The 56,639-nt window shown below is 41.5% G+C and carries 60 protein-coding genes and 1 pseudogene (1 of these 61 only partly in view); 27 read left to right on the top strand and 34 right to left on the bottom strand.

Annotation, left to right across the window (positions count from 1 at the left end; genetic code table 11):
• The first annotated feature begins 28 nt into the window (after window positions 1–28).
• On the top strand, window positions 29–676 hold the full coding sequence (locus V7K56_RS32880; protein ID WP_334917674.1) for an LON peptidase substrate-binding domain-containing protein: 648 nt from the start codon (window positions 29–31) through the stop codon (window positions 674–676).
• A gap of 78 nt (window positions 677–754) precedes the next feature.
• Here the strand turns inward: V7K56_RS32880 and pheA are convergent, their stop codons facing one another.
• Entirely contained in the window at window positions 755–1,630 is an 876-nt protein-coding gene (gene pheA, locus V7K56_RS32875) for a prephenate dehydratase (RefSeq protein ID WP_334917672.1), read from the bottom strand.
• A 461-nt stretch (window positions 1,631–2,091) separates the two neighbouring features.
• On the opposite strand from pheA, the gene V7K56_RS32870 reads away from it, so the two are divergent.
• Window positions 2,092–2,679 carry a DUF1997 domain-containing protein gene (locus V7K56_RS32870; protein WP_334917670.1) on the top strand — a complete coding sequence of 196 codons (588 nt, stop codon included), beginning with the start codon at window positions 2,092–2,094 and terminating at the stop codon, window positions 2,677–2,679.
• 133 nt (window positions 2,680–2,812) lie between these two features.
• Here the strand turns inward: V7K56_RS32870 and V7K56_RS32865 are convergent, their stop codons facing one another.
• The 4 genes from V7K56_RS32865 to V7K56_RS32850 all read right to left on the bottom strand — a co-directional run bounded on the left by V7K56_RS32865 (window position 2,813) and on the right by V7K56_RS32850 (window position 9,687).
• Window positions 2,813–3,472 carry a ribonuclease HII gene (locus V7K56_RS32865; RefSeq protein WP_334917668.1) on the bottom strand — a complete coding sequence of 220 codons (660 nt, stop codon included), beginning with the start codon at window positions 3,470–3,472 and terminating at the stop codon, window positions 2,813–2,815.
• Window positions 3,473–3,480: 8 nt separating this feature from the next.
• Window positions 3,481–5,619: an Rne/Rng family ribonuclease gene (locus V7K56_RS32860; protein ID WP_334917666.1), complete on the bottom strand. Its 2,139-nt coding sequence runs from the start codon at window positions 5,617–5,619 to the stop codon at window positions 3,481–3,483.
• Window positions 5,620–6,554: 935 nt separating this feature from the next.
• Window positions 6,555–9,209 (bottom strand): TIGR03960 family B12-binding radical SAM protein, encoded by a 2,655-nt coding sequence (locus V7K56_RS32855; RefSeq protein WP_334917664.1) that lies wholly within the window; start codon window positions 9,207–9,209, stop codon window positions 6,555–6,557.
• A gap of 148 nt (window positions 9,210–9,357) precedes the next feature.
• Window positions 9,358–9,687: an STAS domain-containing protein gene (locus tag V7K56_RS32850; RefSeq protein WP_334917662.1), complete on the bottom strand. Its 330-nt coding sequence runs from the start codon at window positions 9,685–9,687 to the stop codon at window positions 9,358–9,360.
• A gap of 470 nt (window positions 9,688–10,157) precedes the next feature.
• Here V7K56_RS32850 and V7K56_RS32845 point away from each other — a divergent pair, with 470 nt between their 5' ends.
• Window positions 10,158–10,358, top strand: coding sequence for a hypothetical protein (locus tag V7K56_RS32845; protein WP_094349495.1), 201 nt, complete (start codon window positions 10,158–10,160; stop codon window positions 10,356–10,358).
• 217 nt (window positions 10,359–10,575) lie between these two features.
• On the opposite strand, the gene V7K56_RS32840 is transcribed toward V7K56_RS32845, so the two are convergent.
• Window positions 10,576–10,941 (bottom strand): hypothetical protein, encoded by a 366-nt coding sequence (locus V7K56_RS32840; RefSeq protein WP_334917743.1) that lies wholly within the window; start codon window positions 10,939–10,941, stop codon window positions 10,576–10,578.
• Between the two features lie 295 nt (window positions 10,942–11,236).
• On the opposite strand from V7K56_RS32840, the gene clpS reads away from it, so the two are divergent.
• From clpS to V7K56_RS32825, 3 genes are all read left to right on the top strand, one after another.
• Entirely contained in the window at window positions 11,237–11,518 is a 282-nt protein-coding gene (gene clpS, locus V7K56_RS32835) for an ATP-dependent Clp protease adapter ClpS (RefSeq protein ID WP_334917660.1), read from the top strand.
• A 64-nt stretch (window positions 11,519–11,582) separates the two neighbouring features.
• Entirely contained in the window at window positions 11,583–12,413 is an 831-nt protein-coding gene (locus V7K56_RS32830) for a CPBP family intramembrane glutamic endopeptidase (protein WP_334917658.1), read from the top strand.
• 220 nt (window positions 12,414–12,633) lie between these two features.
• Entirely contained in the window at window positions 12,634–12,879 is a 246-nt protein-coding gene (locus V7K56_RS32825) for a hypothetical protein (protein ID WP_334917656.1), read from the top strand.
• A 212-nt stretch (window positions 12,880–13,091) separates the two neighbouring features.
• Here V7K56_RS32825 and V7K56_RS32820 read toward each other — a convergent pair whose 3' ends face one another.
• The 3 genes from V7K56_RS32820 to V7K56_RS32810 form a co-directional block, all read right to left on the bottom strand.
• On the bottom strand, window positions 13,092–13,730 hold the full coding sequence (locus V7K56_RS32820) for a pentapeptide repeat-containing protein (RefSeq protein WP_334917654.1): 639 nt from the start codon (window positions 13,728–13,730) through the stop codon (window positions 13,092–13,094).
• Window positions 13,727–15,115, bottom strand: a complete 1,389-nt coding sequence (locus tag V7K56_RS32815) for a DICT sensory domain-containing protein (RefSeq protein ID WP_334917741.1) — start codon at window positions 15,113–15,115, stop codon at window positions 13,727–13,729. The genes V7K56_RS32820 and V7K56_RS32815 overlap by 4 nt, the downstream gene beginning before the upstream one ends.
• Window positions 15,116–15,272: 157 nt before the next feature.
• Window positions 15,273–16,865, bottom strand: coding sequence for a photosystem II high light acclimation radical SAM protein (locus tag V7K56_RS32810; protein ID WP_334917652.1), 1,593 nt, complete (start codon window positions 16,863–16,865; stop codon window positions 15,273–15,275).
• A gap of 588 nt (window positions 16,866–17,453) precedes the next feature.
• Here V7K56_RS32810 and V7K56_RS32805 point away from each other — a divergent pair.
• From V7K56_RS32805 to V7K56_RS32790, 4 genes are all read left to right on the top strand, one after another.
• Window positions 17,454–17,849, top strand: coding sequence for a DUF1830 domain-containing protein (locus tag V7K56_RS32805; protein WP_334917650.1), 396 nt, complete (start codon window positions 17,454–17,456; stop codon window positions 17,847–17,849).
• Window positions 17,850–18,083: 234 nt separating this feature from the next.
• The gene (locus V7K56_RS32800; protein ID WP_334917648.1) at window positions 18,084–18,545 is read left to right on the top strand and encodes a DUF4079 domain-containing protein; all 462 of its coding nucleotides are present in this window, start codon (window positions 18,084–18,086) and stop codon (window positions 18,543–18,545) included.
• A gap of 68 nt (window positions 18,546–18,613) precedes the next feature.
• Entirely contained in the window at window positions 18,614–19,180 is a 567-nt protein-coding gene (locus V7K56_RS32795) for a hypothetical protein (protein WP_334917646.1), read from the top strand.
• Window positions 19,181–19,189: 9 nt separating this feature from the next.
• Complete coding sequence (locus V7K56_RS32790; RefSeq protein ID WP_334917644.1) at window positions 19,190–20,062, top strand: ABC transporter ATP-binding protein; 873 nt, start codon at window positions 19,190–19,192, stop codon at window positions 20,060–20,062.
• A 79-nt stretch (window positions 20,063–20,141) separates the two neighbouring features.
• Here the strand turns inward: V7K56_RS32790 and V7K56_RS32785 are convergent, their stop codons facing one another.
• Entirely contained in the window at window positions 20,142–20,915 is a 774-nt protein-coding gene (locus tag V7K56_RS32785) for a response regulator transcription factor (protein ID WP_334917642.1), read from the bottom strand.
• Between the two features lie 565 nt (window positions 20,916–21,480).
• Between V7K56_RS32785 and V7K56_RS32780 the strand changes: the two genes are divergently transcribed.
• A complete protein-coding gene (locus tag V7K56_RS32780; protein ID WP_334917640.1) occupies window positions 21,481–21,729 on the top strand; it encodes a DUF6761 family protein in 249 nt (82 codons plus the stop codon).
• A 350-nt stretch (window positions 21,730–22,079) separates the two neighbouring features.
• Here V7K56_RS32780 and grxD read toward each other — a convergent pair whose 3' ends face one another.
• The 7 genes from grxD to V7K56_RS32745 form a co-directional block, all read right to left on the bottom strand.
• A complete protein-coding gene (gene grxD / locus V7K56_RS32775) occupies window positions 22,080–22,403 on the bottom strand; it encodes a Grx4 family monothiol glutaredoxin (RefSeq protein ID WP_292859475.1) in 324 nt (107 codons plus the stop codon).
• 86 nt (window positions 22,404–22,489) lie between these two features.
• Complete coding sequence (locus V7K56_RS32770; RefSeq protein WP_292859473.1) at window positions 22,490–22,747, bottom strand: BolA family protein; 258 nt, start codon at window positions 22,745–22,747, stop codon at window positions 22,490–22,492.
• A 222-nt stretch (window positions 22,748–22,969) separates the two neighbouring features.
• Window positions 22,970–23,575: a hypothetical protein gene (locus V7K56_RS32765; protein WP_334917637.1), complete on the bottom strand. Its 606-nt coding sequence runs from the start codon at window positions 23,573–23,575 to the stop codon at window positions 22,970–22,972.
• A 655-nt stretch (window positions 23,576–24,230) separates the two neighbouring features.
• Window positions 24,231–24,989, bottom strand: a complete 759-nt coding sequence (locus V7K56_RS32760) for a lysophospholipid acyltransferase family protein (RefSeq protein ID WP_334917635.1) — start codon at window positions 24,987–24,989, stop codon at window positions 24,231–24,233.
• Window positions 24,990–25,101: 112 nt separating this feature from the next.
• Window positions 25,102–25,587: a tRNA adenosine(34) deaminase TadA gene (tadA, locus tag V7K56_RS32755; protein WP_334917633.1), complete on the bottom strand. Its 486-nt coding sequence runs from the start codon at window positions 25,585–25,587 to the stop codon at window positions 25,102–25,104.
• A 205-nt stretch (window positions 25,588–25,792) separates the two neighbouring features.
• Window positions 25,793–26,107: a glutaredoxin 3 gene (gene grxC, locus V7K56_RS32750; RefSeq protein WP_334917631.1), complete on the bottom strand. Its 315-nt coding sequence runs from the start codon at window positions 26,105–26,107 to the stop codon at window positions 25,793–25,795.
• A 48-nt stretch (window positions 26,108–26,155) separates the two neighbouring features.
• Window positions 26,156–26,728, bottom strand: coding sequence for a DUF981 family protein (locus tag V7K56_RS32745; RefSeq protein WP_334917629.1), 573 nt, complete (start codon window positions 26,726–26,728; stop codon window positions 26,156–26,158).
• 355 nt (window positions 26,729–27,083) lie between these two features.
• Here V7K56_RS32745 and glpX point away from each other — a divergent pair, with 355 nt between their 5' ends.
• The 5 genes from glpX (at window position 27,084) to V7K56_RS32720 (ending at window position 31,474) form a co-directional block, all read left to right on the top strand.
• Entirely contained in the window at window positions 27,084–28,121 is a 1,038-nt protein-coding gene (gene glpX, locus V7K56_RS32740; RefSeq protein WP_334917627.1) for a class II fructose-bisphosphatase, read from the top strand.
• Between the two features lie 241 nt (window positions 28,122–28,362).
• Window positions 28,363–29,649 carry a glutamyl-tRNA reductase gene (locus V7K56_RS32735; RefSeq protein WP_334917625.1) on the top strand — a complete coding sequence of 429 codons (1,287 nt, stop codon included), beginning with the start codon at window positions 28,363–28,365 and terminating at the stop codon, window positions 29,647–29,649.
• Window positions 29,650–29,757: 108 nt separating this feature from the next.
• On the top strand, window positions 29,758–30,324 hold the full coding sequence (locus V7K56_RS32730; RefSeq protein WP_334917623.1) for a DUF2087 domain-containing protein: 567 nt from the start codon (window positions 29,758–29,760) through the stop codon (window positions 30,322–30,324).
• Between the two features lie 44 nt (window positions 30,325–30,368).
• Complete coding sequence (locus V7K56_RS32725) at window positions 30,369–30,836, top strand: HIT family protein (protein ID WP_334917621.1); 468 nt, start codon at window positions 30,369–30,371, stop codon at window positions 30,834–30,836.
• 47 nt (window positions 30,837–30,883) lie between these two features.
• Window positions 30,884–31,474 (top strand): Uma2 family endonuclease, encoded by a 591-nt coding sequence (locus tag V7K56_RS32720; protein ID WP_334917619.1) that lies wholly within the window; start codon window positions 30,884–30,886, stop codon window positions 31,472–31,474.
• Window positions 31,475–31,629: 155 nt separating this feature from the next.
• Here V7K56_RS32720 and V7K56_RS32715 read toward each other — a convergent pair whose 3' ends face one another.
• The 3 genes from V7K56_RS32715 to V7K56_RS32705 all read right to left on the bottom strand — a co-directional run bounded on the left by V7K56_RS32715 (window position 31,630) and on the right by V7K56_RS32705 (window position 34,296).
• Complete coding sequence (locus V7K56_RS32715) at window positions 31,630–32,205, bottom strand: Uma2 family endonuclease (protein ID WP_334917617.1); 576 nt, start codon at window positions 32,203–32,205, stop codon at window positions 31,630–31,632.
• A 185-nt stretch (window positions 32,206–32,390) separates the two neighbouring features.
• Complete coding sequence (locus V7K56_RS32710; protein ID WP_334917615.1) at window positions 32,391–33,173, bottom strand: ABC transporter ATP-binding protein; 783 nt, start codon at window positions 33,171–33,173, stop codon at window positions 32,391–32,393.
• Entirely contained in the window at window positions 33,163–34,296 is a 1,134-nt protein-coding gene (locus tag V7K56_RS32705; RefSeq protein WP_334917613.1) for a branched-chain amino acid ABC transporter permease, read from the bottom strand. Before V7K56_RS32705 ends, V7K56_RS32710 begins: the two co-directional genes overlap by 11 nt.
• Window positions 34,297–34,492: 196 nt before the next feature.
• Between V7K56_RS32705 and V7K56_RS32700 the strand changes: the two genes are divergently transcribed.
• The 3 genes from V7K56_RS32700 (at window position 34,493) to V7K56_RS32690 (ending at window position 36,862) form a co-directional block, all read left to right on the top strand.
• Window positions 34,493–34,690, top strand: a complete 198-nt coding sequence (locus tag V7K56_RS32700) for a hypothetical protein (protein ID WP_334917611.1) — start codon at window positions 34,493–34,495, stop codon at window positions 34,688–34,690.
• A gap of 215 nt (window positions 34,691–34,905) precedes the next feature.
• Window positions 34,906–35,163 carry a cytotoxic translational repressor of toxin-antitoxin stability system gene (locus V7K56_RS32695; protein ID WP_334917609.1) on the top strand — a complete coding sequence of 86 codons (258 nt, stop codon included), beginning with the start codon at window positions 34,906–34,908 and terminating at the stop codon, window positions 35,161–35,163.
• Between the two features lie 112 nt (window positions 35,164–35,275).
• Window positions 35,276–36,862 carry a glucose-6-phosphate isomerase gene (locus V7K56_RS32690; RefSeq protein WP_334917607.1) on the top strand — a complete coding sequence of 529 codons (1,587 nt, stop codon included), beginning with the start codon at window positions 35,276–35,278 and terminating at the stop codon, window positions 36,860–36,862.
• A 196-nt stretch (window positions 36,863–37,058) separates the two neighbouring features.
• Here the strand turns inward: V7K56_RS32690 and V7K56_RS32685 are convergent, their stop codons facing one another.
• Window positions 37,059–37,718 carry a Nif11-like leader peptide family natural product precursor gene (locus V7K56_RS32685; RefSeq protein ID WP_334917605.1) on the bottom strand — a complete coding sequence of 220 codons (660 nt, stop codon included), beginning with the start codon at window positions 37,716–37,718 and terminating at the stop codon, window positions 37,059–37,061.
• Window positions 37,719–38,475: 757 nt separating this feature from the next.
• Between V7K56_RS32685 and V7K56_RS32680 the strand changes: the two genes are divergently transcribed.
• Window positions 38,476–38,742, top strand: a complete 267-nt coding sequence (locus V7K56_RS32680) for a ribbon-helix-helix domain-containing protein (RefSeq protein ID WP_334917603.1) — start codon at window positions 38,476–38,478, stop codon at window positions 38,740–38,742.
• Between the two features lie 148 nt (window positions 38,743–38,890).
• Entirely contained in the window at window positions 38,891–39,049 is a 159-nt protein-coding gene (locus V7K56_RS32675; protein WP_334917601.1) for a type II toxin-antitoxin system RelE/ParE family toxin, read from the top strand.
• A 168-nt stretch (window positions 39,050–39,217) separates the two neighbouring features.
• On the opposite strand, the gene V7K56_RS32670 is transcribed toward V7K56_RS32675, so the two are convergent.
• From V7K56_RS32670 to V7K56_RS32660, 3 genes are read right to left on the bottom strand one after another with little or no spacing between them, the layout of a single operon-like run.
• Window positions 39,218–40,612 (bottom strand): DUF1802 family protein, encoded by a 1,395-nt coding sequence (locus V7K56_RS32670; protein ID WP_334917599.1) that lies wholly within the window; start codon window positions 40,610–40,612, stop codon window positions 39,218–39,220.
• A gap of 10 nt (window positions 40,613–40,622) precedes the next feature.
• Window positions 40,623–42,494, bottom strand: coding sequence for a hypothetical protein (locus tag V7K56_RS32665; protein WP_334917597.1), 1,872 nt, complete (start codon window positions 42,492–42,494; stop codon window positions 40,623–40,625).
• Window positions 42,495–42,532: 38 nt separating this feature from the next.
• Window positions 42,533–43,189, bottom strand: a complete 657-nt coding sequence (locus V7K56_RS32660; protein ID WP_334917595.1) for a hypothetical protein — start codon at window positions 43,187–43,189, stop codon at window positions 42,533–42,535.
• A 338-nt stretch (window positions 43,190–43,527) separates the two neighbouring features.
• On the opposite strand from V7K56_RS32660, the gene V7K56_RS32655 reads away from it, so the two are divergent.
• Both V7K56_RS32655 and V7K56_RS32650 read left to right on the top strand, forming a co-directional pair.
• The gene (locus tag V7K56_RS32655; protein WP_334917593.1) at window positions 43,528–44,016 is read left to right on the top strand and encodes a hypothetical protein; all 489 of its coding nucleotides are present in this window, start codon (window positions 43,528–43,530) and stop codon (window positions 44,014–44,016) included.
• Between the two features lie 95 nt (window positions 44,017–44,111).
• The gene (locus V7K56_RS32650; protein WP_334917591.1) at window positions 44,112–44,504 is read left to right on the top strand and encodes a translation initiation factor; all 393 of its coding nucleotides are present in this window, start codon (window positions 44,112–44,114) and stop codon (window positions 44,502–44,504) included.
• 244 nt (window positions 44,505–44,748) lie between these two features.
• Here V7K56_RS32650 and V7K56_RS37340 read toward each other — a convergent pair.
• From V7K56_RS37340 to V7K56_RS32625, 5 genes and pseudogenes are all read right to left on the bottom strand, one after another.
• Window positions 44,749–44,915 (bottom strand): annotated as a pseudogene (locus V7K56_RS37340) (lactate/malate family dehydrogenase); the annotation flags it as partial.
• A 56-nt stretch (window positions 44,916–44,971) separates the two neighbouring features.
• Window positions 44,972–45,187 (bottom strand): NAD(P)H-quinone oxidoreductase subunit O, encoded by a 216-nt coding sequence (locus tag V7K56_RS32640; RefSeq protein WP_322663474.1) that lies wholly within the window; start codon window positions 45,185–45,187, stop codon window positions 44,972–44,974.
• An 86-nt stretch (window positions 45,188–45,273) separates the two neighbouring features.
• Window positions 45,274–46,146, bottom strand: coding sequence for a DNA-formamidopyrimidine glycosylase (locus V7K56_RS32635; RefSeq protein WP_334917588.1), 873 nt, complete (start codon window positions 46,144–46,146; stop codon window positions 45,274–45,276).
• Window positions 46,147–46,397: 251 nt separating this feature from the next.
• On the bottom strand, window positions 46,398–46,613 hold the full coding sequence (locus V7K56_RS32630) for a photosystem I reaction center subunit IV (protein WP_322730086.1): 216 nt from the start codon (window positions 46,611–46,613) through the stop codon (window positions 46,398–46,400).
• Window positions 46,614–46,919: 306 nt separating this feature from the next.
• Window positions 46,920–47,504: a PAP/fibrillin family protein gene (locus V7K56_RS32625; protein WP_334917586.1), complete on the bottom strand. Its 585-nt coding sequence runs from the start codon at window positions 47,502–47,504 to the stop codon at window positions 46,920–46,922.
• 244 nt (window positions 47,505–47,748) lie between these two features.
• Between V7K56_RS32625 and V7K56_RS32620 the strand changes: the two genes are divergently transcribed.
• On the top strand, window positions 47,749–47,991 hold the full coding sequence (locus V7K56_RS32620; protein WP_334917738.1) for a DUF3134 domain-containing protein: 243 nt from the start codon (window positions 47,749–47,751) through the stop codon (window positions 47,989–47,991).
• Window positions 47,992–48,070: 79 nt separating this feature from the next.
• The gene (mraY, locus tag V7K56_RS32615; protein WP_334917584.1) at window positions 48,071–49,174 is read left to right on the top strand and encodes a phospho-N-acetylmuramoyl-pentapeptide-transferase; all 1,104 of its coding nucleotides are present in this window, start codon (window positions 48,071–48,073) and stop codon (window positions 49,172–49,174) included.
• Between the two features lie 174 nt (window positions 49,175–49,348).
• Here the strand turns inward: mraY and V7K56_RS32610 are convergent, their stop codons facing one another.
• The 4 genes from V7K56_RS32610 to dtd form a co-directional block, all read right to left on the bottom strand.
• Complete coding sequence (locus tag V7K56_RS32610) at window positions 49,349–51,103, bottom strand: diguanylate cyclase domain-containing protein (RefSeq protein ID WP_334917582.1); 1,755 nt, start codon at window positions 51,101–51,103, stop codon at window positions 49,349–49,351.
• Between the two features lie 108 nt (window positions 51,104–51,211).
• A complete protein-coding gene (locus V7K56_RS32605; protein ID WP_442940356.1) occupies window positions 51,212–51,721 on the bottom strand; it encodes a MogA/MoaB family molybdenum cofactor biosynthesis protein in 510 nt (169 codons plus the stop codon).
• Window positions 51,722–51,825: 104 nt separating this feature from the next.
• Entirely contained in the window at window positions 51,826–52,167 is a 342-nt protein-coding gene (psb28, locus tag V7K56_RS32600) for a photosystem II reaction center protein Psb28 (protein WP_334917580.1), read from the bottom strand.
• A 104-nt stretch (window positions 52,168–52,271) separates the two neighbouring features.
• Window positions 52,272–52,724, bottom strand: coding sequence for a D-aminoacyl-tRNA deacylase (dtd, locus tag V7K56_RS32595; protein ID WP_334917578.1), 453 nt, complete (start codon window positions 52,722–52,724; stop codon window positions 52,272–52,274).
• Window positions 52,725–52,852: 128 nt separating this feature from the next.
• Here dtd and V7K56_RS32590 point away from each other — a divergent pair, with 128 nt between their 5' ends.
• Window positions 52,853–53,659 carry an Rpn family recombination-promoting nuclease/putative transposase gene (locus tag V7K56_RS32590; RefSeq protein ID WP_334917576.1) on the top strand — a complete coding sequence of 269 codons (807 nt, stop codon included), beginning with the start codon at window positions 52,853–52,855 and terminating at the stop codon, window positions 53,657–53,659.
• Window positions 53,660–53,832: 173 nt separating this feature from the next.
• Here the strand turns inward: V7K56_RS32590 and V7K56_RS32585 are convergent, their stop codons facing one another.
• A complete protein-coding gene (locus V7K56_RS32585) occupies window positions 53,833–54,963 on the bottom strand; it encodes a CobW family GTP-binding protein (protein WP_334917574.1) in 1,131 nt (376 codons plus the stop codon).
• 342 nt (window positions 54,964–55,305) lie between these two features.
• On the opposite strand from V7K56_RS32585, the gene cysS reads away from it, so the two are divergent.
• Window positions 55,306–56,639, top strand: partial view of a cysteine--tRNA ligase gene (cysS, locus tag V7K56_RS32580; RefSeq protein ID WP_334917572.1) — the 5' portion only. 202 nt of this gene lie beyond the right edge of the window; the window shows 1,334 of its 1,536 coding nt (coding positions 1–1,334); the start codon lies at window positions 55,306–55,308; its stop codon lies off the right edge, out of view.

Genomic DNA, 56,639 nt, shown 5'->3' with positions numbered 1-56,639 from the left:
TAAAGATTAAGTTTATATCAAAGCAACAATGACATCATCTTCTAAAATTGCAGTTCGCGAACTACCTCTGTTCCCGTTACCCGAAGTAGTTCTGTTTCCTACCAGGCCATTACCCCTGCACATCTTTGAATTTCGCTACCGAATCATGATGAACACGATTTTGGAGAGCGATCGCAGGTTCGGTGTTTTGATGTTTGATCCAGTCAAAGGTACAATTGCAAACACTGGTTGTTGTGCTGAAATAGTTCATCATCAACGGCTGCCAGACGATCGGATCAAGATGATGACTTTAGGGCAGCAAAGATTTCGTGTATTAGAGTATGTTCGTGAAAAGCCATATCGCGTTGGTTTAGTTGAGTGGATTGAAGACCAACCACCGACTAAAGATTTGCGACCTTTATCTTCTGAGGTAGAACAACTACTGCGAGATGTAGTGCGTCTGTCAGCCAAATTAACCGAACAAAATATCGAACTGCCAGAAGATTTACCCGATTTACCAACAGAATTATCTTATTGGGTAGCCAGTAACCTTTATGGTGTCGCCGCAGAGCAGCAATTATTGTTGGAAATGCAAGATACTGTAACTCGTCTAGAGCGGGAAGCAGAAATTTTAACTTCTACTCGGAATCACTTGGCAGCTCGCGCTGTTCTCAAAGACACATTTAGTCAAAAGTGAGGAATTAGGAAGAAATAACCAAAAATAAAAGATTGACAACTTATAATTTATAGTCCCAAACAGATAACTCTTAACTTTTCAAGTAAAGGTGCTGATCGGTAAAACATTGTAAGCGCCAAAAATTTTTAAAATCTCTGTGTGAGTAATTAATTCTGCTAAAGCAGATTGCATTTGTGTTTCCTTGGCATCTGCTTCTAAATCCATGAAAAACAAATATTCGCCTAGCGATCGCTTCGTCGGACGAGATTCAATCCGACTGAGGTTAATTCCTAGTTGAGCAAATATTTGCAAAGGTTTTACCAATGCTCCGGGTGTGTTGGCAGGCATACTAAAAGCCAGTGATGTGTGACTAGCAGGCGCTTTTGTTGCCTGGTATGCGGCATCCACTTCACCCTGACTTACCACCCAAAAACGAGTAAAGTTTTCTGGATTGTCGTTGATACCACTAGCAAGTATCGGCAGGTTGTAGAGTTGAGCTGCTCTACTAGAAGCGATGGCTGCCGTTGTTGTATCTTGCTCCAGTCGCTGTAATGCTTCGGTTGTGGAATTACTGGGAATAATCTGTACTGTTGGGAGAAACCGCTCTAACCATCCCTGACATTGTGCCAAAGCTTGCGGGTGGGAGTAAACAGTTTTAATCCTATCTAAATTAGACGCGCAGGAAATTAACGTATGGGCAATGGGTAATACCAAAGCCAACTGGATACGCAAACTGTCCAACTGCCATAGTGTATCCATTGTTGTAGTCACACTCCCTTCAATAGAGTTTTCTACTGGCACAACAGCCAAGTGAGCTTGACCATTAGCAACGGCGTGCAGTGATTGAGGGATAGTGGGATAGGGGCATAATATAGCTTTAGTTCCCGTACTTTTGCTCAACCAGTTGACATAAAAAACAGCTGCTTGTTCTGTGTAAGTGCCGGGAGGCCCTAAATGTGCGATCAATAAAGTCATGTTTTTAGCCTTGAGTTGCGAGTTTAATGCAAAAACAGAGATTATGATATTTTGGTTTGGCAAATATATTCAACATCTACTCTTACTAAACACTCTTATCTCTAAAATTTACGCACTAAACGAATAGACAGAAATATGTACCCAGAAAAACAAGTTATGGAAATCAGTCTTCTAGCAGATAGATTTCCTAGCAGTTTTTGGCTAAAATCTTCAGAGGATTTAAGAGTAATGATATTGGTTTGCCACCTAAATAAGCATATTCTTAATTTTGTGTCAATAGTTAAATCCTAATCTATATTTATTGAACTAAAGATAGAATGAGTGTATAAACTTTTTGCTAATCATATATAGCTGATAAGCAACAATCATTTTTACAGTCAATAAATTTTGTAATTTTCTAATAATCAGAACTAAGTTGTTAAAAAATATTAAAATTAAGAAACAGATATTTTTATTAGCTCATGGCTACCCGGTTTACTGCCTCCCAATCGGTTGAAATCGCTGTTCCAGAGCAGCCTATTCCCATTCAGCACTACTTGCGTCAGCCTCAACGTCTGGTTAAGGCTTTGGTTGATAATAGCCGGATTCAACAGCTTTCTGAAGAAGTATTTCGCTTGAAAATGCGTCCGCTGACTTTTATGTCACTGAGTATTCAACCTACTGTAGACATGAGAGTCTGGGCAGAATCAAATGGAATAATTTATTTGCGATCGCTAGGCTGTGAAATTTTAGGTTTCGAGTATATTAACCAGCGCTTTGCTCTCAATTTAAAAGGGTATTTGTCTCCCAAAGAGTTTAGCACTGGCACTCGCCTGCAAGGAAAAGCTGATTTAGAAGTGCTGGTGGATTTCCCACCGCCATTTTCCTTCACTCCTAAGCCGATTTTAGAAGCTACTGGTAATGGTTTGCTCAAAAGCGTGCTGTTGTCGGTCAAGCAACGGTTATTAAATCAACTTTTGACGGATTATCGTTACTGGGTAATATCACAAACCAAAGATAGAGGACTTGACAGTGATAGTACTGAATTACCAATCCTGAATGCTGAGTAATTTTTAAACAAACAGAATTCAGGAGTTAGGAACCAGATTCGGAATTGAATTCTGTAATTAGTGGAAAGCTTGTAGCTTGCTTCCCGCAAGGTATCCCCCACTAATTCATTCTGAATTCTGTATTCTTCTTCAATCACTCAACACTCAGACCTTTGATTTGGCAAGGACGAAAAGACTGACGGTGTAGGGACGAGGGCCCGTATTGTTGCAAAGCTAGCAAATGCCGCTGGCTACCATAACCCTTGTTACACTCCAGATTGTACATAGGGTATTTTAGTGCTAGACGCATTATCAGATCGTCACGCCAAACTTTAGCGACAATACTAGCAGAGGCAATAGCGAGCGATCGCTCGTCTCCTTTAACTATTGTTTGTTGCGGCAATCGCAAATCTTTGATTGACTGATTGCCATCAACCAAGCAGAGTGCAGGCTGTTCCTTTAACTTCAGCACAGCCCGCCTCATTGCTAACAGCGTTGCTTGCAAAATATTTATCTTGTCAATTTCGGCAGTAGAAGCAAACCCAATTTTCCAGTCTATAGCTAGCTCACAAATTTGCTGCGCTAGCTGAGTTCTCCGAGAACTAGACAACTTTTTACTGTCTTTAATTTTAGCTGCTATCAGTATTGGCAAAGCGCAATCTGGTAGAATCACTGCTGCCGCCACCACAGGGCCAAACAGAGCGCCTCGCCCTACTTCATCCACACCTGCAACTAACCCTCGAATCTCTGACAACAAAGTAGAAAACTCTAGCCAAGTGGATTGTTCCAAAGGCGTTGGTGATGTTTCTACCATAAAGCAAATTAATTATCCTCGATTGCTGAGGAACGGCGGCGGCGGCGACGGCTGGCTGTGGCGCTACTATTAGCTTCACTTTCATCTGCGATCTCTTTGGCAGCAGCTTTCGCAGACAAGCGTCCCGAAGGATTCACAGTCAACTCGGATGGTTCAGTTGTCTCTTCGATCAAAGATTTTTGTTCTGGCTCAATAACTTTTGGTGTCGGTATTTTGCTGGCAGTTATTTCCGGTGTTGCCTTTTGGGCAATAGTGATTATTTCAGGTGTTGCTTTTTGGACAATAGTTGATTCTGAGGTTGATTCAATTGGGGTCGTTGGCTGTTGACCGGGCTGAATCACATTAATAATCACAGACTTGGTATTTTTGACCTCTTGCTCTAACTTCACCAAGGGAGATATTCCCATCAAGGCAAATATATCCTGTTCTTGGAGGCTCATTTCTACAGTTCTAATCTCCGGTGGTTCTACCACTGGCTTAACTGGTTCTGCCTTGATAATTTTAGTGCGCTCTACTCTTTCACTCCAGCCTGGTTTACCAAGGGTGGGTGAGGGAATTTCTGGCGCAACTCCTAGTTCTGGTTCCATATCAAGGTCTAAGTCTGGCTCATTAACAAAAGCCAGGGGATTGGGAACAATCCGAGCTTCATCTTTCCCGTTTAATCCATTGACACCAATTCGACTACGGCGAGTGCGGGTACGGCGCTTATCATTAAGTTCTTGATAACTAGGATGATTGATCAGATTTAGGTTGCTCAATTCTGAGTCGCTGTCAAATGCTTCCCCAAATCCATCATAGGTTTCTCGTGGTTCTGGGATGCGGGCAGATGGCTGACGTGGTTCTCGGTAAGGCAAGGATACAAAACGCTCGCGCTCTGGTGTCTCTGCCGGTATCGGTAATCGGTTTTCGAGTTCTCCAGGCAGACGCACGGTATGTCCTAAACCGCCACAGGTGGGGCAAGTTTCACCAAACAATTCATAAATATTTTGACCCTGACGTTTGCGGGTCAACTCTACTAAACCCAGTTCGGTAAGTTGGGCAATCTGGGGACGAGCTTTGTCTGCTTTGAGTGCTTTATTAAAGTGTTCGAGAACTTGCAGTTGATCGCGTCGCGATTCCATATCGATAAAATCAACGACGATCACCCCAGCGATATTTCGCAGACGCAACTGGCGAGCAATTTCTGTTGCCGCTTCGCAGTTTGTCCACAAAACTGTTTCTCTAGCAGTTGCTGATCGCGTGAAGGAACCTGAGTTAACATCAATTACGGTTAATGCCTCTGTCGGCTCGATGATAATGTAACCGCCAGAAGGTAGGTCTACTCTCGGTTTCAGGGCTTCTCTAATCGCAGCAGTGATCCGGAAGTACTCTAAAATGGGGGAGCGATCGCGATGATGGTCAATCAACAATCCCTGTGGTGTTTGACCGCCACTCCAATTCTGCAAGTACTGTTTGACGCGCTTTAAACCAGTACTGGAATCCACGACAATCCGATTGACATCTGCGCCATACATATCCCGCAATACGCGCTGGATAAAGTCATCGTCCCGGTTGAGTAGTGCTGGAGCACGGGTGGAATGAGCTTCCTGCTGGATAGCCTCCCATTGCTTTTGCAGCAACTCCAAATCTTCCATAATCGCTTCTTCGGGTTTGCCTTCTGCTTCTGTACGCACAAGCAAACCCATTCCCGCCGGTTTGACTAAAATCGCTAGTGCTCGTAAGCGGTTGCGCTCACTTTCACTTTTAATCCGTCGGGATAAATTTACGCCCCGACCATAAGGCATCAGTACTACGTAGCGTCCGGGTAAAGTAATATTACCCGTGAGCCTGGGCCCTTTTGTCCCCGTTGGCTCTTTCATTACTTGCACCAAAACTTTCTGTTGTGGCGTTAGTAGTTCTGTAATTGCCGCTGCGGTACGCTTGAGCTTCAATGGCCCCAAGTCGGTGACGTGAATAAAACCGTTGCGCTCTGGGTCGCCAATATTGACAAAGGCCGCATCTATCCCAGGTAATACGTTTTCTACTACTCCTAAGTAGATGTCACCTATTTGATGATGACCTGTAGCAACAACGAGTTCCTGTATTTGATCTTCAGAAAAAACCGCAGCAATTTGGTGCTGCTCCGCGATGATAATTTGTTTAGGCATTCAATTTCCTCAAAAATTGGCAGCACTTACAGGATTGAGGTTTGTTGTATCAAATCCGGCTAATTACTTAATAATTTAAAACTACCTGCGTCTCCGCCTCAGTTTTAATTACTAGTGTTTTCTTGGTTTGATATTATACTTTCGCTGTCCTTGCAACCCTCAAAAGGTGCTACTGATAATAAAAATCACAAATCTGAGCTTCTAAGTTAAATAGCTATTGGCGCTCTTAAGAGCGTTTCCACGGCTGATTATTCCAGAACTGCTACATATCGTTTAAGCAATTAAATCAACCGTCCGTGGTTGATTTATGATGCAATACTCTCAATCAAGAGAGTTCTGAGTTGAAAGTTCTAAATCCTAAGTGAGCATTTTTACTCAGGATGCTTTATTTGAGAGGAACCTACTGAATTCGTTAAGAAAAAGAAACTATTTCTATTTTCCATTCCCCGGATTTATCTTAGGGTTATACTCAGCAGCGCCAGTTACTACCCTACCTTGAGCCGCTCTAGCCTAAGACAAGCAGCGCTTTGCGCGTCTCGCGAACGTCTACAAGTCGGTATAACCGACAGCAGTTGCTTTAACTTTAAAAAAAGTAATGCACTAGCTCTTGGGCACTACGTGGATTAGACATTCAGCAGTTGTTTAAAAAGCATGAATTTGGAGAAGCTAACCGAGCCTGCTGTTAGTTACTGATTCACAAGGTAGCTATAGAGAGTGTGCATTCTTTAATCTGCTTTTTGCTTGTCTAGGATAAAACCCTAGAAGTTTCACTCTAATATCTTTGCTTTTGCCCCCTGAATACCAGGTAGTGAACCAGCTAATTCAATGCAGCGCCAGAAAATTTCTCTTCACCCTATTCTAACGCAACCTTGCTAAAAATCAATTCCTATGATCTGCCATCTTCGGACAACTACTAGCAAGTTGCCCTACAGGGATTATACCCCTAAAATTAGCCGATTGCGGTGGATGTGCAGGAGTTGAAATTCTATACCAGCCACTGTCTCTAGCATAAACAGGATTTGTTCGGGACGCAACAGCAAACCGTCCTGGCGATAGCTACCTAGATAACGGATTACAGATGACATAGATTCTGCAACGCTTTTGTGGGTTTTTACTAGCTCCAGTTCAAATAAGCGATCGCGCAGATTTATTAACTGGCTCTTGCCTGATTTAGTTATTTGCTCGTACCAAAGTTCCTCTTTTGCTTTGATTGTATCAATCCAGTTTTGCCATTGTATGGGTGTTGTTTGTGCAAGTGCTGCTACAGTAATTAAATACTCTGCGGACTCTAGCAGTTGGGTAGCGGCACTAGCTTTTAAATCTATCTGCTCTACATTATATATAGGTATGTCTGTGGGCATTTCATCAGCCAACTTTTCTCGGAAAGTCTCAACTTCCACTGGCACAGTTAACTCAAAATCTGCAATTTCACCGCTGCTAGTAGCCCCAAGAGCTAAAGCAGTTGCTAGAGAAATCCGTGGCATTGGGTGAAACCCACCAGTAAAAGCAATTGGTAAGTTTGCTCGCCGCACAACTCGGTCAAACAGACGGATTAAATCCAGATGGCTCATCAAAGCCATATTACCTTGTTTCCCAAACCAAACTCGCAATCTTTGCGCCTTAGTTGTGTTGGGGACAAACTCGCCAGCAAATTTTGGGATGGCAGGTGATTCAATCACGATATTATGCCCAAAGTCGGTGCCACAGACGCCACAATGAGAACAACCTTCAAAAGAGCAGTCGGGTACAATTGTAGCTTCTAGAGCGCGTTGCAAGTCTTCTTGGAGCCACTTTTTGTCAATCCCGGTATCAATATGATCCCAAGGTAGGGGAATATCGAGGGAGTGAGTGCTGAGTGGGGTATTCTCCTGTGCTTCTGTGCTCTTCTGCGCTTTTGCATAAAACAAATTCCATTCGCCATTTTCTACTTGGCGGTATTTCCAATCTAAATCGGCTTGGGCGATCACAGACCCCCAAGCACTAAAAGCTCGATCTAAATTTTCATACCAGGAATCCATACCTGCACCCAATTCCCAGGCACGGCGGACTACTTTGCTCAAATTGCGATCGCCTCGTCCCACAAAATCTTCCATTGCCGAAATGCGGACATCGGTATAATTTACCTTCACAGCCTTTATTCGGCGAAATTCTTGCCGCAACAGGTTTTGTTTACGCTTAAATTCAGCGGTAGAAACTGAATGCCACTGGAATGGTGTATGGGGCTTGGGCGTAAAGTTAGAAATCGTCAGATTAAAGTTTAAAGGTTTTCTGCTTTTGCCCCGACATTCTCGCTGTAGCCAGCTTACTGTTTCCGCAATGCCCACAACGTCAGCATCCGTTTCACCTGGCAAGCCAATCATAAAATACAACTTTATTTTATCCCAGCCTTGCTCCCAAGCAGTTTTTACCCCCCGCAATAATTCTTCATTCGTCAACCCCTTATTCACAATGTCTCGCATCCGCTGAGTACCAGCTTCTGGAGCAAAAGTTAGTCCACCTTGCCGTGTACCTCCAAGGATATTGGCAATATTCTCATCAAATCTGTCTACTCGTTGACTTGGTAGAGTCAGAGAAATATTTTCATTTTTTAAGCGATTTTTGATTTCCATCCCCACTGCTGGTAGAGACAAATAATCAGAACAACTTAGAGATAAGAAGGAAAACTCATTGTAACCAGTTGCCCGCATACCCTGTTCAATTGCTTCTACAACTTTTTCCGGTTCTACATCCCGTGCTGGTCGAGTTAGCATTCCTGGTTGACAGAAGCGACAGCCACGAGTGCAACCACGCCGAATCTCAATACTCAAGCGGTCATGAACCGTTTCCACATAGGGAACTAACCCGATGGAATATGCTGGTATGGGAGTTGCAACTCGTCGCAAAATTCGTTTTGGTACGTCTGGGCGACAAGGATGAACTGAGCCATCCTTTGCCATGTCGTAAAACTGAGGGACATATACACCAGGTATCTGTGCCAAATCAAGTAACAGATGTTCCCGACTCAATCCTGCTTGTTTGCCTTCTGACAACACCAAACCAATTTCTGGCAGTAGTTCTTCTCCATCTCCAAGGGCGAAAAAGTCGAAGAAGTCAGCATAAGGCTCAGGATTTGATGTCGCTGTTTGCCCACCAGCAAAAATCAACGGAAAGGATGACTGGGTATCAGTAGATTCCCTGACTCCCTGCCTCTCTTGCCACGTTAAGGGAATTCCTGCCAAATCCAACATTTCGAGGATGTTAGTTGCACCCAGCTCGTAACTGAGGCTAAAGCCTAAAATGTCGAATTCTGTCAGCGATCGCTTTGACTCTACCGCAAACAATGGCGTATTCGTTTCGCGTAGTTTACCTGCCAGGTCTTTTCCTGGGAGGTAGGCGCGATCGCACAATTGACGCGGTTGGGCATTCAAGATGTTATAAAGGATGATGTGCCCTAAATTAGATGCACCGACTTCATATACTTCTGGGTAGGTTAAAACCCAACGTATTGCTGCCGTATCCCAAGGTTTGTGTACTGCTAACAGCTCGTTACCCAGGTAACGGGCTGGTTTTAAAATATCCGACGTTATTAATCTTTCAACTGCAACAACCACTGTGCTATCTTCTAGCTACCTTAATTACAGCTACCCAACCCCAACATTAGCATTGAATTAAGTCTTCTGACAGAGTTTATCGTTGCAACTTACAACTCCTTTACAAAAAGCCCATTTATTGGGCGAACCTTTGTGCTTTTACATAAAGTTATGTTTGGGCCAATTCGGCTTCAGTGTCTAATATTTCAAATACTCTATCGAGTTGCGTCAGTTCAAAAATAATTCTAATTTGTGGAGCAACAGCGCAAAGTCGGCAACTTCTTCCTAAAGTAAGAGCCAGCTTGTGTGTAGATAACAATGCCATTAACCCCGCGCTGTCTAACGATTCTACTGCTGCAAGATCTACTACCAAGATGGAAATACCATTTTGTGCCAACGCTGTAGTCATATCTCGTTCAAAATCTAAGGCGTTTGCAGCATTTAAACACCCTTGGGGGCGAATAACTGCAATCTTGGGATAGTTAAGCACTGCCTGCATAGTTACATCCTATTAAGAATTTTGAAGCGTCAAGCTAAGGATTATTTGAACATAAACTCTATTTTGTTGCATCGACCATACGTCTTAGCTCTCTTTGCTAAATCTTTATTGCTTTAGTATGTCTGTTTAAAGATTGTTATAATTCCAGGTTAAAATGTGTTTATATATACTTTTTTTTTATGTTAGTTCAAAAACAATCAACTATAGACGGCCATAGAGCAGCAACTTATCGGTAACTATGCTGATAAGCCTTGCTTAGACTATAACTAAAGTTAATTTAGCCAAGTCTTAATGGTAGGTTAAATCTGCCACTTTAGCGTTGCTGATGGCATACAGCAAAGTCATAGTGAATTATCTATCTAACTAATTAAATTGTGATATATATCACTACTAAGTTAGTATTTGGATCACTCTTTATACTGAGGCTGATCTGGGATGATTAGTGTCATATTACAGTTGGATTATTACTTATGAGAACTCAGTACGCTATTCGTAAATTGGTAGAAAAAGCTCTTGACATTAAAAAACTAACTCCTGAGATAGAGAATGAAATCAACTCAGAACTGACGGAACTGGGTTACATTTCTGATGTTGATTACGAAGCCCTAGAATTATTAATGGCAGAGATGGATGCTGGACGAATCCAGTTGGTTCCTAGCCTGGGATTTTAAAATAATTCATAATGATGCTCTCTACCAGACGCTGCGCTAACCTAATGACAATCTCTACGATAAGTTGTGTATAGCTTGCTTCTCTGTAAGGGTATGAGCACTCCCTAACATAATTTGTAATTAGATTTAGCAGAGGGACAAGGAAAACAAGGAAGAATTATTCAAAAAGTCTCTACGTTGTCTATTTTCCATGCCCTGTTTGGCCGATGCCCAATCCCTAATCCTCAATCCCCAAGCCCTCTTGATATGCTTGCCAAAGTTGGTAAATAAACTGATTAAGTTGTTGCTTTGCGACTGAATCAGGTTCAGTTTTTGGTTCTTTCGCTAAAAGTTGGCTCAAGAAGGTAATTACTTCTGTGTCTAATGCTGGGCGAAATAAATTGGCAGGCCAAAGTAAGTCAGATGCATCTCGCAAATCGGTAATTAGGGGTGATTCTTCTATCAAAGTAACCATTAATAAAGGACGCACCCAGCATAGCTGGCGGGAAACTACAAATTGAATGACTTGTGCATACAGGTTTCTGTCGCCATACTCTAGAGACACAATTTGTCCCGCTTGAAGAAAATCTAGGCTCATGTCCATCTTGGGCAGGGGCAAGGATTGTTTTGCTTGCAACTTCCTTAATCTTAAAAGTGAAAATGCGCTACCTTTAAGAAAAGCTTCTGTAAGATTAGGGTAGCACTCTTATGGCAGCCATGTCTTAGACGTGTGCCTTATCTAGTGGCTACGCAGAACTAATACAACCAATCCTTGCCAGCAAAGGGTTTTCCTAGCATAGTATCTGAGCAGAAATACTATAGAATAGGTAAACAACTGTTGAGCGATCGCAAAACAGAAACTTTGTTGTAGTGAAGTAACGAGAAAAGAGCAAAGAGCCGTGTCAGTTGAAACCATTGAAAAGCGTTCCACATCCCGCAAGCTCGCGCCTCGGTATCGCGTTTTGCTCCATAACGATGACTACAACTCTATGGAGCATGTTGTACAGTCACTAATAGTCACTGTACCTAGCCTTACCCAACCCCAAGCTGTGAGCATCATGATGGAAGCCCATACTAACGGGCTGGCTTTAGTCATTACTTGCGCCCTAGAACACGCTGAGTTTTATTGCGAAACATTGAAAAGTCATGGTTTAAGTAGCACGATTGAACCTGATGAATAGTCATTGGTCATTGGTCATTAGTCGGAATTTAGAGTATTAGCTGCTGATTAGTGACTTATTTAGTATGAAAAAAAACTTTGTCCGTTTAGCTGAACGCCCTGTCCTTATTAGGCTGGGTGCTTTTATTTTGACTTTATTGTTGTTATGGTTGCCATTGGCTACACCAATATACTTACTAGTGCATGATTCAAACTTAGAAAGTATATTGACATTGGTATTGTTATATGCAGTATTTATTTTTATTCTGAGATTATGGGGTAAATATGTCTACCAGCAGCCCCAAATTCTGCAGCATTATGGCTTAGAATTCACGCGGCAAAACGGTGTGGATTTAGTGCGTGGTTTGGCTTTGGGGATAATTAATATTCTGATACTTTTTGGGGTAGAAAGTTTGTTGGGTTGGTTGGTGTGGCAACAACCAAAAGTTTTTTTGCTGAAAGTGATTTTAGAGGGTTTACTTGTTGGCTTAGGTGTTGGATTTGCTGAGGAATTGTTATTCCGAGGCTGGTTGCTAGATGAATTACAACGAGATTACAGTCTGCGTGTGGCATTGTGGACAGATGCAACTGCGTTTGCTACATTGCATTTTATTAAACCCTTGGAGGCAATTATTCATACACTGCCGCAATTTCCAGCTTTAGTACTGCTGGGGTTAACGCAGGTATGGGGAAAGCGTTGGCGGAGGGGACGCTTGGGTTTTCCAATTGGTTTGCATGGTGGTTTAGTTTGGGGTTACTACATTATTAATGTGGGTAAATTAGTGAAATATTCTGGTCAAGTTCCTGATTGGGTAACTGGTGTGAATAATAATCCCCTGCAAGGAGTGATGGGGGTGTTGTTAATGAGTGTACTAGCTTTGTGGATACGAGAGCGATCTGGGCGATCGCCTCTCTGATAATATCAGCACTGACTTACATACACACTTACCATTTGTGGAACCTACAGAAGAGCAATACTTAGTAATAAATGCCCTATAAGCTCTAAATTTACTTGTTTGGAGATTATTATGATGAAGACACAGGGTATTGGCAATATTCAAACTCCTAGCACTGTTTTACCCTTGGCAACGATATTACAAAACGGCGAAGTAGTGACCTTTGCATGGGAATAAAACGATGACGCAATCTAACACCATTAAACAGCAGCAAGCGCAAAGAATATTAGAATTATTTGCGATCGCACGTCAGCGATATTTGGATGCTGGAGGAGATCCTCGATGTACCCCAAGGGGACTCAAAGGAGATGATTATATGACATATGAGGAAAGGCAAGAAGCGCTGGTATTAGGAAGGCAAATTTTCCCACAAGAATATATTGATAATACAGTACGCAGTATCAAATATCCTCCTGTGGAAAGCTAGCCTATTCTTCACCACGGGCTTAGATAAGCTGTTCAACTTACGACTTAGTAATTGCTGCCCATGCCCTGGCCCTTAACTCAACGCTTGTTACAGCAAATGTCCGCGAATTTGAGCGCGTACCTGGTATCAGTGTGAAAATTGGCTACTTTGAGGGCATACATTAGGATAGTCTAGTATATTATTTATCGCAATCTGTATAAATTAACTCATATTCAAAACGCAGCTTCCACAACTGTCCCCACCACACATGCTTTATTCAAATTAACGCCGCTTAAATTTGCACCTTCTAACTCTGCACAAAGCAAATTCGCCCCTGAAAAATTCGCCCCTGCCAAATTCGCCCCGCGCAAGTCCGCTTCTTCAAGGTTTGCTTCACTCAAGAATGCCCCTTGCAAATCGGCGCGACTCAAGTCTGCACCTTTAAGATTTGCCCCAGTCAGGTTTGTACCGCGCAAATCAGCACCGCGCAAGTCTACGCTTTGTAAGTTCACATTCATCAAATTGGCACCACTTAAGAAAGCACCCACCAATGACACATCACTGAGTCTGGCTCCCATCAAGTTAGCGCCACGCAAATTGCTACCCCGCAAGTCAGCGCCTGTTAAATCTGCTTGCATCAGGTTTGCTCCCATCAAGTTCGCGCGCAAGTCAGTTGCTTGGAGGTTGGCTCCCATCAAATTTGCCCCCTCCAAATGTCCACCTTCGAGTTTGGAAGCCGCGAAATTAGTGCCGACAAGGGTAGCACCAGCAAGATTAATCCGGCTTAAATCCAGTCGGGAGAGTTCTTCGTCTTCTAAATTTGCCCCTGGAAGTTGTTTGAGTTTTCCTAATTTAATGGCTTCAATATTCATGTAAAGTAACTACCAATCTCCTCACTTATCTTGCTGTGGCTATCCCATTGGGAATCAAGTATCCAGATGCCGGCGCTGAATTTGGGTGTCATCAAGGGTAAGTCAAGTCCCTGTTGTAAACCCATTACTAATAAAGCTAGGGTATCTACAAGTTTAGGGTCAAAGCGGGTAGATTGTTGCTGTCTGCACTCATCTAAAGCTTGAGTAAATATCTGTTCCCGGCTTTGATTTGACGATTTTTGCTGATTGATTCGCCACTGAAAGTCTGCCAATAATGCCAAAATTCTCGACTCTAAAGGAATTTCATCTCCAGTTAAACCTCCTGGTTCTCCTAAACCATTCCACCACTCGGTTTGGTGAGTAATAATTTGGGCAACGGCTCGCAGTCGTGGCATTGTTCGCAATACTTGCGCTCCTGGTATTAAAGGACAACAGGGGGCGTCTTGTTGATAGCGTGTCGGTATACTACCAGAAGTGAGGACACTTTCTGCATTTTGTAATGGATCTATGCGATGCAACAAAGCCGCTAGCCGCAATCTCTTAATCTGCCATGCGGGAAGATCCAAAAGCTGGGCGATCGCTTCCGCAAGAACTACTACTTCCGCAGCTGCCATTGGATTGTTGACATCTGCCATATCCATCAGTTGCGCCATTCGTAAAAAGGCTTGGATTTCGTTAGAAATCAAGTTGCGATCTAGGGTTTGTTTCTGAAGCGCTGTGGGAATGGATAAATTCTCTTGCCCAGTCTGGAGGTAATCTACTACACGGGAGACAACTGCACCTAAATTTTGGGATCTGTCCATTGACGGTACAATTTGCTGTTTATCGGCTGTGAGTTTTTGGGCCAGTTCTGGGTTGTATTTACTGATGTGAGCGATCGCTATTTCTGCTGTCTCTTGCACTAACTCTGGCTCAAATGTCCACAAACCATAGAATTTGCGCTCTAAGTCTGATGTCGGTACTCCAGCGCTGCCATAATCAGCCTTTGATAATTCTTGACAAATTACCATTGCTGTGTATTTTGGCGATAAAATAATTAAATGCCACTCTTGCGCTACTGGATCGCTTGGATCTAATCTTACTAAATCTACATTGGGTAGCTGGCTGGTAGGATGTTCAGCAAAGCCGGATTCAGAGGCAGCCATGATGGCAATTTGGCGGCTGCGCTGGGCGATGTCTGCATATCGTTCAGCTTCTTGTAGATACCATTTACCCTGTTGGAAGGCTGTGATCACTAAGGGTGTACCGTCATCGGTTAAGATATGGTCTTCTAAAGCATGACACAGGGCAACTAAGGTATTTTTGTAGTAAACACCGAATCGAATTGGCCTGGTGGTATGGCGATGGGCTGTTTCTAGCTGTTGTAGGATTGAACCTTCTAACATGGGATTTGGTAAAAATAACCGCAGAGGCACAGAGAAGCCAGTGTGTTGGGGAGACACTGCGTTGCGCGGGTTCCCCGCGTTGAAGCAAGTGTCGTCGGATTTCCCGACTTGGAGCAACTGGCGCGACACAGAGGAAGAAAATTAGAATTCGTGTTTACTAGGATACACCTGCTAACTGTTTTTCTTTCATTTCTAATGGTGCTGTCAGTGCTGCTTCTAAGTCAACACAACCCAGCTTTTCTTCTAAAATTTTCATAACTTCGCGTCCGAAGTCGTTGGGGTTTTGTTGCCAAGCTTGCAAACAGACTTCGCCGAAAAATGAACCAAGGGGTTCGGGATTCCAGAGAAGTTTTTTGGCTGTCCACGGCATTAAACTCATTGGATTATACCCTGGTTTGAGGATGCCTTCTTTGAAAGCGTATTCTTCTAAATGGGTATGGGGTTGTAGTCCAATAAAGAAGATGGCAGGTTCGACTTTATCAGCACCAAAAATCCGTTCTAGTTCGCGGTGGTAAGCGATGGTTTGACGGATGGTTTCGGGACGTTCGTCAATCACGTTAAACGAGTAGTTGACAGAAACTAAGTCGTTGAAACCAGCAGCTTTTAAATCACGGCAGTTTTGCAAGACGGTTCGCAGATTGTACCCCATCCGCATTTTCCGCACGAGTTCTTGAGAACCACTGGTAATCCCGATTTCAAAATAGTTCATCCCGGTTTTTGCCATCAAGTCACACAATTCGGGTGTCAGATTGTCGGCTCTGATATATGCTGCCCAGTGGATATCTGTCATACCAGAATCAACGATTTTTTGCAATAGTTCTACAGCGTCGGCGATAAATTTTTTCGCGGGGATGAATTGGGCATCGGTAAACCAGAAATTGCGAATGCCGCGATCGTATAATTGGCGCATCTCAGCAACTACTTCATCTGCTGGGTTGATGCGTACTTGTTTGCCTTCGACAACGGTGTAGACGCAATAACAACAGTTGTGAGGACAACCACGTTTAGTTTGTACACCTATATAAAAGTCTTGCTCTTGCAGGTAATAATTAAATTCTGGCCAGATGCTTTCGATGTAGTCGTAGTTACAAGCTGTTTTTTCTATTGGGGTCGGTTGTTCGTGAATTAGCCGTTTCCGTGGTTGAATTTCTCCGGCAATGTAACAGCGTTCATCTCGAAAATCTCTGCCACTTAAAAGTTTTTCCAGCAGGGTTTCACCTTCACCCACAGAAATAATTGTCCCTTGGGGTAAGCTTCTACCCAGTTGCTCGTAAAATACACTGACTGCACCACCACCGACAACTACACGAGCATTAGAATTATATTTTTGGGCACGTTTTAAACCGCGCTCGATTAAGTTTTGGTTGCGCCACAACTCTACATAGTAAGCGATGAATATTCGCAAACCGCCTAATCCGCCGCGTAGTTTCAATAGAGGATTCTTAGCGTAGTAAAATTCAAAAGCATTTTGCAGCGGGTTGCCACCACGTCCGCCAACTGGGGCATAAATTTGAATATCCCGCCAAGAAAATACTAGTAGTGTCGGCTTAAATTCATCAATACAGCGATCCAGAGCCGAACTGTAGTCTAAAGGTGGCACTGTTCCCAAATCAAAGATGCGCTGTTCAATATTAGGAAACTGCTTGTGGACATGATCGCTCAGGTAGACAACCCCAATCGGAAAAATGGGGTTACAAGGAAGGCGAACATAAAGAATTCGATTTTCTATCATCTGTGTTTTAACTTCCATCTTGCCAATCTGTGGAGAAAGCGAGAGAAACATCTAGTTTCAAAGTCTGTGCTTGTTTTATTTGGTTTTATTTATCACGATTTTGCTTGACATTTCAGCCGATTATTGGTAACTCTTAACCTGCTTTTAGCAGCTGTGGAAAACGCTAAAATTGCTGTACATAAAACATACATGGAATTTATAAAGAGCTTTTTGAAGACATTTTTTCATATAGCTTTACCATAACATCGAGTTTATTCATTAAGCGACGATCCCAGCCGATTAATCCTGGGATAGATCAAACAGCAAAACTCACTTCCTCGCTACGCAAAAAGCAAGGGGATCGTTGTTATGTCACTTCTCCAACAATTTGTTTTAAGAGAATTGAAACTTTTATACCAGAAAAAATATCAAAAACTTTTATCTATAATGTATAATTCCGAAAAAGGGGTGAATTTTTACAAAATTTTTATAACTAAAAATCTATCTTTAGACAGAAATAATCTACAACTACTCAGTTGGTATTCGCAGTTACAGCAACTGGGGATCAGTGAGTGCTAGGCTTGGCTAGTGTAATGTAAAATTGTGGCGTAAAGCTCCTCAGCAGTTATGGCTCAAATACTAGATCCTCTACCACCTGAGCAATCAGGAAAAATTCTCTGCTGCTACATTAATGCCACGAGCAAAATACAGGTAGCTCGCATCTCCAATATTCCTAACTGGTACTTTGAAAGGGTTGTTTTCCCTGGACAACGTTTAGTTTTTGAAGCTCCACTAAAAGGTCAAGTGGAGATTCATACAGGAATGATGGCAAGTGCAATTTTATCCGATAAGATTCCGTGCGATCGCCTGATGCTCGAAGAACCTAGTGCTTATGAGTTTGATACAGACTCATCGGATGGAAAAGACCCTATTAATACCAAATTAATGGTGCAGCGAATTAAGACAAAAATCGGAGATACTACAAAACCCTTGCAAATCCTTGGTTTAGCATCAGTTGATTAAAAAAAACAATTTTATCTAAATTTAAGGGTTGCTAATTCAGCAGCCCTTTTTGTTTATTATTTATTGGGAATTGGGCATGGGGCATTGGGAAAGAGAGGCAGGAGACAGGAGACAGGAGGCAGGAGGCAGAAGTTCTTTAATGCGTGAATTTTGTTAGCGCAGCGTTAGCGAGTCCGCGAGCGTCATTTTGAATTTTGAATTGATTGCTCCCTCATCTCATTTACAATCAATTTTATGAATCTGCCTTCATTTCTTTGGTTATGGAAAATAGCCGCCTGGTCAATGGGATTATCCCTGCTGGCATATCTGATGTTAGCAATTACCGGCGTTTGGATGTTTCGGGCGAGAACTTCGCAGCAATTCCCTTTTTTTACCCCATTTATAGGCGGTAGTAGAGGGGTGCGATCGCTCCACTATACAATGGGCCTCAGCATGGTAAGTTTAGTGCTACTGTTGCTAGCGATCGGCATTGTTGGCACTTTCGGGCACTTTGGTTCTTTAGGTCACTCATCACACTTATTCGCTGGATTAATAGTGGTAGCATTAGTTCTACTGTCTGCTTTTAGTGCGACCCAAATTAGTACCAGACGACTTTGGGCCAGACCCTTACACATCGGCGTCAATATTATTTTGTTTATAGGATTTGCCTGGGTGTCCCTTACTGGTTGGATTGTAGTGCAAAAGTATTTACCGTGAACTACAATACACCAACTACCAGGGAGATAGACCTACCCTACAATGAAGAAAAGCATTGTAATTGAGCCGTGACAGCAAACTCAGCCAATATATCAGCTTCTATTTTTCGTCTGTCTCCTTTGATTAGGATAACGTTGCTGAGTCTATACATAGCACTCACAGTCCCATTACCCTTCTTATCGCAGGTAACAGCTGCACCCGTACCTCCAGAATTATTGTGGATAGGGATTAGTATCGGTTTACTTGCCTTTTACGCGGTATTAACTGAACAAGTAACGTTAGATGACGAGGGAATTCAGGTTACTTACCCCGCCTGGGTGCCTCGCTTTTTTCGTAAAGGCTGGTCTTTACCTTGGTCAGAGGTGAAAGAGTTAAAACCTCGTAGCACTGGACAAGGAGGACTAGTTTATTACTTCCTCAGCCAGGATGGGAAAGCTTATTTACTACCGATGCGTGTAGCTGGATTCGCCCGTTTGGTACAAATTGTCCAAGCAAAGACGAGTATTGACACCACAGATGTTCGCCCTTTAGCGCAGCCCTGGATGTACCTGATTTTACTAGTATTCACTCTGCTGCTACTATTAGTTGATAGCTGGGCGATCGCTACAGCCTTAACTACTGCACAATTAACTTAAAATTAGGCAATGGCGCATGGGGCATTGGGCATTAGGCATGGCTCAAAAATCAATAGTTCTTCTTCCGTTGCCTCCCCTGCTTTCCCATCTCCCCACTCCCTACTCCCCTTGAATACAGCAAAAGCCACACTCAGGCTAGAGCAAGTTAATCTGTTTACAAAGCTGAAAACCCAACTTCCTGGCAATCAGCAGGGATACCCCATATTGCAGGATATTTCCTTAGAGGTATTCCAAAGCGATCGCATTGCCATTGTAGGCCCAGTAGGTGCTGGGAAAACTTCGTTATTACGCCTCCTCAACCGCCTAATTGAACCCACGAGTGGTAAACTCTATCTAGAAAATCAAGAATATCGCCAAATACCCGTCATCCAGCTACGGCAGATGCTTGTACTTGTATTGCAAGAGTCAAAGCTGTTGGGGATGACAGTTAGGCAAGCCTTGGCTTATCCTTTATTTTTGTGTGGTTTGCCTAAACAGACAATTCAGCAACGAATTAATTACTGGACAGAACAACTGCACATTCCCAGTGAATGGTTAGGGCGAACAGAGGTGCAACTTTCTGCGGGACAACGACAACTAGTAGCGATCGCTCGTGCCTTAGTCATCCAGCCTAAAATATTATTATTAGATGAGCCAACCTCTGCCCTAGATGCTGGTACGGCTACTCATGTAATGCAAGTCTTAACCCAGTTGAGTCAAACTCATCAAACCACAATCTTAATGGTAAATCACCAGCTGGAAATAGCCGAGATGTTTTGCGCTCGATTATTACACCTGCAACAAGGTCATTTATTCGCAAATCAAAAAGCCTCAGAGATAGACTGGATTGAATTACGAAAAAGCCTGATTCAAGCAGCAAATCAAGACGATTTTGGATTTTAAATTTGGCTTGATAAGGAGACAGAAGTCAGGAGGCGTTATCTTACTCCCCGATGCCCAATGCCCAATGCCCAATGCCCCATCACACTTGACTACTAGTAAGTGTTGAACGTTGATTATTAAATCTCTCTCTAGTTAACTTTGTTGTTTGTGACTGTGAAATATTGGTATTCAAAATTTCCATGTTAAAACGGTATCCAACATTGCGGATAGTTTGAATCAAATTGGGTTGCCGAGGATCGAGTTCAACCTTTTTCCGCAGTGATAAAACGTGAGTATCAATAGTACGAGGGTTATCAATAGCGTCAGGCCAAGCACGACGCAGCAATTCCGATCTACTTAGAGGTACTCCTCCAGCTTGTGCTAAAACGTACAGCAAACTGAATTCCTGGGGCGTTAAGTCAATAAACTCCCCTTGAAAGCGGACACGACGCTGAACTAAATCGATTTGCAAAGTGCCATAATCCAAATAAGCTGGTGCAGTAGGTGTGCGCTTCCGACGAATCAGTGCCTCTACCCGTGCCAAAAACTCTTGCATTCCAAAAGGTTTGCTCAGGTAATCATCTGCACCCGCCTTTAAACCTGCGACTATATCAGCTTCACTATTACGGGCAGATAGCATTAAGATTAGAGGCTGCTGCTGACGATGTAACCAACGACAAAACTCAATGCCATCACCATCAGGCAGGTCTGCATCTAAAACTATCAGTGCTGGTTGATGGCTTAAAAATACTTCCCTTGCTTGATAAATACTGGCAGCTTGATGCACGCGGTATTCCAGTTGTTGCAAGTGCCAACCCAACAATGACCTCAGATGGGGATTCCCCTCAATGATTTCTATACAAACCGAACCCACGGTGGCAAGATCCCTTAGCGTCGATGACTTTCAAAGTAACAAGCCCATGTCTAAGGTTTTGTAGCCTTTGTTACTTCAATTGCAATTAACTTTACATTTCCTAATAAAATGAGTGGTAATATCTTTAAGTTATGCCTTGCCGATAGGCGATTAGAAATATTATTAAATTTTTATTAAATTTATCAAAAGTATTGTTACACTTATGAGAAGTTCATTTAGCCTTACATTTTGCTTTTAGATGGGTGTTATATGACAAATATTTAGAACCCAACAGCTTTTCAACTTGATGATGAAAGTCGATTTTTTCGCCAAAATTTAGTGCTTCCATCCAGGAATATAATATCAATACAATCGGGCTGTTGATTGTAAAAATCAAAAAAAATAACTTAACAGCTAACTAGAATCGATGTTTTCTGGAATAGGATTAAAGTAGCTTGTAGCTGCTATAAGGGTACTACCCAAAGTAGATGTGTTGACTTTGAATTGATGCCAAAGTGAAATTACAGTTCACTTTTGAGCGTGAATCATTTACAATTCTCATTCCAAAGAGATTAATACAGCAGTTATGCTCCAAGACACACAAACCATCCGCTATTACCAAAGACTTACCGACGCCTTCGTCGAGCTATGGAATCGCGGTTATCGTATGGATGATATGCGGATGTATTTGGATGGATATCTAGCCGCACTGCGACATAGCAACGTCATTGAACCTTTTCTGATTCATCGCCTAGAAGAAGAAGCCAGCCGCTACTTGTACGATGGGTCGAACTTTGCAGTCCCGCAACCACAACCACTACCTGATTACTACTAAGTACCATTTACCTGGTCATTGATAGTAACCGTTAATTACCGCAGATAATTTTAGCATATTATTTGTATTGGTCAACGGGTTGTCGTGGTGTGAAATTTTGGAGATATTGTATTGATTAAACGCATCCCCTCAGTCCTATATTGGTTTTGCCAGTATGACTGAGGGGATTGTTGACTAGCTATGAATGAAATTAAGTCCAACAAAGAGTATTTTTGTTAGAAACCAATTAAAAATCCTTGAAAGGGGAGAGAATATAGTGTCTCTCCTTTCAAGGATATTAAAAACGGTACATTGCTTTGATCACGAAGGGCAAATTCAGCAGCATATCCTTTAGTTTGCGTAAACAAAGATTAAGAAGCTAATGCTACTTCTACCTTTTGCTGCAATTCACCTTTTTGGTACAGTTCAATTAAGATGTCAGAACCGCCAAGGAATTCACCATTGAGATAGACTTGAGGAATTGTGGGCCAGCTAGAGTATTCTTTAATACCTTGACGAATTTCCGGGTCAGATAAAACGTCAACTGTCTCAAAGGGAACTCCCAAGGTATTGAGAATCTGCACAACATTGTTGGAGAAACCACATTGGGGCATTAACTTGTTTCCCTTCATGAAAACTAAAATCTTGTTTTCTTGTACTAAGCTATCAATTTTGTCTTTGAGTTCTGGTGTCATGGTAATTATGTTTCCTATGTTGGATTCAACAGTGAGGAGTGAGAGTGAGGAGTCAAAATTCATAACTCCTAACTTCTAACTCTTATTTACGATGCTGCTGTTGCTTGCCAAGCTTCGGGAGTGTATGTTTTCACCGCCAAGGCATGAATCGCTTCAGTTGACATAGCTTGACCCAACGCACCATAAACTAACTGGTGCTGTTGCACTAGTCCTTTACCTGCAAAGTGCGATGAAACTACTGTCACTTGATAGTGGTCGCCGCCACCAGTCAAGTCTTGCACTTGAACCTGTGCGTCTGGCAGTTCCGCCTTGATCATTTCCTCAACCTGTTGCGGACTAATCATCGCAATTCCTGAAAAAACTTACTTTTCTATTATTAACAGATATAGAGCAAATACCTGTGCCAACTTCAGGCTTTGGCAAGGCTGTAGACAAAGACGCCTCTAGGGTGTATTACTTGAGAACGCTGGGTCAAGGTTACGGCGGATAGCTCTATCCTAGCACTGGGGCGTTCCCAAGCAACTGCTTAGGAAAATGTAGGTAAAAAGAGGTAACAAAAATTTAATTTATTTTTTTGGGGATGAGGATGAATTACCAGCTTCTCTGGGATAGGGAGAATCAACAAAACCCAACTCAAACAACTGTTTATAGGCTTTCTTGCCTAAATCTCGCGTTGGGTTTTGACTCTTAATTATTTGAATCAACAATGGTACAGCTAATTCTGGCTGATTTTGTGCCCGATGTACCAATGCTAGCTGAAAAGTAGCTTCATCTCGCTTTTGGGCTGTTAATAGAGCTTTTTGACGCTGAGAATCAGAAACTCTGTTGTCAATTCCCGAAAAGCTAGAATTTAACTCTTGATAAAAATTAGATAGCTGATTATAAACTTGACGTGCTTCTTGCAGTTTCTTGACAGCTAAGGGATAGTTTTGAGCAGAAACGGCTTGGTCTGCCTCTTTCACTAAGCGATCGCCACCTGCAATGCTCAAAAGGCTGTTACTTTCGGTTATGGGACGGAGATTATTTGGAGCGTTGGGGTCAATGAGTTGTGGTTGGCTGGTAGAGCCTGGTAACTGTGATACCTGAGCATTCACAGGTGATAGCAGGCTGAGGACTGCTATAACTGATAAAACAGTACGGTGCATCAAGGTAACAGCGACAGCAGTGTTCATGGGATCAATTAGTGCGACAACTATATAAAAGTGTTATGGAAACTTCGGGTATCTTAACTCTGTTTTGGTCTTGGACAAAGCAAAGTTACATCCCAAGTATCTCTGATTTAGACTAACAATCAGTTTAATAGAGTTCCCATTACCCCTGTATACCAACTAACTTATGTTGCCGTGATCAGCGATACCTAAGGTCGAGTGTGTTACCATCTGTCTGACTACCGACTTTCTTCCCCAATAATTATCTCAGCTTAACTAGAATATTTGGTAGGAGAATTTTTCAGCACTGCTTGAAGTATTTACGTAGGCTAGCAAAAACCGTAGGCATCGCACCAAACCAGTTCAGAATAGCGATATCCTCAGTCCGCGCTTCCCAACTTTTTATTTAACTGTCTGACTAAATAGTGAAAATATTTATCATCAAGCTGTTCAGTAGTTTGCAGGCAATTAATTAGCTATTGGCTCAAAAAAATGCCAAATTGGCAGAACATATCATCAATAGAGGGTAATCTATATATACATACTCAAAGGTTGCAAAACACTACTAATCTTTTGTGACTTACTCAGGATGAATATAGCAGTTAGTAATTAGTGTTAAATATTGAAAAGGTGCAGTTTCTGAATTATGCACGGTCAATGATTATGAGGTTTAACTGGATCAAGAATTAGTAATTTCTGCAAATGCATGGTTAGTAATTTTTGTTTCTTGATGGCTCAATTGTTGCAGTGCCTTTGCTAAATCAGTTGTGATGTTTTTTGCATCTTGTTTTATACAACCATTCATGTAATCCGCGATTCTAATTGGGGAGCCAATGTTAATACTCACGTCTGTACCCCAATTGGGATAAGGTTGGCTGTAGTTAATGCTTATAGGTATAATTTTCACTCCTAGCCCGGAATGACTAGATTCAGCACTCAAAGCAAGACGAGCAATTCCTGGCTTCAACTGGTGAACTCGACCATCACGAAAAATGTTACCTTCTGGAAAGATTACCAGGGTTTTTTGCTGCTGAAGTAGTTCTACTCCATGTCGCAGCGTGCGGATTGACGGATGCTTAGAATTTACAGGAAACCCCCCCAAACGTCGGACAAACCAGCCTTGCAAACCTTGGCATTCGTCAATAGTCACCATAAACCGCAGGTCTTGTTCTCCACGACAATCGGAGGTAGCGTAAGGTACAAGCAAGGCATCCCAACGCGCCCGATGAGTAGGCGCAAGGATCACAGGCCCAGTTCTAGGGATATTTTTTTGTCCGGTTATTCTAATTTGTCCAAAGAAGAATGGTAATAGGCAGTGACGCCCTAATAAATATGCTAGGGGACTTAACCAAGGAGAAACTCTTGAGGTAGTGCTATCTACCTGAGGATTTGCCGGGGTTTGCTGGCAGGTATCGGATGAAGAGTAAAATTCCATCATGAAGGATGCAGCTGATTGACGGGTAAAATTTAATGAAATGCCTGAATAGTTACACCGTAGATTCTCTTGTGTGATTTGTGTCGTACTAGATGGACAGTTTTACCTCTGTCTGTTAGTTTACCTTACGCCGCCTAGTAGCAAACCAAATCTGTAATTGTTGACGACAAGCTGACTCTAGAATGCCTCCAATTACCTGTAAGCGGTGATTAGAAGCAGCGCTATCGGGGATGTTAATAACTGTACGAATTGCGCCAGTTTTTGTATCGTCTACTCCATATACCAGTAGTCCTATTCGTGATTGGACGATCGCACCTGCACACATCGGGCAAGGTTCGAGAGTTACATAGAGGGTGCATTCATTGAGATGCCAATTTTGTAAAGTTGTTGCAGCTGTTTTTAGAGCGATAATTTCCGCATGAGCGGTAGGGTCTTTGTCGCGCTCTTTTCTATTTTCTCCTTGTGCCAGCAATTTGCCTGTCGAATCAATTATAACAGCACCTACAGGGATTTCACCTGCATCACCTGCTGTTTTTGCTAATTCTAAAGCATAACTCATCCATTGTTGATGTATAAGATATTCTGTATACTTAGTTAGCATATTCTTATCAATAAAGGCAGAGGGCAGGAGGCAGGAGGCAAAAGGAATACTGCTTCCTTCTCTATGTCGTAACCTTTTATAGAGTAAGAGTTTAAGACAAGAACACCAAATTAAAATTGGTGGCTCTTTCAACAGCAGGGGTATGAATTCCCAACTGAGGTAAAACCTCCTGCCCTCTGCCTCCTGCCTCCTGCCTCCTTCAATGCTAAATAGCGGCTTGGGCTAAAAGGAGATCGAGTTGATTTTGTGTGTCTAGCTGATAGAGGTCATCGCAGCCGCCAATGTGCTGGTTATTGATAAAAATTTGTGGTACGGTACGGCGGCCGTTAGCGCGTTCTGCCATTTTCGCTCTGGCTGCTTCGTCGCCGTCGATTTTGTATTCAGTAAAATTTACACCTTTCCACCACAGCAGTATTTTGGCACGAATGCAGTAAGGACAAGTTTGCCAAGTGTAAAGTTCGACGTTGGCTTTAACTCGCTCTGGATGGCGATTTAAGAGGGGATTAAGAAAGTCCAGCATATCGATCTTAAGCAAAGTTTTAACTATGTCTCTAGCCTAGATCATTACTTACCGCATCGGCGCTGGAACCCACTTTTGGAAACCCTCTAAATGATTCCAATAAGCCAAATATCCAGTTAATGCCCAAATTAGAGCGGCTACTATTAGCACTACTACGCCAATTAGTCGCCAAGTTCGGTTGGTTTTCCAATAAAGAGTTGGCGCTGCAAAAACACCACCTAATCCAGTTAAAATAAAGCCGATTCCCGATAAAAGCGGTTGCTTTGTCAAATTCAAGTTGATAATGCGGATACCCACTACGATCGCAACTGCACCAGCAAAGAAGCCGTAGATTGCGATTGTCAATAAATCCCAACCTTGAGCTAGGGCGATGGCAGCTGCAATAAACAAGATTCCAAATAGAACACTTGTTTCACCGTAGGCAATGTTAAAGCTACCCATTACTGGCCAGGTGAAGCTCATGTGTAAACCAGTTGTGAGTGCGATCGCACCCGTAATTCCAAAACCTGGAATCCACGGTCTTTGATTATAACTATCTATACCACGATACACATAGTCAGCGAGTAAAAATAACCCAGCTACCATGTTGATTAACATGAGGGTGATGTAGTCGATAAACACGATTTACCTCTGAATTTGACAAGTTATTTACTCTGCACCTCGTTTTTTAGTTGTTAGTGAATTTACCAGCTTTTTTATTTGTTATTTTATACCTAAAGATAGATACAGAAGAAAAGCAATGTTCTAGATATACACTGTTACCTACTTGTGCCAATTTTTAACTTAGTTACTTGTGAACAGGTTTTATACTGGAGTAATTATGAGTAAAAAATCAGAATGTGTTAACTGGCACTTTTCTAACGAGTTAGCAGTAAAACTTAACTTTCTTCCACGTGTATCCGCCCTTTGGTAGACTTGAAATCTGAAATAGGCAGATGAAACGACGCAAATTCAAGCAGCTGAGAGGGCAAACTCTGTGGAAAATACACTTGGGCTAGAGATTATTGAAGTAGTAGAGCAAGCCGCGATCGCATCCGCAAAGTGGATGGGTAAAGGCGAAAAGAATACTGCTGACCAGGTAGCAGTGGAAGCCATGCGGGAGCGGATGAATAAAATCTATATGCGTGGTCGCATTGTGATTGGGGAAGGCGAACGCGACGATGCACCGATGTTATACATCGGGGAAGAAGTTGGTATTTGTACTCAACCAAATGCCGAAGCTCTCTGTAACCCTGATGAATTAATTGAAATTGACATCGCCGTTGACCCCTGTGAAGGTACGAACTTGGTAGCTTATGGACAACCTGGTTCGATGGCTGTTTTGGCAATTTCTGAAAAGGGTGGATTATTTGCTGCTCCTGACTTTTACATGAAGAAGTTAGCAGCACCCCCGGCAGCTAAGGGCAAGGTAGACATCAACAAGTCAGCAACAGAAAACCTGAAGATTCTTGCTGAGTGTCTAGAGCGCTCGATTGAAGAGCTTGTAATCGTAGTTATGAAGCGCGAACGCCACAACGATTTAATTAAAGAAATTCGTGAGGCTGGAGCGAGAGTCGCCTTAATTTCAGACGGTGATGTAGGCGCAGCCATCAGCTGTGGTTTTGCTGGAACTAATATCCACGCGCTGATGGGTATCGGTGCGGCTCCTGAAGGTGTAATCTCGGCAGCAGCAATGCGTGCTTTGGGTGGACACTTCCAAGGTCAACTGATTTACGATCCAGCAATAGTAAAAACAGGTCTAATTGGAGAAAGCAGAGAAGCCAACATCGAGCGCTTAAAGTCTATGAATATCAATGACCCCGATAAGGTCTATGATGCTCATGAATTGGCATCTGGTCAAACTGTTCTGTTCGCTGCTAGCGGCATTACCAGTGGTAATCTCATGCAAGGTGTACGTTTCTTCAACGGCGGAGCTAGAACTCAAAGCTTGGTAATTTCTAATCAATCGAAAACGGCTCGATTTGTTGATACAATTCACATGTTTGGTGAAGCCAAGACTCTCCAACTGAACTAATTTGTCGGGAATGGGAATGGTAAAAGTAAGGCTAAAACATTTTGGAAAGAAATATTTATATAAAACGGAAAAATATTCACCCAAATGTTTCATCCTTACACTAGTTAGTAGTTAGGATTTAGTGATTAGTTATTGTTTGTTGGTTAGAAAAACTATTAACCAATAAACAATAATTCTCCATCTCCTAATTCTCACTCAATGCCCGATTGCCAACTACCAATTAATAACTACGATTTAGCAAATGAATATAGCAGTGGTGGGGTTAAGCCATAAAACAGCCCCAGTAGAAGTCCGGGAAAAACTGAGCATTCCAGAACCACAAATTGAAAGTGCGATCGCTCAACTAGCTAGCTATCCTCATATTAACGAAGTTGCAATTCTTAGCACTTGTAACCGTCTGGAAATTTACATTGTTGCCAGTGAAGCAGACCAAGGTATTCGAGAAGTAACGCAATTTCTTGCAGAATACAGTAAATTACCCGTGCTTTCTCTGCGACAACACTTGTTTATGTTGCTGCATGATGATGCAGTGATGCACGTGATGCGGGTAGCAGGTGGTTTAGATAGTCTGGTTCTTGGAGAAGGTCAAATTCTGGCTCAGGTGAAGACTACTCACAAACTGGGACAGCAATATAGCGGTATAAAAACCATTTTGAATCGATTATTTAAACAAGCACTGACAGCTGGTAAGCGGGTTCGTACTGAAACTAGTATTGGTACTGGCGCTGTCTCTATCAGTTCGGCAGCTGTAGAGTTAGCACAGCTAAAAGTGGCAAATTTAGCAGCTTGTCGAGTGGTAATTCTCGGTGCTGGTAAAATGTCGCGGCTGCTGGTGCAACACCTACTTTCTAAAGGTGCTGTGGAAATTAGTATTGTAAATCGCTCTCGCGATCGCGCCCAAGAATTAGCAAAGCTGTTCCCTCAACAACCAATCAAAATTCATCCACTATCGGAAATGATGGCAGTGATTGCCGATAGTGATTTGGTGTTTACAAGTACTTCAGCAATAGAGCCAATACTTGACCGTGCCAAATTGGAAATGGTTTTAGAAGTTCAGCGCTCTCTAATGTTATTTGATATTTCTGTGCCGCGTAATGTTCATGCGGATGTAAATGAATTGGAAAATGTGCAGGCGTTTAATGTGGATGATTTGAAGGCTGTTGTAGCGCAAAACTACGAAAGCCGTCGCAAGATTGCACAGGAAGCCGAGCGACTTTTAGAAGAAGAAGTAGAAGCTTTTGATATTTGGTGGCGCTCTCTGGAAACTGTTACCACTATTAGCTGTCTACGAAATAAAGTCGAAACCATCCGCGAACAAGAGTTAGAAAAAGCTTTGTCGAGATTGGGTTCGGAATTCGCGGAAAAACATCAAGAAATAATAGAAGCATTAACACGGGGAATTGTCAATAAAATTTTACATGACCCGATGGTACAGTTGCGATCGCAGCAAGATGTTGAAGCTAGACGGCGCTGTATGCAAACTCTGCAAATGCTGTTCAACCTCGATGCAGAGGAACAGTTTAGTTAAATTAAACAACCAGAACCCCAACTTTTGGTGAAAAGTTGGAGTTCTGAGCCAATCGGGTTGAAATTAGATATACTTCTAATTAGATATGTGTCTAATTAGAAGTTAGTTATGCAACCAGAGCAATTTAATATCTTACTGCGCTTTTTCAAGGCATTAGCGGATGATAGCCGATTGAAGATTGTAGGTATTTTGGCGAATCAGGAATGCAGCGTCGAAGAATTAGCGGTGCTACTGCAACTCAAGGAACCAACGGTATCCCATCATTTAGCGAAACTTAAAGAGCTAAATTTGGTGACAATGCGTCCCGAAGGCAATAGCCGTCTATATCAATTGGATAGTGAGGCTTTGCAAAGTATCAGTAAGGAAATTTTCACACCTGAGAAAATAGCATCCTTGATTGAGGATGTGGATACTGAAGCCTGGGAAAGCAAAGTGTTGAAAAATTATATAGAAGACGATACACAACGCCTCAAAGAAATTCCTGCCAGTCGCAAAAAACGCCTAGTAATTCTCAAGTGGTTAGCAAACCAGTTTGATGTAGGAGTCAACTACCCTGAACGCCTGGTAAATGAAATTCTCAAACGTTATCATCCTGACTGTGCCACTCTGCGACGGGAGTTCATTGCTTGCCAGTTAATGCAGCGAGAGAATGGGGTTTATTGGCGTACAACATAGACATGAAAGTTGTGTATTAAATTTCAGTGACAAGGAGATGATGGATGTTAGTGGATGGATGCCTTGCTTGCAGCGTGCTAACTGGAAAAGTACAAGCACCTGGTGGGGTTATTTATGAAGATAATTATTGGGTTGTAGAACATTCTTTGAGTCCTGTTCTGTTACCCGGATATTTAATTATCAAACTCAAACGACATTGTGAAAATTTAGCGGAACTTACACTAGAAGAAGCAAGTACTTTAGGTAGCATTATTCAAAACACCTGTTTAGCACTTTCACAAGTAGTTAAACCAGCTAAAATTCATGTTTGTTCGTGGGGAGAACAAGTCAAGCACATCCACTTCCACGTTATTCCTCGTTCATCAGCTATGCCTGTAGGAAATCTCAAATTGTTAATTTATCTACAAATTAAAAAGTTACTCAATCAGCTAGGTTTAGGCAAGTGGGTAAGTGATGCAGAAACAGCAGAAATTAGCCAAAAACTTAAACAGCATTTAAAAATGACAATATAATCAAAAAATTTTAGCACAATAACCGCACAATCATAGGTCGTATATTTATGCAGTTAGAAACACAAAAATTCTATTACACACCTGAAGAATATTTAGAAATTGAAGAAAAGGCGGAATATAAAAGCGAATACCGTGATGGAGAAATTGTACCGATGACGGGTGGCACTACAAATCATAATAAAATTGCAGGCAACTTTTATGCTTATTTGAAGTTTGGTTTGAGAGGCAATAATTATGATGTTTATATTGGTGATGTACGTTTGTGGATACCTCGTTATCGGCAGCATACATATCCCGATGTGATGGTAATTGAGGGACAACCTATTTATACAGGAACCAGCACAACAACAGTTATGAATCCGATGTTAATTGCTGAAGTTTTATCTAAATCGACTAAAAATTATGACCAAGGCGATAAGTTTCTTTATTATCGCTCTATTCCAGAATTCAAGGAATATATTTTAATTGACCAATATCAGTATCACGTGATGCAGTATGTAAAAACTGCGGAAAGTCAATGGTTATTTACTGAGCTTGAACATGAATCTGCAACTTTATCACTGCAAACGGTTGATTTTCAAATTGAATTGCGCGACCTTTATGAGCAAGTAAATTTTGCAGAAAATAACGAAGATTGAAAAATTCATAAATTAGAATCAATAAGTAGGAGATTCAAGGCAATTTCTAAGTAATAAATATATTATAGAAACAGAAAGCCAATCACACTTTCTTATCCCAAATAAGCTTCTAAAAATTTTAGATTAGTTTGAATTTTTGCGGGTGTACTCATTGACTAAATTTGTGTTTCTTCTTCGGTAAATATAGGAGGCCACAATTCAGTAACTGGCAATTCCCAATCGGGAAAAAGTTCTGGTATCGTTAAAATATCGACATTTTCTAAAACTATTGGTTCGCCTGTTGAGCGATAAATTGTAACTGTTTCTTCATCAGGATCAATCAGAATGCCAACGATCGCTCCTAGTTCTATAAATTTCAGAATCTTGGCTACTATAAGTTTAATTTTATCACTCTGAGATTTAATTTCTACCACCAAGTCAGGGACAAGTTCTCCAAAGTAACGAGGACTTTGGAGAAGTCGGGAAGCCCGAACAAAGGAAACATCGGGTGCTTTGAGGTTTGTATCTGGCATAATGAAACCGCCAGCGGAATCAAATACTCTTCCCCAGCGACGAGGATTTATCCAGGCAAAGAGAAAGGCAATAAGACGACTACTGATTTCGCTGGATACAATATCTGACGGGCTCATTATTGAAATTTTCCCATTTTCGAGTTCCAGCTGGTAATCTAAACCTGCTTCGGTAAAAGCGGTTTGAACTTGCTCTAAATCTCTGACTGTCATCATTGACATAAAAAGCTTTTTCCACTGAGATATACAACTCGATTTTAACAAGAGCCAAATTTCCGAAGATTTGATACCGTGTGCGACTTTCTCTCAAACCTAAGCCTCAAACAGTTGCCTAGCAGCGAATCAGAGTAAGAATAAAAGCCTCTCTCCCACACAGGGAGAGTTTGGCACAGAAAGCTAATCGCACTCTATTTTCCCAAATAAGCTTCTAAAACTTTGGGATTAGTTTGAATTTCTGCTGGCGTACCGTCAGCTAAATTCTGTCCTTCGGCAAGTACCCAAACACGATCGCACAAGGACATAACCACATCCATATTGTGTTCAATAATCAAAAAGGTCATGCCATCTTGACGGTTCCAAGTGATAATGCGATCGCAAATATCATCAATCAGTTTCGGATTCACCCCAGCCGCCGGTTCATCCAACAAAATTAACTTGGGATTAGTCATCAAGGCTCGTCCCATTTCCAGCAGCTTACGTTGTCCACCAGACAAGCCACCAGCATAATCGTGTGCTTTTGTTGCCAAACCCACTGATTCTAATAAAAACATTGCCCGCTCTTGGAGTTGCTTTTCTTCCTTAGCGACAACGTGCGGTTGCAACTGCACCTGCCAAAAATTTTCGCCCGTTTGTTTTTGCGCCGCCAGCAGCATATTTTCTAATACCGATAACCGCGAGAGAGTCCGTGCAACCTGAAAGGTACGGATTACTCCCTGCTGGGCGATTTGATATGGTTGCAAATTGTGAATCGGTTCGCCGTCAAAAATCACTCGTCCCTTATCAGGGCGGATGAAGTTCGAGAGTAAATTAAATAAAGTAGTTTTGCCAGCACCATTGGGGCCAATCAAGCCCGTAATACTGCCTTTAGGAACTTCGATTTTCGCCTCATTAACTGCTTTGACACCACCAAAGCTTTTAGAAAGTCCAGTGGCTACCAAAAGGGGAAGCGGGGATGAATAGTTATTTTCCAAGGGTGAGTTCCTCCTTTTTCCCTAAGATACCTTGAGGACGCCAAATCATCAGTATCATCAAAATTAGCCCAATTACCATGATCCGAAATGCGCCCAAACGTGCTTCATCAAGGGGAACGATTCTGGGTAAAACTTCTCGCGTCAGCGCATCGTAAGCAAAGAAAATTATCGCACCGATGATTGTGCCGACATTTTTCCCAGAACCGCCTAAAATCACCATAATCCATGTATCAAAGGTGATCTGCGGTTGGAAATTATCAGGGTAAATGGCGCTGAGTTGCCAAGCAAAGAAAGCACCCGCAATACCTGCGATCGCACCCCCTAACATCAGAGATTGTAATTTATACCAAAAGACATTTTTTCCTAATGCTTTAGGAATTTCTTCATCTTCGCGGATGGCTTTGAGAATTCTACCCCAAGGCGATCGCACCAAAATTTCTAACCGCCAGTATACAAATGCTAAAACCAGCAGGAAAACCAGCATTAAACCCGCTTTTGGGTTGTAATTATACAGTCCGATTACCCCAGAAATATAAATCGCTGCCGCCAAGACTGCTAACACAACTCCTATACCCAAGCGGGATGCAAATTCTTGCTTGCTAGTTGTCTTTTTATCTAAATCAGTAGTCCGAGATATTTGAGTGGTACGAATCCATTGCCACAACGTAAAGAAAGTTACGGCAGCTAGCAGCGTTAAAAGCCCAATCATTATTAATCTGATTGACAAACTTGGCTCTGTGTATAGGGGTATGGGATAGCTTTGTACACCAAACGCCCCAGAAATCCAGGTGTCACCTACAGGTAATTCCTGATTATTCACCACCAAACGAATTAATTCGCCCGTACCAATGGTGACAATTCCTAGATAATCTTCCCGTAAGCGGAGAGTTACAAAACCAATTATCAAACCCAACAAGGCAGCGGCAATTGCCCCAGCCAGTGCTGATATCAGTAAGGGTACGCCCTTTAAACTTAATAATACCGTTGTATATGCTCCCAGGGTCATGAAAGCAATATGACCAAAGTTAATTAACCCTGTAAAGCCCCACTGTAAATTGAGTCCTAGTGCGAATAGAGCAAAAAGTGCTGTAGAAATTGCTAAGAAAATGAGATAGTCAACCATATTAAATTATTTGGGCATTGGGAATTGGGCATTGGGCATTGAATCTTCAATTTTGAATTTTGAATTTTGAATTGATTTCTCCCCTGCTCCTCTGCCCTCAACGCTTGGCGAATAAATTTTAGCGTAGCTTGAGCAAAGCTAATTTTATGGGAATACTATTTATTGTTGGTGTTTGCTGGTAGGGAATAATTAACGTATGAATTTGCTGCGCCTTAGAATGCATCACTTAATTGAGCAGTTAGGTGATGACGATTTGCAAGACATTTGGAACGTTCTCGAAGCTTTACATTATGACTTTTATATGCTCAAAGCCATACACAAAGTCAAGCGATCGCAGCAACCGTGGGATATCTTAACCCATGAAGAAGCAGTAAGACTGTTGATGTTTTTCTAATTCAGCAGCGCTTTTGAGCTAGTACAACGAGCGCGCAAATAAACCACTTATTCCAAATCAATAAAACGCTTATGCTGTATACCTGTTTGACTTTTGACTTTTGAACGCCAGTTGCTTCAAGTCGGCAGAGCCGCCCAACGCACTGGCTCCTTTTGACTTCCGCCTTGCGGCACTAGTGCCAGTGGCCCCTCAAGTTTTGGTGAAGGTAACGCCCAGTGAGTCTGGAAATGCGCTATGCCAGGTCTTTTTTGCTAGACCTGAAGAATTTAGAACCTGCCGCCTACGAGCGGGTGCATGATTTTGTTTTTATTGAGTTAGCCCAAAAGTGGCAACTGAGCGATTTAAAAGAACTGCGACAGCTTGATAGTGAAGGCATTTTTCACCGCTTCACCCTAGACAATTATCTGATTGGTATAGAAGTTCGCGGTGAAATTGTGAAATTTCTGCGTGTCATCCCTATGCCAGATGTTTAAAGTGAAGAGTCAAGGGAACACTTAAAACTGTAAACTTTATAAGGCTAGGCAGGGATCGCTATAACCTTACATTAAACTGGTTTTTGAAAAACACTTTATTTGAGATTTCCCTATGGATGCTAGGGCACTTTGGCAACGATACCAAAACTGGTTATATTTCCACGAGGGATTGGGACTGTACTTAGACGTGAGTCGGATGAGGTTCGATGATGCCTTCGTGGATTCGTTGCAGCCGAAGTTTGACAAGGCGTTTGCGGATATGGCTCAACTAGAAAAAGGTGCGATCGCAAATCCCGACGAGAACCGCATGGTTGGACACTACTGGCTGCGAAATCCTGATTTAGCGCCAACTCCAGAACTTACACAAGAAATAGTCCAAACTCTAGAACAAATCGAAGCCTTTGCGGAAAAAGTCCAAACAGGTGCTATTCATCCTCCTAGAGCAAGCCGCTTCACGGATATTATCTCCATCGGCATTGGTGGTTCCGCTCTCGGCCCCCAATTCGTCGCGGAAGCTCTTGCTCCTGATTTCCCGCCCCTGAAAATTCACTTTATCGATAATAACGATCCCGCAGGTATTGATCGCGTTCTCAATCATCTCCGAAATAGCCTCGCCAGCACTTTGGTATTGGTAATCTCCAAATCTGGGGGAACACCGGAACCCCGCAACGGCATGATTGAAGTAAAAAAAGCCTACGCCGGACACAATTTGGAATTTGCCCAGTATGCGGTAGCTATTACTAGCGTTGATAGCAACCTCGATAAACTAGCCAAAGATGAAGGCTGGCTGGCCAGATTTCCGATGTATGACTGGGTAGGAGGACGCACCTCAGAAATGTCTGCTGTGGGGCTAGTACCAGCAGCATTACAGAGCATTGATGTTCGCGCTATGCTAGATGGTGCAAAAGAAATGGATGACGCTACCCGCGTCCCAGATGTGAAAAATAACCCAGCAGCCTTGCTTGCTTTGTCTTGGTACTTTGCAGGCAATGGAAAGGGCGAAAAAGATATGGTTGTTCTACCTTACAAGGACAGCTTATTTTTATTCAGTCGCTATTTACAACAGCTGGTGATGGAATCTTTGGGGAAGGAGAAAGACTTAGACGGCAACGTTGTTCATCAAGGTATCGCCGTCTATGGCAACAAAGGCTCAACAGATCAACACGCTTACGTCCAGCAGTTACGCGAGGGTGTAGCGAACTTCTTTGTTACCTTCATCGAAGTGTTAGAAGATCGTCAAGGCCCATCGACTGAAATAGATCCAGGAGTTACAACAGGCGATTATCTTTCCGGTTTTCTCCAAGGAACCCGACAAGCGCTTTATGAAAATCACCGGGATTCGATTACAGTCACGATTCCCCAAGTTAATCCCCGAATTGTTGGGGCATTAATTGCTTTGTATGATCGTGCTGTTGGTTTATATGGTAGTTTGGTCAACGTCAATGCCTATCATCAACCAGGTGTAGAAGCTGGCAAAAAAGCTGCCGCCTCCATTCTCGATTTACAAACACGAGTAGTAGCAGTGCTACAAAAAGAAAAAACTCCCCTTACTCTTGACGAACTCGCCGAGAAGGCAGGCGCATCAGACCAAGTTGAGGCAATTTACAAGATTTTGCGTCACATCCATGCCAATCAGCGGGGTGTAGTTTTACAAGGCGATCTTCATAAACCCGGTAGTTTGACCGTTTCTGCTAGCTGATAGCTTTAGTCTAAATTTCACATTTTGTCCAGAATTGTTGTTTCAACAACAATTTTTTATTGTGAAGCATCCTAAATAGAAGATATATCTTCTGTCTAGGATGCTTCACTGTATAATTCGTAATTAAGTTTTATAACTCAATACCGTTTGGTTAAGTATTGCTTTCTTCTCTTCCTTTGCCTAATTATGACTTATTTTAATTATGAATTGCCATAAGGCGTTGATTAAAGTAACTCTTGGGTAAAAAACAGCGATCGGGTAAAAAAGGATTGTTGAGATTTTGACATAAGAAAGTGCTGGGTTTATCCCGATGACAAAATGGTGGCACAATTCCCCAGTGTTCTGCTAGCCAAATCCAGTATCCTGTTTCAATTCTGCCGTAGCTTGATACCGTGAAAATTTCTCCAACGCTGTTGTTAATAGATACTAAATCTGATGATGATTTGATGTCAATTAATAGCCAAGCTAACTCATCAGCAGAAAAGTAATAACCATTTTCGGCAGCGATATCGATGAATTGCTGCGGATCTTTAGCTATTAGCAATTCTTCTTTGAGAGATGGCGTTTTTTGTGCAATATCAAAAAGATCCCAAATCTGTCTTCTCGTAACTAGAAACCAGGCAAGTTCTTCTGCGGTCAAATTGTAACCGTTTTCTCTTGCTAACTTGAGAAACGGCTCAAGGCTATCGGTTTCTGCTAGTTGACTTTTCAACTGGAAAGTTTGCTCTACTAGTGACAAGAAATCAATAATCTTTTGCCATGTCACTTTGTCAAACTTATTGTTAACTTTTATTTTTTCTTTCCAATAAATGTATTTATCTTCTTTAAGAAAGAAATTCCAAATTTGATAATACATGGGTCATCTTGCCAAGTTTTAAACTTAGTAGAGGTTTGTGATTAATCAACACCAGTGTAGTAAGTATAATGTGTTTCTTCGACAGTACTAAATTTTTATATCATGTAAATGAAGTTACACAGTGGCTAAGTATAAATTTTTTGTAAAGTTTGTAACTATAAATGGCAGTTACTGAGGAAAAGATGAAAGATTGCGATGCCTTGGGTTGGATTGGGCTGCAACTAAAATCTTATTGATTCTCATAAAATAAAATGAAGTCAATAGATAGTATTAATTATTTATAAAGCAATCTGCACTTTAGTTATTTTGAAAAGAACCGCATACTACGGAGAAAAAGCTAAGTATAGTGTCTTTTAGAGAAGGCGAGAGGCAACCAAAGGTATTATTAAAACTACTAATATAGTATAATTACATAGAGAATTCAAGCGATCGCCTTTATATTCCTGTAAATAAAGTTAAGGCAGCATTAAAAAATGGGGTTATTGAATTATCAGACTGTGTATATTAACTTTGAAATAAATGGAATCGCATTTGAGTTATTTTTAAACAAACCGCCTACTCTTACGGAGAAGCAAGCTACGCGCAGCGTCTTGTAGAGAAGACGCAGAGAACCCAGAGGGAAGAAAAGAGATATATTGTACTATCTTTAATTAATAAGTAAATCGCAGAGAAAGTAAAAGCGATCGCTATTCAAATTATTTGATTGTAAATATTGTTACAATAAGGTTAAAGCGGTCAATAAATACGAATAGAAATCATGAATATCCAAATTAAACCTGAACTAGAGCAAATTATACAAGCGCAAATTGCTACAGGTAGATATGCAAATCCCGAAGAAGTTATTAGTAAAGCATTGAAGTTGCTATTAGAGTGGGAAAAAGGTTATCAGCAATGGGTTGAAGAAACACGCGAAAAAGTTGAGGTTGCTATCGATCAACTGAATAGAGGGGAAGGTATTGATGGAGAAGTTGTAATTGAACAATTGCGAGAAAAACTTCGTAAAGCGAGAGAACTACAAGGATGAAACAACATATTATCTCTCCAAAAGCCAGTCAAGATTTATCAGAAATTATTGATTATTTTGTCAGAATAAATATTGATATTGGGGAGGATTTTGTTGAAAAGTTTGATAAAAAGTGTAAATATTTAGCTAATTTCCCTAATATCCTAATATGGGGCGCAGCTACGGAAATATTAAATCTGATTTGCGCGGTGTTCCTTTGGATAATTATATTATTCTTTATCGAGTTATAAATAGTGGAATTGAAATTGTCCGTGTAGTTAGTGGTTATCAAAATTTGGAATCTTTATTTGCAGAATTAGATGAGTAAGTTGATGTTTGAGTTTACTTATAATTATCTCCTGGCTTTGGCTACGCCTACACACTTTAGTTATTTTTAAATGAACCGCCTACTCCTACGGAGAAGCAAGCTACGCGCAGCGTCTCGTAAAGAAGACGCAGAGAACCCAAAGGGAAGAAGAGGTATATTGTACTATCTTTAATTAATAAGTAAATTGCGGAGGAAGTAAAAGCGATCGCTATTCCAATTACTACCTTTAATTCGCCCCAAATAGCCTGTTAAGGGTGAGGAGAGTTCAATCAGTAAATCGTGAACTACTTCATCATTTAGCCAGGGATTATGAGTAGCATTGTAATGAACGCGAATTTCTGTAACTGTGGAACTTGGATGTGTAGCTTTTGCAGTTTCGTTGTTTTGTTCAGAAAGTTCTTTTACTGCTGTGATAATGTGCGATCGCAACTTAATTTCTCTCTCAGCTTTATCAATATATTCATCAATTTTATAGTCAATTTGCCCAGGTTGTAGATATTGCTGTAATTCGACTAAATTAATAGCACCTGGATATTTTGCTTTAAATTCAACTAGTTTTTGTAGAGTCATTACATTTATAATACTAATTTTAGATATCTCAGCAGATTCTTTCAAATTTTTAGTCGGTTTACCTGGGCCAATAATTAACCTTACAGCTTGAAGATAATTTTCTTTTAGATGCCTTCTACCAATCCTATCTAATTCTTCTACTGCACGATCGGGAATGGTTTTTCCTGCTTTACATTCGCAAACGAGAGGATAAGGTTGTGAGCAAAATAAGTCTAAGCCACCTGCACCGCCTTTGTAGTTTTCTTCAATTTTAAATCCTAAAAAATCAAGGCTACAGCGTGCGATGATTTCAAAATCTGTACCAGCTTGATAGTTGCTTTTACCCTCATCTTTTTCTATGCTGCGATCGCCCAATTTTGCAATATTATTTATCCAAGCTAAATTCGGATCGGCTTGCTTAATTAGCTTGTCATTACTCCAACCTAAAAATACTTTGATGTCTTCGTCTAATTGTTTCGCAGCTAATTGGCTAAGGGTTAGAGATGCGATCGCACTCTGCAATTCTTCTAATTCAGGATGCAGCGGAGGTTCTAGCTTTTCTAACTGGCGTTTGCGTTGGGCGAAGGTGCGATCGGTTAATACTGGCTTTTGTTCAGAAACCGTTAGAGAATTAGGTAAACTAACAAATTTTCCTAGTTTTTCTTGAATGTTGGGATTGACTAATATTTCTTGTAACTGAGGTAAGTGATAGACACGCAAGTAAGCCAAAAAAAGATACTGTTGTTTTTGTAGTATTTCTTTTAATATTTTTGGTGTCCATATTGTTAATTTAGACAAAATATCTAATGACTTAGTCTCGTCTAAAATTTGGCAAAGTTCACATTTAGCCCAAGCTTTAATTGAAGCTGAAGAGTCAGCAGGATAAAGTGCAAATCTGTGCCCAGGACGAATAAACATCCTGGGTAAAGCTGCAATTGTTCGCCCCTGTATTAAGGCTTCAATATCAGGGGCAGGTAGACAGAGAACTGTTGGAATTGAAAACTGCTGATTCATTTATAATTAGCTATAGATTTAGGTCGATATTATCAGCATTAGCAATAGGCTGAGGAATACTAATAGGTAATCCATCATAAGTTAAATTAGTAGGTTCTTGCCCAGACGGAGCGCTGAGAATTTCTCGAATCAAAGGATTGTTGATTGCTAGTTGCTTATGTTTAATAAAATCAAAAATTTGTTCTTCTGTTAATTCGTAATTTCTCCAGTTATAGTAAACAGATGAGATGGCTAAGAGAGGTTTAATATCTTCGCTTTGTAAGCGTACCCATTCTCCACCTCGTTCTTTCAGAAGAATTTTCAAGCATTCTTGAGGTACTGAAGCTCCCGGATTAATTTTCTTTGAACGAACTAAGCAACCACGAGTCAGGTTAAACTTTTCATATTCAATTAGTCTTTTCAATGCTGCACCTATAAATTTTCCACCGGATTGTTGAATAACAACTACTCCTATTTTGACTTTTCCATTATTACCAACAATTCTAAAATTAAGATATCCTTGATCTGCTTTATTGGCTAAAATTTCCTCGACCTTTTCAACTTTTACTTTTTCTACTTCTACTTTGTCTTTAGCCAAACTAGCGAATGCTACTCGTAAAGCAGCAGCAATTGCCACTTCATCTTCTATCAGTAAATTGATCGCAGTATCAACATTTAGTACTGCTGCCTTAAAGTGTGGTTCAACTGGATGGACATCTTGAGATTTATCTGGATCAGTCAAAGTAAAATTATCTGCACACCATTTCAAAACTGATCTAACAGTAGGTCTTTCTTTCCCAAGTTCTCTGAGTTTAGTTTCATTAAATGGATAAAGAGAATGAGACGGAGTTTGTTGATATTCCTTATAAAAATCTTGTAACCATTGACTAACTAGAGAAACGATATCATCAGAATTGAGAAAGCTTAATTTTATAGGCTGTCTGTCAGCTTGATCGCTTACTAATCTATCTATAACTGCTTCAGCTTCTGGTAAAGCCTTGATTTGGTCTTCCCAGGTGCGAGGATACATTGCTAACAGTAAAACACCTTGTTTGAGACTGTTATATAAATCCTTAACTAAGCTTGCAATAACTTGTGCTGCTAAAAATCCATTATCAGCAACATCTGCAATATCTAATTCGTCAAAACAAATCACTGGAACTCGATAATAGCTAGTTATATCTATAATTTGACGAACAGTGCTTAATGCTTCAGCTTCTCTATCCTCACCTTTAGGATTTGGTAATCCCATCTCTTCAGCTTGTGATTGTGCTAATTCTAAACCAGATAACCAATAGCTTGCATAATTAATATGGACTGGAGAAAGTGTCCACAAAATAGCTTTCACTATGTAAGGATTGGTTATTTCAGGCTTGACTTTTAGAACACTTTCTGTCAGATGAGTTATAGCCTTAGTTGAGTGTTTGCTTAACCAACCTGGATACATGCTAATATACTGTTGAGGCGTATATTCCCACTGTTTTGCTTCGTTAATTAAAGCTGCTGCAATTTCCTGCCATTGCATTACTTTTTGACTACCAAAAGCTCTAAGACTAGATGCGACACTTTGCAGAAACAGAGACTTAATTTGATTTAAGTTATCATACTTGCTCATGTAGATAAATAAGCTACTATCTTCTGTCTGTAATCGGTGGCGAATCCTACTAATAATATGGCTTTTACCTAACCCTTTTTCTGCTGTAATTGTGATACCTACAGTTTCACGTTTTCCTTTACGGATTTTCTCAACAGCATCAAAAACTGCATTAGAAGCATGAGCATTAATTGAAGGCACATCAGGAAAACTTTTACCCCAGATTTGTTGCGGTCTGACCACAATATGACCTGCAAAAGGGTTTTGATTTTGAATCAGATCATTAATGGTAGATGTGGTAGCAGTCATAGTGTTGTGAAGTTAATGTGTGAAGAGTTAAATCAGGTTTAAGCTTTTAGGCGTGTGGCGTAGCAGCGTAATCCATCTAATTCTGTAGCTACCGAATCTTCAATTTTGTCGGGTGCGCTGTCTTCTACACTCCCGCCCTGTAGTTGTAAAATATCGTCAGCTTGCGTTTCCAATAGCCAATTATTAAACTCTGTACGACTCACCCGATCGCCAATTCCTCTTCTAATGCGATAAATTGGCACCAGATTATTAAAGTTGTACTCATAGTTCAATTTGTCGTAGACTTCCAACGCCACTGATTTAAACTCGTCGTAAGAAACGATCGCACCCTTCCCATTAACTGGTACATTTGCACCAACTACCGCAACATCAATCTGACTAATCCATTTCACCAACGCATTCGCTGCCCAAGTTCCTACTATCGTCCCTTCAAACTTAAACTTGTCACTCTTCAAACCCTTACCCAACACCTCTAAACCTTTGGGAGATGTCAGAGAATATCCCTTTTTGGAAATTGCGATCGCACCCTGCTTCTGTAATTCCTCGAATATGCCCTGATAATCTGTCACCTTCTGACCTTTGGCTACAATTCGCTTAGTAAGTTGACCCTTCTTAATTTCCTGCTGCATTCCTCCCAAATCCCACAAAGCCAAAAGAAGACGAGTTATAGTTTGGACTGTATTTTTTGATGTCATATTGAGTATATTTTTTGACAAAAATCAGCATAGTAACTGTATCTTTTTAATTTATTTACTCAGAAAAAATAACCGAGAAATTGCTGAAGATTTCGGTGTTTCAGCTAAATAGACTCATAGAAAATCAACAATATATTTCCTTGGGATGAATGCAGTTTCTCTCAAAGGCGGGATGGAATGCTTGAGAAAATTAACGATCATGACAGAGAAACGCTGTAGCTGTGCAGTTGTAAATTTAGTGGTATATGTTTTTTCAATTCCCAGCGAAATAACAGGAATTCCAACTTTGTTTTTGTAACAGCAAAGCTTTTAGCAAATACAGGTGAGAACGAAATCCAATGAACACAATATTTAAAGAACGTAAAATAGTTTCGCGTCTATTTGCAGTGCTGCTTTCGGCATTGCTAATGGTGCCCTTGCTGAGTAGCTGCGGAGGCGGTTCTAAAAACGCTTCAGTTCCACCACCTGTTGATGATACCGTCGGTAGAACAGTGAGCGATCGCACAAGCCAAACCGAAGCCAAGAAGGGCTTGTCTACAGGGCAGAAAGTTGCTATTTTGGCTGGTGCTGCGGGACTTTATTATCTCTATAATCAGCATAAGAATGCTTCCCAAGATGGAGCGCAAGGTAAGTACTATCTTTCCAAGAACGGGCGTGTATATTACCGTGATGCTGAACATCGCCCTCACTGGGTAACGCCACCAGCAGAAGGAATTCGAGTACCGGAATCTGAAGCACAAAAGTATCGGGAATTCCAAGGCTATAACCGAAGTGCTACAGGTCGCGATCTCTCTGGTATAACTTCATCCGCAGCTCCAGCACTCTAGATCAGCGAAGCGTGTGTAAATAAGAAAGCGGGTTTCCCGAAGGATAACGCTGATCGCGCACGTCGGAAACACGAACTTAAATCAGGAGACAGATTATGGTAGATGAATTTTTCCGAAAGGCGAAGGAGTTGCTTTTGGGGTCGAACAACGATCAAGCCGATCAAGATGCCGAATTCCGCGATCGCAATGTCCGTCCAGCCAGCGAAGATCCCTACGGCGACCCCGCAGATCCGGCATCTTACGGCAACGTCACCCCAGCCAGTGAAGATCCCTACGGCGACCCCGCAGATATCTCGTCTTATGGCAATGTTCGCCCAGCTAGCGAAGACCCTTACGGCGACCCCGCAGATATCTCGTCTTATGGCAATGTTCGCCCAGCTAGCGAAGACCCTTACGGCGACCCCGCAGACACAGGGGAGTTTGGTGATGTTCGCCCAGCCAGCGAAGATCCCTACGGCGACCCCGCAGATCAGGATTCCCGCCGTTAACGCAAAACCCAACCCTCCAGCCTCCTTGTATACCAAAAATGGAGACAATTCAAAGCCTCTTCTCTTCTAGAGGAGAGGTTTACAGAGGGATTTATAGATTTGATTTATAGGGTGATAAATTTCGGAATAAAAAATAAGGCAGTAGGTTTTAATCCTACTGCCTTTTATTTTTGCTGCTATTCCTACAAATTAGGAATTATTTTGTTGCCCAAAACTTCCTGCGATCGCTTAATATTTTGACGCTCACATCCAACGGATTAGTGACGACAATAAAAATAGCATTGGGAGAATGAGCGATGTCTACGACGGGCTACGCCTACGCATTATTTGCCGCTTCTACTACAATCATGGCATTGATTTTCAGCAAATCATCCTACTCATCCCTAGTTTGCGGGGAAGTCCGGCGGTAATCTCAAGAGTCCGAATAAATGCTGAATTCTGAATTCTCACTCCTGAATTCTTTTTTATTATTTAAACTCTTCGAGTTGATCCACACGTAACCAAATATTAGGTGTTGGCACTTTCCCAAACTTAATCAGGGCGTAATCGCCTTTGATATCTACAATTTCGCCCTTGCTTTCAAACAAATAAGAAGGAAAGCGAGCATCACTGGCTTTAGCCTCCAGACTGTTTTCTAGTTTTTCGCGCACAGCGCGAACCATATCTCCTTTTTTGACTGCCATGATTTCCTCTCTCAAATTTCTAACGTCTTTCACCTGCATTTTAAAAGAGTTCCGAGTTAGAATTCCTAACTCTTGTAAAGACGCGATTAATCGCGTCTTCTAACTCCCCGTAACGTTTGACAGTCGGAGCAAAAATGACTAGATCGCCCAGCTAACCTAATCCGTTGAATTGATGTACCACAAACTCGACAGGGTTCTCCAACACGGTTATAAACCCAGGCTACACCACCATAGTTGCCGTTAGTACCTTTGACATTTAAGAAATTACTAAATGTTGTACCACCAGCCTCAATGCTAGCTTCTAACACTTGAATGATGGCTGTTCGCAAACGCTCAATTTGCTTTAGCTGCAAATCTATACACAAAGTTTCAGGTAAAATTCCACTCTTAAACAATGCTTCATCGGCATAGATGTTACCTAATCCTGCCACCACAGATTGATCTAGTAGCGCAGTCTTAATTGGACGGCGGCGGTTTTGGAGTTTGCTTGCTAGATATTCAACAGTGAATTCGGGTGAAAATGGATCTGCTGCCAGTTTTGCCAAACCAGTCATAATACTTTCTACAGCAACACCAGGCGGAACCCACCATATTTTACCGAAGGTACGCTGATCGACAAAGCGTAATTCCTGCTGTTCTCCAAAGAATAATCTAACCCGCGTGTGCTTGTGTAATGGTTCATCTCGATGCAGCCATAGTAATTGACCGGTCATTCGCAGATGAACTCCTAGCCAACTGGTTGATGAAGGGGAAGTTGATGAGAGTTTAGCAAGGAGATACTTACCGCGACGATGCCAAGTAGCGATCGCATTTTTTTCAATTCCATCAACAAACTCACCAATAGAAAACGGATAGGCGATGGTGCGGTCAAGCAACACATCTCCACCCGTGATTTCTTGGTTGAGGGTCAATTGATTTAGACCCCTTCGGACTGTTTCAACTTCAGGCAGTTCGGGCATTCAAGCTGATTTGAGCAGGCAATTGTGATTTATTTGAGGAATCGAGGAAGAAGAGATGGGGTAGTAATTTATATACCCGTAAGTGGGTGTATTACTACCCAAAATAAACCGTAAATACCCGCAGGGCGGCTCTCGGAGATTAGGGTAGGCTTGGACAAAGAATGAATGAACTGAAATTTTCAGACTTCATACTTCAGACTTTTAGACTACCCTTCATCATCGCATCAAACAACCCCCTTGTAGCTTTGCTGCTATTTTTTCGGTGCTTTAGCCTTTGGTGCTTCAACCTCGACTAATTCATCTTCGGCAAAGTTGTTGGTATTGATACCAGAGTAATTTACCTTGTTAAAGCGGACAATTACTGGGTATTTGATGCCGCCTTGGTCGATGGAAGCCACAGTTCCTAGATCCTGAAACCAGTAGGATTCAGGGCGGAGAATACGTACTTTAGAACCACGTTGAACCATGATTATTTTCCCTTTTAGTTATTAATCGCCAATCTAGAGGGCTAATTGATTTCACTCTACAACCTCAAGGTCGCAGCAAGAGTCTTTGTTAAGTTATTTGTCTGAATTGGGCATGGGGCATTGGGCATTGGGAAAGAGAAGGCAGGAGGCAGGAGGCAGAAGTTCTTTAATGCGTGAATTTTGAATTTTGAATTGATTGCTCCCTACTCCCTCAACACATCCCAAATTTAAAACTGTATTAGATTCTACTTGACAAGGCACACATTATAGCGTACCTTCGTTCGCAAACAGTTATTTTGTAGAAGCTTATGTTTTAGTTAAGACAAACACACTTCCCTCATTACCTCTGCCGATCCGCAGGTCGTTATCTATATAAGTGATATCTAACCAGCCTTGCTGTTTGTCACTGTTTATAGCAACATCAATTCCGGGAAATTTTCTACCTGCTTCAATTTGTTGGATAAAAGTTACCGGAGAATTGTATTCTATTAAACGTTGTAAACCAATAATAGAACGCTCAAATTTCACTTGGACACGCCGACCTGAAACTGGCTCAAATTTAGCAGCAACGCTGACTAAACCTTCTAAATAAGGTAAGCCATAAATCTCAGCTATGTTGTAAACACTGGTTGTCTCTACCCGGATACACTGATAGATTTGACCTAGTTTGCACAAAGGTAAACGATCTAAGTTTAAAAGAGTCTTGCTAGTGGTGTATAGTAATCGCCAATTGCCATCTAGCAAATTACCAGCTTCCACCGGACGGGGTGTAGGATTAAAATCTTCTAAATTGGCGATCGCGATTAAGATAGCCTGTTTCTGTTCTTCAGTCGCCAGTAGACCGCGATTAGTAAGTGCGATCGCATCCATAAAAGCCGCTTTTGGCATCATCGCCTGTCACCTCAAAAATCACTTACTTTCCATCAGCATAAACAAGATATTCATGACATATATGTAAAGCCATAAAAATTACTAAGAATCGCTTGACTTAAGCCTTATGCTTATTAAATAAAAAAAATTCTATCTGAATGCGGATTTATCAATTAAAGAGTTGAAAAGATAACTAAATTAATCCGTGTCAAGTGATAGACTCTAAATGTCAACTTACGTAAACCTTTTCTTGTCCTCACTCGATATGTTGAACTCTCCATTACGTGAAGAACCCCGTAACCAGCGAGCCGATGTCATCCCCCTAAAGCCAGAGTCTTCTTTGTTGGATTGGTTACAAAACAACGGTCACATCATCGCGCGTGACCTTCACGAACTGGATTTTCAAGCTGACGAAGAAGGAATAGACTCCTTAATGGGTGTAGACGATGGAATTGGCTACGACCTCGATGATGATGAAGATGATGATATAGGAATCGCTGAAAATTAGCCTTTTCAGGCTAGGGACTTGGTAGTATCCCTAGTTAATGGTATTCAATTTTATAAGTGTGGAGTGAAGGGAAACTTCTGTGGACGCTAAATTATCTCCTGAGCAAGGATTAAACATTTCTGGAATCGCTCTAGCCTCTTTATTAGCCGTAGGGCTAGGTACAACAGCATTTATCTTGGATTCGCTGGCCAATCGGCTACCGTGGCAAAGTATGTCGTTAACCCTGCCACTGCTGTTGTGTGCGTTGGGTTCAGGTGTGGTGGGCTATTGGGTAATACCTTTACTTCAAGCACTTAAAACTGGACAAATAATTCGCGAAGATGGGCCCCAAGCTCATCTAAAAAAGGCAGGCACTCCCACAATGGGCGGTATATTTTTTATACCTGTATCTGTGCTGCTTGCTTGTATATTGTCTAACTTTTCTAAAGAGGTGCTTGCAGTTTCGGCCTTGACAATCAGCTACGGATTGATTGGCTGGCTCGACGATTGGCAAATTCTGCGCCGTAAATCAAATAAAGGTATATCTCCACAAACAAAACTGGCTTTGCAAGTGAGTTTTGCGGCGATGTTTTGTCTATGGCTGATGTTTAATCAACCTTCTAATATTACAAATATTGCTTTGCCTTGGGTGAGCTTCACACTACCCCTAGGATTTCTATTTTGGCCTTTAGCTGGTTTTGTACTAGTTGCAGAAAGTAATGCGACTAATTTAACAGATGGTATTGATGGCTTGGCAGCAGGAACAGTTGCGATCGCACTTTTGGCATTAGGTGCTTTAGTTGCGCCTACAGCACCAGGGTTGATGGTTTTCTGTGCTGCTTTAAGTGGTGGGTGCTTAGGTTTCTTAGCCCATAATCGTAACCCAGCCCGCGTTTTCATGGGAGATACTGGTTCTTTAGCACTGGGAGGAGCTTTAGCTGCTGTAGCACTCTTGACAAACAGCTTAGTAGGTCTGTTTATTCTCAGTGGTATCTTCTTCGTAGAAACGCTTTCGGTGATGGCACAGGTAAGTTATTATAAAGCCACAAAAGGCCCCGATGGCAAAGGCAAACGTCTCTTCAAAATGGCACCTTTACACCATCATTTGGAACTAACTGGCTGGTCAGAATTGCAAGTGGTTGGAGTATTTTATATAATTGCTGCGATTTTGGCTACCATTTGTTTAGCGATCGCTCCATTCTGAATATTTTAAAAACTGCTTGAATATAAAAAACAACTCCCACATCTTCAGGGAGTTGTTTTTTTATCCGATAAATTTATGAGTTTCTAATTTCTATACTGAAAAGTCTGACACTCGATCCAGACTGAAAAATTGCTTATTTTACCGCTTACGGTGTTATGAATTCGATATTCTTTTTCAATTATAGGTATTTACATACTCCATAACCCGATTCTTCCCTGTTCGCTTTGCCTCAAGCATCGCTTGATTTGCCCGATTCAGAAAATCCTTAACCGTAATCCCTGGTTCTGATACAGCTATTCCAAAAGAAGCAGTGATACTTTCGAGGATCTGATCGCCGTCCTTCAATTGCATTTGTTCAACATCTAGCCTTAATTCTTCTGCTCGCTTTCTGAGTGTTTCCAGTGTCATATTAGGCATCACAATCACAAATTCTTCACCACCCCATCTGCAAGCAATGTCAAAGGAGCGAATAGATCTTAACAGCAATTTTGCTAATTCCTGGAGAACAATGTTGGCAGTCAAATGTCCATAGTGCGAGTTGTAAGATTTGAAGTCATCGATATCAATGAAAATAACACTAAGAGGTTGTCCCGACCGTTCAGCCTCCGCTAGCCTTTGTTCTGTTATGGTTTGCATATAGTTTTGATTAAATAGTTGGGTCATCCCATCCCGCAAGTTCTCATAAGTTAGACGTTGTTTTATCGATAGATTATTTAGTGCGAAGGCTAAATATCTAGCAATAATCTCAGCAATTTGCTGATCTTCTGAGCTGATTTCTTCAAGGGCATAGATGTGTAAAATGCCAATTGTTTCGCTTTTTCCAAACAATGGAACACATAAATGTACGCCGCTAATAGGCGGTATTAAGTGGCTGCATATCAGTCCTGGATCACAAGACGATGAAAGGTTTAGTTTGCCTCTCCGCAATGCCCAACAATCAGATAGTGAAAATACTTCTTTACTACTTATTTTGGGTCCCCAAGTACTATTCATCTGAACATAATTTTTAGAATCAGCAATTATATTGATACAACCACTCATATTAGGAAACAGCTTGGAACAGGTTAAAGCAACCACTTGATACACCTCATCTTCAGACTCGCAGGAATAAAGCATATCCGCCATATCTGAGAGATATATAAGTTCTCGTTTTTTTACCTCTAATTTCAGTGTTTTTTCTTCTAGCTGCCGATTTAGGTCAGTGAGCGATCGCTGCGTTTCCATGGATTCTGTAATATCGATACTGATCCCACCGATGCGCCAAGCGCCCGTTGCATAATCGCTAAATGGAAACTTAAACGATTGCCAGTAGCACGGCTGATCGTTACCAGGCATCTTTACCTGTTCAATCAGCCTCAAGGGGCGTAGAGTCTTCAAAACGACTTGATCGTTTTCCATAACCCGCTGTCCCTGTTCTGGATCTGGCAAGAATTCAGTATTCGTTTTCCCCAACCATTCTTGTGAATCTACCGAAAATTTAGACTGTAGCTCCTGGTTGTAGTAGAGCATTCTAGATTCCTCATCTTTAATATAGGCTGCAAACGGGCCCTGATCTAGAAATAGCTCTTGTATCTGCTGACTGCCTTGAAGTTCGCGGGTATCTTCTTGATATTTGGCGATCGCCTCTACAATTTGATAAACGGTTGGTATCAGGTAGGGTAAGGCAGACAAGGAAATAAACGCCATTAGATCAAGTATGGCTAAGTGCAACAATGACACTGCTTGATGAGGCTCAAACACAGCCAAAAGGTGATGAAATCCGCAAAATAGTACGAATCCACCTGATAAGAAAAATGCTAACCAAAACTTAGAAGGGATAGTTGCCTTAGTTTTGGCAAAGAAAATCCCTATTAATGTAGGGATGCTAAAGTATGAAAATGCAGTGATGCCGTGAGCAATTATGCAATTCCAATAACTAAACTCTATCATGAACCTGATATCAACATCTTATTTGCTTAACTATAATTATCTCTGGATAGCTTTAAGATCCATGTATATAAAGGATGATATCAGTGTGTCGTTCGTATGAACTGCTGCTCATTTCACTCCCTTGCAAACCTGATTTACCAAGTGAATGAGTTCGGGTAAAATCAGTTTTTCCATTGCCAGGCGTACAGCATTACTGGAGCCAGGAAGTGAGAAGATTAATTTATCTTGATAAACACCAGCAACAGCGCGAGAAGCGATCGCCCGCGAACCAATTTCTTGATAACTTAAAAAACGAAATAATTCACCAAATCCCGGCAAAGTTTTCTCCAGTAACTTCTCAATTGCATCGTAGGTAGTATCTCTTGGTGCAATACCTGTACCACCATTGAAAATTACAGCATCCAAATTTGAGCTTTTACCTAGATTTACTATCTGCTCTTGAATTTGTGTTGGTTCATCTTTGATAATCGTGTAGGCTGCTACAGCATGGTTAGCACCAAGGATTAACTGCTGAATTAGCTGACCACTTTTGTCTGTTTCAAAAGTGCGTGTATCGCTGACAGTAACTACAGCACAAGTTACTAGAATTTCAGGCGAGTCTGGATGAGGTTGTGGCATTATATGTCACTCATGAACTTTTAATAATGGATAATCGGGCATGGTAAATGGCACATTCATTGAACATGACAATTACCAATGCCCTATGCCCTATGCCCTATGCCCTATGCCTCATTTTTGCTAAGTCCCAGATCGTTTTCTTCAGCATACCGCTCCATGAAGCGCATAAACCGATCCCATTCTTGGGCAGATTTCATTACGTAAAGTGCTTCTAATTCTTCCGGTTTCCCGTTAATAAATTTAGCCTTAACTTCACGGGTAATTATCTCGCCTTCTTCGTCAATCAAGTACATCCCGGTAATATCTTCGGTAGTACCTTGATCTAAAATTTTCGGATTCATAAAAATAAACGTCGCTGTACCACTATCCCCAGTACGCGATCGCGTCAAGCGCACATCTGGAATTACCTCTTCGTCAAGACCTCTAGAGAACTGGATTTTCGCCATGATGAATGAATTTAAACTTTTGTGATGGTTAATTTAATATTCTCTCATCAATTAGAACACCACGGTCTAGAGGCTACTGTTATTCATTTTTTTAGTGTATATACTTAAATTGCTTCTTTTTCAAGTAACAAAGTTACGGGGCCATCGTTTTCAATTGTAACTTGCATCATTGCACCAAATTGACCCGTTTCCACCTGCAAACCGCTAACTCTTAATTTGGTAACAAAACGATTATACAAATCTTCTGCCGATTGGGGAGCGGCTGAACAGTCAAAGGAAGGACGGCGACCTTTGCGACAGTCACCATAAAGGGTAAACTGACTGACGACTAACAAATCGCCACCAATTTCTTGTACAGATTTTTGCCAACGGTCGTCTCCTCCTTCGTCAGGAAACAGCCGCAACTCTAAGCACTTACGCACCATCCAGTCGATTTCAGCATCAGTATCGGTATTGGCTATACCGACGAGCAAATTTAGCCCCCGCCCAATTTTGCTGATAATTTCACCATTAACTGTAACTTGAGATGATTTGACTCGCTGGATAACAACGCGCATTTTTATCTAAACGTTCATCAAGTTTCAATTTTAGAGTAATGTCTACCACTAGCTATTGAGTGTGGCATTTTTAAACCGCAAGTTAAATATAGAAACAATGAACGCCTACCACTTGATAAAATCTCTTAATGTTTGATAACGTTTGTAAATTCCTTGCTGAAACTTTCTCCAGCGACTTTGCCACTTGGCTGTTAGGAGAATCTATTACACTCACACAATTAAGTCCTTCTGAACTTTCTTTGGAACCAATCCGCGCCGATGCGCTGATATTGCTCCAATCTAATGAAGTTGTGTTGCATTTGGAGTTTCAAACCCAACCCAAAGCTGATATTCCCTTTCGGATGATTGATTATCGGTTGCGAGTGTATCGCCGTTTTAAAAGTAAGCGAATGCGTCAAGTAGTGATTTATCTACAACAGACAAATTCAGAACTTGTGCAGCAAACCACATTCACTTTGGAAGAAACCTCCCATAGGTTCGAGGTAATTCATCTTTGGGAGCAACCAACAAGTGTATTTTTGGAGCATCCAGGATTATTACCATTTGCGGTGTTAAGTCAGACAAATAACCGCACTGCTACATTACAGCAAGTTGCTCAAGAAATTTCCGAAATTACGGATCAACGTATTCAGAACAATATTGCAGCCTCAGCCTTCATTCTGGCTGGGCTAGTATTAGAGAAGGAGATAATTCAACAATTGCTGCGGAGGGAACTTATGCAGGAGTCAGTAACTTATCAAGCTATCCTTGCTGAAGGTTTAGCTGAAGGTCGTGCTGAAGGCCGTGCTGAAGGTCGTGCTGAAGAAGTGCGGCGTGTAGCAATAAATTTGCTCAAAGAGGGAATCTCAGTAGAAATAGTAGCGAAAGTGACAGGGTTATTCGTGGAGCAGGTACAGCAGTTGGCAAGCGAAGAAGTCACTAATACAGGGGAGTGAGAAATGCGATGTCTACGACGGGCTACACCTGCGCTACTCTCTCATTTTCATTGATCAAAATCGATGGCGAAGCCATTGGGAATGCATTCCCAGGTGGAACCTGGGAACGAGTACGAGTTTTAAACTCTTAACTTCTGTACAGACGCGATTAATCGCGTTTCTACTTCTAACTTTTATTTGCCAAAGCCTTTACCACGAGAGGTTGAAGGTAGACAAATGCATTTTTCGAGTTGACTAATTAAAGTCTCACGATCCAAATTTTGACCAATCAGCACTAGTTGGTTTTTCAATTGACCTTTCCATTCATCATCATCCAAAGTGAAGCGTTTACCGCAAAGGTGGAAAATATGACGCTTCGGACTTTCATCAAACCACATAATCCCCTTGGCTCGGAAGATATTTGAGGGTAGCTGGTTATCTAAGAAATACTGAAACTTCCTAATAGAAAAAGGCTTGTCACTCTGGAAAGATATGGAAGTAAAACCATCATTTTCTAAATGGTGAGAATGATGGTGATGATCGTGATGGTCATGGTCATGGTCATGGTCATGGTCATGGTCGTGATGATCGTGACCACATGTTGAATGATCGTGGTCGTGGTCGTGATGGTCATGCTCGTGATGGTCGTGTTCATCCACCACTGTGTCAAAATATTTATCAGACTCAAACAGACCAATACTCAGAATTAAAGGAAGTGGCACTTGCGATCGCGTAGTGCGGATAATTCTTGCTCCTTCTTTGACTTCGTTAATTTTTCTTTCTAACTCGTTCAAAGTGGCTTCATTAACCAAATCTGCCTTGTTCAGCACAATTACATCGCCATAAGCAATTTGGCTGTATGCTGCCTCAGAGTTAAATAAATCTAGGCTGTAATTAGCCGCGTCTACTACGGTAATAATCGAATCTAAACGGGTTAAATCCCGTAATTCTGTGCCCAGAAATGTTAAAGCCACTGGTAGCGGATCTGCTAATCCAGTTGTTTCCACTACTAGATAATCTAAATTTTCTTGGCGTTCTAAAACTTTGTAAACTGCATCTACTAAATCATTATTAATAGTGCAGCAGATACAACCATTATTTAGCTCCACCATGGTCTCACCAGTGGAAACAATTAGCTCGTTGTCGATGCCAATTTCGCCAAATTCATTTACGAGAACAGCGGTTTTTAAACCCTGTTGGTTGTTGAGGATATGATTGAGTAAAGTCGTCTTCCCACTACCGAGGAAACCCGTAATAATTGTTACTGGCATTCCTTGTTTGGGCGTATCCATTGCCGAAGATTCGGGTGTAACTGCTGATTGCATAGCGCTGTTATCAAATAGTCAAAAAATAGTAATGTAGCGCAGATAGTCCAGAAAACACTAGCGCCGCTACGCGGAATTCACGCATTCAAAATTCAAAATTCAAAAACCCTTGATTTCTGGGCTTTCGAGATTTTGTCCAATAGTATGTTGATTTCCGCCATGACGTACTAGCATAGGGATGCTGGACTGTCATCCCAGCTGCTTTACCCTATTATTGCTTATCTTCCTATTCAGGATTACATCTGTTAAGCTGTTCCACCTTTGACTTTCATACAGTCAGCAGCCAGAATGCCTGCCAATACGGGGTTTTCCATTTTGAATGAGAAAATTTTGAATTGATATATGACCCTAACCCTTTACAATACCCTCACCCGTCGTCAAGAACCGTTTGAAACAGTCGAACCAGGCAAGGTTAAGATGTATTACTGCGGCGTGACGGTATACGACTACTGCCATTTGGGTCATGCTAGAGCTTGCATTGTTTGGGACGTAGTACGTCGATACCTCCAGTTTATCGGTTATGAAGTCCGATATATCCAAAATTTTACTGATATTGATGACAAGATTCTTAATCGAGCCTGTCTTGAACATTCATCAATGGAGGCTGTAGCCGAGCGCTTTATCAAAGCATATTTTGAGGATATGGCGCGGCTGGGGATTAAAGAAGCTGATGAGTATCCCCGCGCTACTCACACGATGAATGGCATTCAACGGTTAATTCATGAGTTGGAAAATAAGGGTTTTGCCTACCCTGCTGACGGTGATGTGTATTATCCAGTACGAAAGTTTTCTGAATATGGCAAACTTTCGGGACGCAAGTTAGAAGATATGCAAGCCGGAGCGAGCGATCGCGTCAACGTAGAAGATCCAGAATACCAGAAAAAGAAAGACCCCTTTGATTTTGCTTTGTGGAAAGCAGCAAGACCAGGAGAACCTGCTTGGGAATCACCTTGGGGCGCAGGCCGTCCGGGGTGGCATATAGAATGCTCGGCAATGGTGCGCGATCGCCTGGGTGATACCATAGATATTCATGCTGGTGGTGCTGACTTAATTTTTCCCCACCATGAAAACGAAATTGCCCAATCTGAGGCTGTGACAGGAAAACCCCTAGCGCGTTACTGGCTGCATAACGGCATGGTAAAGGTAGATGGTGAAAAAATGTCCAAATCTTTGGGCAACTTTATCACTATTCGAGAATTGCTGGATCGAGGAATTGACCCGATGGCAGTGCGGTTGTTCGTGCTGACTGCTCAATATCGTACACCCATAGATTTTACTGAGGAAGCGATCGCCGCAGCAACCAACGGTTGGCATACCCTTAAAGAAGGATTATTGTTTGGCTATAAGTATGGTAAACAACTGGGTTGGCCATTGGATACAGTAAATAATCCCATTCTCCATCCCGAAGGTCAGTTTTTTGAAGGACATGCTGAACAACTGGGTTGGCCATTAGATACAGAATTTAATCCAAATTTAAAATTCGATAATATCATTAATCTCTTTTGTGAGAGTGTCAACAAAGACTTTAATTTCCCTGGTGGATTAGTATCGCTATTTGAAATGGCCAAGGAACTAATCCGTGAAGGAAATATCCTAATACATCAAGGAAAACCAACGATATCAGCAGATGAGTTACCCAAGACGTGGCGAACACTTGTTACTTTGGCTGATGTTTT

Origin of the sequence: Nostoc sp. (assembly GCF_036917535.1) — a bacterium.
In the GTDB taxonomy this organism is placed as follows: Bacteria; Cyanobacteriota; Cyanobacteriia; order Cyanobacteriales; family Nostocaceae; genus Nostoc.
This window is presented reverse-complemented; position numbering and strand designations above follow the sequence as displayed.

Coding starts and splice junctions, on each gene's coding strand:
- V7K56_RS32880 (WP_334917674.1), top strand. CDS start 29: ATGACATCATCTTCTAAAATTGCAGTTCGCGAACTACCTCTGTTCCCG.
- pheA (WP_334917672.1), bottom strand. CDS start 1,630: ATGACTTTATTGATCGCACATTTAGGGCCTCCCGGCACTTACACAGAA.
- V7K56_RS32870 (WP_334917670.1), top strand. CDS start 2,092: ATGGCTACCCGGTTTACTGCCTCCCAATCGGTTGAAATCGCTGTTCCA.
- V7K56_RS32865 (WP_334917668.1), bottom strand. CDS start 3,472: ATGGTAGAAACATCACCAACGCCTTTGGAACAATCCACTTGGCTAGAG.
- V7K56_RS32860 (WP_334917666.1), bottom strand. CDS start 5,619: ATGCCTAAACAAATTATCATCGCGGAGCAGCACCAAATTGCTGCGGTT.
- V7K56_RS32850 (WP_334917662.1), bottom strand. CDS start 9,687: ATGCAGGCAGTGCTTAACTATCCCAAGATTGCAGTTATTCGCCCCCAA.
- V7K56_RS32845 (WP_094349495.1), top strand. CDS start 10,158: ATGAGAACTCAGTACGCTATTCGTAAATTGGTAGAAAAAGCTCTTGAC.
- V7K56_RS32840 (WP_334917743.1), bottom strand. CDS start 10,941: ATGGACATGAGCCTAGATTTTCTTCAAGCGGGACAAATTGTGTCTCTA.
- V7K56_RS32830 (WP_334917658.1), top strand. CDS start 11,583: ATGAAAAAAAACTTTGTCCGTTTAGCTGAACGCCCTGTCCTTATTAGG.
- V7K56_RS32825 (WP_334917656.1), top strand. CDS start 12,634: ATGACGCAATCTAACACCATTAAACAGCAGCAAGCGCAAAGAATATTA.
- V7K56_RS32820 (WP_334917654.1), bottom strand. CDS start 13,730: ATGAATATTGAAGCCATTAAATTAGGAAAACTCAAACAACTTCCAGGG.
- V7K56_RS32815 (WP_334917741.1), bottom strand. CDS start 15,115: ATGTTAGAAGGTTCAATCCTACAACAGCTAGAAACAGCCCATCGCCAT.
- V7K56_RS32810 (WP_334917652.1), bottom strand. CDS start 16,865: ATGGAAGTTAAAACACAGATGATAGAAAATCGAATTCTTTATGTTCGC.
- V7K56_RS32805 (WP_334917650.1), top strand. CDS start 17,454: ATGGCTCAAATACTAGATCCTCTACCACCTGAGCAATCAGGAAAAATT.
- V7K56_RS32800 (WP_334917648.1), top strand. CDS start 18,084: ATGAATCTGCCTTCATTTCTTTGGTTATGGAAAATAGCCGCCTGGTCA.
- V7K56_RS32790 (WP_334917644.1), top strand. CDS start 19,190: ATGGCGCATGGGGCATTGGGCATTAGGCATGGCTCAAAAATCAATAGT.
- V7K56_RS32780 (WP_334917640.1), top strand. CDS start 21,481: ATGCTCCAAGACACACAAACCATCCGCTATTACCAAAGACTTACCGAC.
- grxD (WP_292859475.1), bottom strand. CDS start 22,403: ATGACACCAGAACTCAAAGACAAAATTGATAGCTTAGTACAAGAAAAC.
- V7K56_RS32770 (WP_292859473.1), bottom strand. CDS start 22,747: ATGATTAGTCCGCAACAGGTTGAGGAAATGATCAAGGCGGAACTGCCA.
- V7K56_RS32765 (WP_334917637.1), bottom strand. CDS start 23,575: ATGAACACTGCTGTCGCTGTTACCTTGATGCACCGTACTGTTTTATCA.
- V7K56_RS32760 (WP_334917635.1), bottom strand. CDS start 24,989: ATGATGGAATTTTACTCTTCATCCGATACCTGCCAGCAAACCCCGGCA.
- tadA (WP_334917633.1), bottom strand. CDS start 25,587: ATGCTAACTAAGTATACAGAATATCTTATACATCAACAATGGATGAGT.
- grxC (WP_334917631.1), bottom strand. CDS start 26,107: ATGCTGGACTTTCTTAATCCCCTCTTAAATCGCCATCCAGAGCGAGTT.
- V7K56_RS32735 (WP_334917625.1), top strand. CDS start 28,363: ATGAATATAGCAGTGGTGGGGTTAAGCCATAAAACAGCCCCAGTAGAA.
- V7K56_RS32730 (WP_334917623.1), top strand. CDS start 29,758: ATGCAACCAGAGCAATTTAATATCTTACTGCGCTTTTTCAAGGCATTA.
- V7K56_RS32725 (WP_334917621.1), top strand. CDS start 30,369: ATGTTAGTGGATGGATGCCTTGCTTGCAGCGTGCTAACTGGAAAAGTA.
- V7K56_RS32720 (WP_334917619.1), top strand. CDS start 30,884: ATGCAGTTAGAAACACAAAAATTCTATTACACACCTGAAGAATATTTA.
- V7K56_RS32715 (WP_334917617.1), bottom strand. CDS start 32,205: ATGTCAATGATGACAGTCAGAGATTTAGAGCAAGTTCAAACCGCTTTT.
- V7K56_RS32705 (WP_334917613.1), bottom strand. CDS start 34,296: ATGGTTGACTATCTCATTTTCTTAGCAATTTCTACAGCACTTTTTGCT.
- V7K56_RS32700 (WP_334917611.1), top strand. CDS start 34,493: ATGAATTTGCTGCGCCTTAGAATGCATCACTTAATTGAGCAGTTAGGT.
- V7K56_RS32690 (WP_334917607.1), top strand. CDS start 35,276: ATGGATGCTAGGGCACTTTGGCAACGATACCAAAACTGGTTATATTTC.
- V7K56_RS32685 (WP_334917605.1), bottom strand. CDS start 37,718: ATGTATTATCAAATTTGGAATTTCTTTCTTAAAGAAGATAAATACATT.
- V7K56_RS32680 (WP_334917603.1), top strand. CDS start 38,476: ATGAATATCCAAATTAAACCTGAACTAGAGCAAATTATACAAGCGCAA.
- V7K56_RS32675 (WP_334917601.1), top strand. CDS start 38,891: ATGGGGCGCAGCTACGGAAATATTAAATCTGATTTGCGCGGTGTTCCT.
- V7K56_RS32670 (WP_334917599.1), bottom strand. CDS start 40,612: ATGAATCAGCAGTTTTCAATTCCAACAGTTCTCTGTCTACCTGCCCCT.
- V7K56_RS32665 (WP_334917597.1), bottom strand. CDS start 42,494: ATGACTGCTACCACATCTACCATTAATGATCTGATTCAAAATCAAAAC.
- V7K56_RS32660 (WP_334917595.1), bottom strand. CDS start 43,189: ATGACATCAAAAAATACAGTCCAAACTATAACTCGTCTTCTTTTGGCT.
- V7K56_RS32655 (WP_334917593.1), top strand. CDS start 43,528: ATGAACACAATATTTAAAGAACGTAAAATAGTTTCGCGTCTATTTGCA.
- V7K56_RS32650 (WP_334917591.1), top strand. CDS start 44,112: ATGGTAGATGAATTTTTCCGAAAGGCGAAGGAGTTGCTTTTGGGGTCG.
- V7K56_RS32640 (WP_322663474.1), bottom strand. CDS start 45,187: ATGGCAGTCAAAAAAGGAGATATGGTTCGCGCTGTGCGCGAAAAACTA.
- V7K56_RS32635 (WP_334917588.1), bottom strand. CDS start 46,146: ATGCCCGAACTGCCTGAAGTTGAAACAGTCCGAAGGGGTCTAAATCAA.
- V7K56_RS32630 (WP_322730086.1), bottom strand. CDS start 46,613: ATGGTTCAACGTGGTTCTAAAGTACGTATTCTCCGCCCTGAATCCTAC.
- V7K56_RS32625 (WP_334917586.1), bottom strand. CDS start 47,504: ATGATGCCAAAAGCGGCTTTTATGGATGCGATCGCACTTACTAATCGC.
- V7K56_RS32620 (WP_334917738.1), top strand. CDS start 47,749: ATGTTGAACTCTCCATTACGTGAAGAACCCCGTAACCAGCGAGCCGAT.
- V7K56_RS32610 (WP_334917582.1), bottom strand. CDS start 51,103: ATGATAGAGTTTAGTTATTGGAATTGCATAATTGCTCACGGCATCACT.
- V7K56_RS32605 (WP_442940356.1), bottom strand. CDS start 51,721: ATGCCACAACCTCATCCAGACTCGCCTGAAATTCTAGTAACTTGTGCT.
- psb28 (WP_334917580.1), bottom strand. CDS start 52,167: ATGGCGAAAATCCAGTTCTCTAGAGGTCTTGACGAAGAGGTAATTCCA.
- dtd (WP_334917578.1), bottom strand. CDS start 52,724: ATGCGCGTTGTTATCCAGCGAGTCAAATCATCTCAAGTTACAGTTAAT.
- V7K56_RS32590 (WP_334917576.1), top strand. CDS start 52,853: ATGTTTGATAACGTTTGTAAATTCCTTGCTGAAACTTTCTCCAGCGAC.
- V7K56_RS32585 (WP_334917574.1), bottom strand. CDS start 54,963: ATGCAATCAGCAGTTACACCCGAATCTTCGGCAATGGATACGCCCAAA.